This window comes from Streptomyces sp. NPDC006384, assembly GCF_042870695.1.
GTDB lineage: Bacteria > Actinomycetota > Actinomycetes > Streptomycetales > Streptomycetaceae > Streptomyces.
Window position 1 is genome coordinate 1 of record NZ_JBIAHR010000028.1, and the last position, 56806, is coordinate 56806.

A 56806-nucleotide genomic window follows, 5' to 3' on the forward strand; every position below is an offset into this window, starting at 1 on the left:
GCCCGGTTACATTCCGAACCCGGAAGCTAAGCCTTACAGCGCCGATGGTACTGCAGGGGGGACCCTGTGGGAGAGTAGGACACCGCCGAACAATCTTTGGAAAGGACCCTTGGTCCCCAGCGTTCAGCTGGGGACCAAGGGTCCTTTCGTTTTTCCAAGGCGCACCGGGTACCCGGCTGCGTGAGAATGACTTTGCGGTACCGAAGACAGGAGTCACCGATGTCCACCAACTCTCCCGAGGATCGACCGGAGCGCGACCAGCGGCGACGGGACGGTGGGGACCGTGGTGACCGGAGTGGTCAGCGCGGTGACCGTGGCGGTTTCCGTCGCGACAACGACCGCGGTGGCTTCCGTCGCGACGACCGCCGTGACGACAGCCGTGGTGGCGGGTACGGGCGTCGTGACGACCGGGATCGTGGCGGCGACCGCCCCTCATTCCGCCGTGACGACCGCGGGGAGCGCCCCTCCTTCCGTCGTGACGAGCGTCCCCCCTTCCGTCGCGACGACCGCAGGGACGACCGCGGTGGCGACCGTCCGTCTTTCCGCCGCGACGACCGTGGTGACCGCCGGGACGACCGCGGTGGCTTCGGCCGGCGGGACGACAACCGCGGTGAGGACCGCAGCGGGCAGCGCGGTGGCTTCCGTCGCGACGATCGCCGTGACGACAGCCGTGGTGGCGGGTACGGGCGTCGTGACGACCGTGACCGTGGGCCGCGTCGTGACGACCGGGATCGTGGCGGTGACCGCCCCTCTTTCCGCCGTGACGACCGTGGTGACCGTCCTTCGTTCCGGCGTGATGACCGCAGGGACGACCGTCGTGACGACCGCGGTGGTGACCGCCCGGCCTTCCGCCGCGACGACCGCAGGGACGACCGCCCGTCCTTCCGCCGTGATGACCGCGGTGGTGACCGCCCGGCCTTCCGCCGCGACGACCGCAGGGACGACCGCCCGTCCTTCCGCCGTGATGACCGCGGTGGGGATCGCCCGTCGTTCCGGCGCGACGATCGCCGTGATGACCGTGGTGACCGTCCTTCGTTCCGGCGTGATGACCGCAGGGACGACCGGCGTGACGAGCGCGGTGGCGAGCGTCCCCCCTTCCGCCGCGACGACCGTGGTGATCGCCGGGACGATCGGGGCGGCTTCGGCCGGAGGGACGACGACCGTGGTGGTTACCGTCGCGACGACAGCCGCGGTGGGGACCGTGGCGGTGACCGCGGTGGATACCGCGGGCGGGACGACCGCGGAGGACGCGGTCCCCGTCGGGACGACCGCGGCGGTCGTCCGGGCGGCTTCCGTGGACGGGACGACCGGCAGGGTGGCGGGGGCCGTTTCCGCGACGAGCGTGACCGCGACCGGGAGCCGATCAAGCGGCTGCCGATTCCCGAGGACGTCACCGGTGACGAGATCGACAAGGACGTCAAGCAGGAGCTGCAGAGCCTGCCCAAGACCCTCGCGGAGGACGTCGCCAGGAACCTGGTGATGGTCGCCCGGCTCATCGACGAGGACCCCGAGGCCGCGTACGGCTACTCCAAGGTGGCCCTCCGTCTGGCGTCGCGTGTCGCCGCCGTACGCGAGGCGGGCGGGTTCGCCGCGTACGCCAACCAGAAGTACGCGGAGGCGCTGGCCGAGTTCCGGGCCGCCCGGCGGATGACCGGCTCCGTGGAGCTGTGGCCCGTGATGGCCGACTGCGAGCGCGGGCTCGGACGGCCGGAGAAGGCGCTGGACATGGCCGGTGCCCCCGAGGTGCAGAAGCTGGACAAGGCCGGACAGGTCGAGATGCGGCTCGTGGCCGCCGGCGCCCGTCGCGACATGGGGCAGCTGGACGCGGCCATCGTGACCCTGCAGAGTCCCGAGCTGGCCTCCAACTCCGTGCAGCCCTGGACCGCGCGGCTGCGGTACGCCTACGCCGACGCGCTGCTGGCCGCCGGCCGTGAGGGCGAGGCACGGGAGTGGTTCGCCAAGGCCGTGGAATCGGACCGGGACGGCAGCACCGACGCCTCCGACCGCCTCGCCGCACTGGACGGGGTGGAGTTCGTGGACGCCCTGGACGAGCACCAGGACGAGGACGAGCACGAGAACCACCTGGACGACCCGGCCGCCGAGGCCGCCGAAACCGACAAGGTCCGTGAGGACCACGACGAGCGGGACGACCGCGAGAGCGGCGACCGGGAGTGACGCCGGCGACGGCATGACAACGGCATGACGAAGGGGCGGGACCGCACACGGTCCCGCCCCTTCGTCATGTCCCGTCACAGATCCAGCGCGCGCAGCACCAGGCCGGAGGCCGGCTTCGGACCGAACGACGTCGACTTGCGGGGCATCGTGACGCCCTGCCGGGCCAGGTCGCGGACGACCTCCTCGCGCACGGGATGCATCAGCACGGCCGTACCGCCGTCGCGTTCCGCCTTCCCGACCGTGGCCGCCGCGTCGTGGATGTACGAGACGTGCGCCGCGGAGTCCTCGGGGACGTGCCAGACGTGGGCGAGGAGCGTGGCGTGCAGGACGGTGGCGTCCAGGGTGCGCCAGGCCTCGGGCCGGCCGGCGGGAACCGTACGGGCCAGCAGACCGGGGTCCGGACGGTCGACGAGGTGGAAGGCGCCGTCGCCCGCGAGCAGGAACGCGTTGCCCGCACCTGCCGCCTCCGCCAGGGCGTCCAGGGCCTCGGGCAGGGGCGCCTCCAGGCGCCGGACGCGGAAGCGGCCGTCCAGGGCCGCCACCGCGTCGCTCACCGGCAGGCCGTGCAGCAGCCGGTGGATGGCGCGCACCCGCAGCGGATAACGGGCCGTGTCGACCAGGAGGACGAGGCCGTGGTCCCAGGGGCCGGGGGAGGGGTGCTCCTCGCGGAGCCTGCGGTAGGTGGCCCAGCGGTGGTGGCCGTCGGCGATCAGTGCCTGGTGCCCCGCGAGCTCGGCCCGGACCCGGGCCACGGCGCCGGGATCGGTGAGCGACCACAGACGGTGGCGGAAACCGTCCTCCGTGGTCGTCGCGAGGAGCGGCGGCCGCTCGGCGGTGCGTTCCACGACGGCGGCCGTCGCCGCCGTCGTGCCGTCGCCCCGGTAGGTCAGCAGGAGCGGCTCGAGATTCGCCGAGGTGGCCCGCATCAGCGCCGCGCGGTCGGCGACGACGTGCGGCATGACGTCCTCGTGCGGCAGCACGACCCGCTCCGACGGGTCGGACACCCGCAGGGCGCCGATGATGCCGCGTTGCAGCAGACCGGAACCGTCGCGCTGCTCGTACACGTACAGGCCCGGTTCCGCGTCTGCGGTCAGGACGCCCTCGGCGCGCCAGCGGCGCAGCGTGTCGGCGGCCTGAGCGTTGCGGGCCTCCGGCGTGGCGGCCTGGGGCAGGATCAGCCGGACGATGTTGTGGGGGTCGGCGGACTCGAGATGGAGCAGACCGTCGGGGCGGACCACGACGTCGTACGGAGGGGAGGTCACGGCGGCCAGGCTGCCGACCCGGTCGGGGTCGTAACGGAGACCTCGGAACGGGGTGAGTTCCAGGCCCCGGTGCACCGTTGCTTCCGGGTGACCCGCAGTATTCATCCCGGCATCGTACGACTGTCGGTGGCATGGGGGATGATCGGGAGAAAGGCGTCTGAAGAGGAGCGATGCGCAATGAGCCGGAGCGTCAGGACGAGGCCCGACGGCAGCGGCCGGGGCCTGAGCGAGGCGTACGACACGGCGCTGCTGGACCTGGACGGCGTGGTGTACGCCGGGGGGAAGGCGATCGCGCACGCCGTGGACTCCCTCGCCGAGGCCCGGTCGGGAGGGATGCGCCTGGCGTACGTCACCAACAACGCGCTCCGGACCCCCGACGCGGTCGCCGCGCACCTGACCGAGCTGGGCATACCGACGGAGGCGGACGACGTCATCACGTCGGCGCAGGCGGTGGCCCGGCTGATCGCCGGCCAGGTGCCCGCGGGCGCGCGGGTGCTGGTGATCGGCGGCGAAGGGCTGCGCGTCGCGCTGCGCGAGCACGGACTCGTGCCGGTCGAGTCGGCGGAGGACGATCCGGCGGCCGTGGTCCAGGGATTCGGCGGGCCCGAGCTGCCCTGGGGGCGGTTCGCCGAGGCGTCCTACGCGATCGCGCGCGGAGTGCCGTGGTACGCGTCCAACACCGACCTGACGATCCCGGGCGCCCGGGGCATCGCGCCGGGCAACGGGGCGGCCGTCGAGGTCGTGCGGATCGCCACCGGCGCCGAGCCGCAGGTCGCGGGGAAGCCGCTGCCCCCCATGCACCGGGAGACGATCCTGCGCACCGGCGCGCAGCGGCCCCTGGTGGTCGGGGACCGGCTGGACACGGACATCGAGGGAGCGTTCAACGGGAATGTCGACTCACTGCTCGTCCTGACCGGCGTCACCGACGGCGCCCGGCTGCTCGCCGCGCCCCCGCAGCACCGGCCGACGTACGTCGACGCCGACCTGCGCGGGCTGCTCACCGGGCAGCCGGAGGTGACGGGCGACGAGAACGGCGGATTCCGCTGCGGTGGCTGGACGGCGACCGCGGGCGGCGGGCGGCTGGAGCTGGAGGGCGACGGCGAGGCGCTCGACGGGCTGCGCGCGCTGTGCGCCGCGGCGTGGACGGCGGGCGGGGAGAGCGGATGCGACCTGGACGCGGAAAAGCCGCTGGCGCGCCTGGGGTTGTGACCCCGGGAGGGAGGGTGAGAGGCCCGGTGCCCGGTGGTGCGTCGCAGCCGTCCCGGGGATCGTGAACGATCGGAGGGTAGGCTAACCTAACTGCGTGTTGGTCGACAGTCCCCCCGAACAGCGCGCGGAGACCGCTCCCGCGCCCCCGAAGCGTCGCGTGCTCCGCGCCGTCGGGCTGCCCGTCTCCGCGGTGATCCTCGTCCTGATCGCGGTGGCGAGCCTCGCGGTCGGAGCGAAGGACCTCTCCCTGGCACAGGTCTGGCACGGCCTGTTCCAGGACTCGGGCAGCTACGGCGACATCGTGGTGAACGAGCGGCTCTCACGGACCGTGCTCGGCCTGCTGGCGGGTGCCGCGCTCGGCCTCGCCGGGGCCGTGCTCCAGGCGCTCACCCGCAACCCGCTGGCCGACCCCGGCCTGCTCGGCATCAACGCGGGCGCCTCCGCGGCCGTCGTCACGGCCATCACCTTCTTCGGCGTCACCTCGCTGACCGGATACGTCTGGTTCGCCTTCCTCGGCGCGGCCGGCGTCGGCGCGCTGGTCTGGTTCCTGGGCGGCAGCCGGGGAGCCACACCGGTACGGCTGGTGCTGGCCGGCACCGCGATCAGCGCGGCGCTCTTCGGCTACCTCCAGGCCGTCATGATCATGGACGACGCGGCGCTCGGCCGGATGCGTTTCTGGACGGTCGGCTCGCTGGCCTCGGCGACCAACGGGACCATCAAGGAGGTCCTGCCCTTCTTCGCCGTCGGCACGGTGCTCGCCCTCGCGCTCGCCCGGCCGCTCAACGCCATGGAGATGGGCGACGACACCGCCCAGGCCCTCGGCGCCAACCTGAACCGCACCCGGGCGCTGTCCATGCTCGCCGCGACCGTGCTGTGCGGGGCCGCGACCGCCGCCTGCGGGCCGATCGTGTTCGTCGGCCTGATGGTCCCGCACATCGTCCGCTCCTTCACCGGGCCGGACCTGCGCTGGATCCTGCCGTACGCGGCGGTCCTGTCGCCCGTGCTGCTGCTCGGCGCGGACGTCCTCGGCCGGATCGTCGCCCGGCCCGCGGAGCTCCAGGTCGGCATCGTCACCGCCGTCCTCGGCGGTCCGGTCTTCATCTTTCTCGTACGACGGCGGAGGACGGCCCAGCTGTGAAGACCAACCGTGCTGTACGGAGTCCGGGCGGACTCTCGCTGCGTGTCGACGTCCGCGCCGCGGTCGTCGTCTCTCTGCTGCTGGTCGTCGCGCTCGCCGCGAGCGTCGTCCTGATCGGGACCGGGGACTTCGCGATACCGGCCGGGGACGTGCTGAAGACCCTGGCCGGCAACGGGGACCCCGGCCAGGAGTTCATTGTCAACGAACTGCGGCTGCCGCGGGTCCTGGTCGGGCTGCTGGTCGGCGCGGCGCTCGGGCTGGGCGGCGCGCTCTTCCAGACCATCTCGCGCAACCCGCTGGGCAGCCCGGACGTGCTCGGTCTCGGCCAGGGCGCCACGGCCGGCGCCCTCGTGATGATCGTCCTGTTCTCCGGGTCCGCGGCCCAGGTCACCTTGGGCGCGCTCGCCGGCGGTCTGGTGACCGGCTTCGCCATCTACGTGCTCGCCTGGAAGCGGGGCGTGCACGGCTACCGGCTGGTGCTGGTCGGCATCGGCATGTCGGCGATCGTCACGGCGGTCAACGGCTATCTGATGACCCGGGCCGACATCGTCGACGCCGCCCGGGCCGTCGTCTGGATGACCGGGTCGCTCGACGGCCGTGACTGGGCCCAGGTGTGGCCCCTGCTGGCACTGTGCGCGGTGCTCGTGCCGCTCGTCCTCGCCAACGGCCGGGCGCTGCGGATGATGGAGATGGGCGACGACATCTCGTACGCCCTCGGGGTGCGCGTCGAGCGCGTACGGATGCTGCTGCTGGTGGCCGCCGTGCTGCTCACCGCCGTCGCGACCGCCGCCGCCGGACCGGTCAGCTTCGTCGCGCTCACCGCGCCGCAGCTCGCCCGGCGCCTGACCCGCTCGCCCGGCCCCAACCTGGCGGCGTCGCTGTGCATGGGCGCCGCCCTGCTGGTCGGCGCCGACCTGGTCTCGCAGCGGGCCTTCGGCGCCGACCAGCTGCCCGTCGGAGTGGTCACCGGTGTCGTCGGCGGTGTCTACCTGCTGTGGCTGCTGGTCACCGAACGCAGGGCGGGCCGGATATGACCGCCGGCCCCACCGCCGCGAGCGGGCTGAACAACCGAAGGAGCATCGTGAACCGTCTGTCCGCCGAGAACGTCACCCTCGCCTACGACCAGCGCGTCATCGCCGAGCAGCTGTCGGTGGAGATACCCGACAACTCCTTCACGGTGATCGTCGGCCCGAACGCCTGCGGCAAGTCGACCCTGCTGCGCGCCCTGTCGCGGATGCTCAGGCCGAGCCGGGGCCGGGTGCTCCTCGACGGCTCGGTCATCCAGTCGATGCCCGCCAAGCAGGTCGCGCGGACCCTCGGCCTGCTGCCGCAGTCGTCCATCGCCCCCGACGGCATCACCGTCGGCGACCTGGTGGGCCGCGGCCGCTACCCGCACCAGGGACTGCTGCGCCAGTGGTCGGCGGAGGACGAGCGCGTCGTCCAGGAGTCCATGGCCCAGACCGGCGTCCTGGAACTCGCCGACCGCTACGTCGACGAACTCTCCGGCGGGCAGCGCCAGCGCGTGTGGATCGCCATGGCCCTCGCCCAGCAGACCCCGCTGCTGCTGCTCGACGAGCCGACGACGTACCTGGACATCCAGCACCAGATCGACGTCCTCGACCTGTGCGCGGAACTCCACGAGACCCAGGGCCGCACCCTGGTGGCCGTCCTGCACGACCTCAACCACGCCGCCCGGTACGCGACCCACCTCATCGCCCTGCGCGGCGGGAAGGTCATCGCCGAGGGGGCGCCGAACGACATCGTCACGGCCGGACTGGTCGAGGAGGTCTTCGGACTGCGCTGCCAGGTCATCGACGACCCGGAGACGGGCACCCCGCTGGTGGTGCCGGCCGCCCGCAAGGCACGCGCCGCGGACGGCGCCGGACGCGAGAAGGTGTCGACGGCGAAGGCGTCCTGAGCCCTGGGACCGAGACCTGGGACCGAGACCTGAGACGGCCGGGGAGAAGCCCGGGGAGGTGCCCGGCGCCCCGGGGACGGGCACGGGAGCGCGACCCGGGAGCGGCTACAGAAGCTTTCTGAGCCGGAACAGGTCGCGCACACCCGCCTCCAGCCTCACCCGGCCCGAGCCCCAGGCCCTGGCGAAGTTCAGCTCGCCGTCGACCAGGGCCACCAGGTCGTCGCCGGTCATCGCCAGCCGGATCTCGGCCTTCTCGCGCGGCGGCCCCTGAAGGGTCTCGCGCACGTCGATCCGGCCGCCCGCCATGCGGCCGGCGAAGGTGACGTCCAGGTCGGTGATGTGACAGCTCACCGAGCGGTCCAGCCCGGCGGCCGCCCGCACGTCCCCGTCGGCGTCACGCATGTTGTCCGAGAGTTTGTCGAGTGCGGCACGGCACTCCTCAGTCGTCGCCATCGGGACCGACCGTACCGCAGCGGTTCGCGGTAGCGTCGGGGCATGAGCGACGCAGCACCGCAGGCCGGGAGCCCGGAGACGGAGGCCGGGGCGGGAGACCCGGAGGCGCGGACCGGATCCGACGCCGCCCCTCCCGCGCCCCTCGGCGTTCCCCGCACCCCCACCGGCGACGCCGGGGTGGACGCGGTGCTGCGGCGCCTGGCCGCCGCCGACCACCTCGCCACGGACGGACACGTCGCGGTGTACGAGGATGTACACCGGGGGCTGCGCGACGCGCTCACCGCGCTCGACGCCCGCCAGGGACCTCCGGTGCCCACCGGTCGCCCGACCACCACCCCTCGACGAGGCGCTTCGGGCCACGAGTCCGATGCGCCGTACGAAAACAGGAGCTGAACCGAACGTGGCAGGAGTCGCACGCCGCCGTCTCGACGCGGAGCTGGTCCGTCGCAAGCTGGCGCGTTCGCGCGAGCACGCGAGCCAGCTGATCGCCGCCGGACGGGTCTCCGTCGGCAAGACCGTCGCGACCAAGCCCGCCACCCAGGTGGAGACCGCCGCCGCGATCGTGGTGAGCGCCGACGACAGCGACCCCGACTACGTCTCGCGCGGCGGCCACAAGCTGGCCGGCGCCCTCGAGGCGTTCGTGCCGCGGGGCCTCGTCGTCGAGGGCCGGCGCGCGCTGGACGCCGGCGCCTCCACCGGCGGCTTCACCGACGTCCTGCTGCGGGCGGGCGCCGCGCACGTCGTCGCGGTGGACGTCGGCTACGGACAACTCGCGTGGTCCCTGCAGCAGGACGAACGCGTCACCGTCAAGGACCGTACGAACGTACGCGAGTTGACGCCGGAGGCGATCGACGGCGAACTCGTGGACCTCGTGGTGGGCGACCTGTCCTTCATCCCGCTCGGACTGGTGCTGCCCGCCCTGGTGCGGTGCACCCGGCCGGACGCCGACCTGGTGATGATGGTCAAGCCGCAGTTCGAGGTGGGCAAGGAGCGGCTGGGCAGCGGGGGAGTGGTGCGCAGCGCCCAGCTGCGGGCCGAGGCGGTGCGGGGCGTGGCCGCCAGGGCGTGGGAACTGGGGCTCGGGGTGAAGGGGGTCACCGCCAGTCCGCTGCCCGGGCCCTCCGGGAACGTCGAGTACTTTCTGTGGCTGCGGGCCGGGGCCGGCGAACTGGACCCGGCCGACGTTGACCGTGCAGTGGCGGAGGGGCCGCGTTGACACAGAACCGAGCTCGTACTGTTTTCCTGCTCGCCCACACCGGGCGGCCCGCGGCCATCCGCAGTGCCGAGCTCGTGGTGAAGGGATTGCTGCGCGCCGGTCTCGGCGTGCGCGTCCTGGAGGCCGAGGCGCGCGACCTGCCGCTGCCGGGCGAGGTGGAACTCGTCGCGGAGGCCACCCCGCAGTGCCTCGACGGGTGCGAACTGCTCATCGTGCTGGGCGGTGACGGGACGCTGCTGCGCGGCGCCGAGTTCGCCCGCGCCTCCGGGGTGCCGATGCTCGGCGTCAACCTCGGCCGGGTCGGTTTCCTCGCCGAGGCCGAGCGGGACGACCTCGACAAGGTCGTCGACCGGGTGGTCAACCGGGCGTACGAGGTCGAGGAGCGGATGACCGTCGACGTCGTCGTGCACCGCAACGGCGACATCGTGCACACCGACTGGGCGCTGAACGAGGCGGCCGTGCAGAAGGCCGGCGCCGAGAAGCTGCTGGAGGTCGTGCTGGAGATCGACGGGCGGCCGGTGACCGGCTTCGGCTGCGACGGCATCGTGCTGTCGACGCCGACCGGATCGACGGCGTACGCCTTCTCGGCCGGGGGGCCGGTGGTGTGGCCCGAGGTCGAGGCGCTGCTGATGGTGCCGATCAGCGCGCACGCGCTGTTCGCGAAACCGCTGGTGACCTCGCCGGACTCGGTGCTCGCGGTGGAGGTGCTGCCGCACATCCCGCCCGGGGTGCTGTGGTGCGACGGGCGGCGGACGGTGGAGCTGCCGCCCGGGGCGCGGGTGGAGGTGCGGCGGGGGGCGGTGCCGGTGCGGCTGGCCCGGCTGCACCACGCGTCGTTCACCGACCGACTGGTGGCGAAGTTCGCGCTGCCGGTGTCCGGGTGGCGCGGGGCACCGCACTAGGCCCGGCGCGGCGCCCCCGCGGCGGCGGGGAGCAACGCCCGTGCAACGAGCGATCCGTCCGCGGGTGACGGCCTGCGGCTGCCCCGGTCGAGTGGGGTGCGTCGCACGGCGAGGGCGAAACCTCGTATGGTCGGGTGCGTGCTTGAGGAGATGCGGATACGGTCGCTGGGAGTCATCGACGACGCCGTGGTCGAGCTGTCCCCCGGATTCACCGCCGTCACCGGTGAGACGGGTGCGGGCAAGACCATGGTGGTCACCAGCCTGGGGCTGCTCCTGGGCGGACGGGCGGACGCGGCGCTGGTGAGGATCGGGGCCAGGAACGCGGTCGTCGAGGGGCGGATCGCCGTGCCCGAGGACGCCGCGGCGGCGGTACGGGCCGAGGAGGCCGGGGCCGAGCTGGACGACGGAGCCCTGCTGATCAGTCGTACCGTTTCCGCCGAAGGGCGCTCGCGGGCGCATCTGGGCGGGCGGTCCGTGCCCGTCGGGATGCTCGCCGAGCTCGCCGACGAACTGGTGGCCGTGCACGGGCAGACCGACCAGCAGGGGCTGCTGAAGCAGTCCCGGCAGCGGCAGGCGCTGGACCGGTACGCGGGTGACGCGGTCGCCGTGCCGCTCGCCAAGTACACCGAGGCGTACCATCGGCTGCGGACCGTCATCGCGGAGCTGGAGGAGATCACCACGCGGGCGCGCGAGCGCGCCCAGGAAGCCGACCTGCTCCGCTACGGCCTCGACGAGATCGCGGCCGTCGAACCGCGCGCCGGCGAGGACGCGGAACTGGCGGAGGAGGCGGAACGTCTGGGGAACGCCGAGGCCCTCGCCTCGGCCGCGACGGCCGCGCACGCCGCACTGGCGGGCAACCCCGAGGACCCGGAGGGCATGGACGCGGCGACGCTCGTCGCGGGCGCGCAACGGGCACTGGACGCCGTGCGGTCGCACGACCCGGCGCTGGCCGCGCTCGCCGAGCGGATCGGCGAGGTCGGGATCCTGCTGCGGGACGTGGCCGGGGAGCTGGCCGGGTACGCCGACGACCTGGACGCCGACCCGCTGCGGCTGGCGGCGGTCGAGGAACGGCGGGCCGCGCTCACGGCGCTCACCCGCAAGTACGGCGAGGACGTCGCCGAGGTGCTGGCCTGGGCCGAGCGGAGCGCGGCACGGCTGACCGAGCTGGACGGCGACGACGAGCGGATCGGCGAGCTCACCGCCGAACGGGACGCCCTGCGGGCGGAACTGGGCGGGCTGGCGCAGGCCCTGACCGACGCGCGGACGGAGGCCGCCGAGCGGTTCGCCGCCGCGGTCACCGCCGAGCTGGCCTCGCTCGCCATGCCGCACGCGCGCGTGTCGTTCGCCGTCCGGCAGACCGAGGACCCCGAGGGCGTGGAGGTCGGCGGGCGTACGGTCGCGTACGGGCCGTCGGGCGCCGACGATGTGGAGCTGCTGCTCGCCCCGCACCCGGGCGCGCCGCCGCGGCCCATCGCCAAGGGCGCCTCCGGCGGTGAGCTGTCGCGGGTGATGCTGGCCGTGGAGGTCGTGTTCGCGGGCACCGACCCGGTGCCGACCTACCTCTTCGACGAGGTCGACGCCGGCGTCGGCGGCAAGGCCGCGGTGGAGATCGGACGGCGCCTGGCGCGGCTCGCGAAGACCGCGCAGGTCGTCGTGGTCACGCATCTGCCGCAGGTGGCCGCGTTCGCCGACCGGCAGCTGCTGGTGGAGAAGACCAGCGACGGCTCGGTCACCCGCTCCGGTGTGAAGGTCCTCGAGGGCGAGGAGCGGATCCGGGAGCTGTCCCGGATGCTCGCGGGCCAGGAGGACTCGGAGACGGCCCGCGCCCACGCGGAGGAACTGCTGGCGACGGCCCGGGCGGACGCGTGACCGGAACCCCGGGTTTCCCGGGGGTCCCCGGGAAACCCGTACCCCCCGGGACGCGGACCCCGGACCGGCCGGGACGGGGCGACGGCGGTCCGGCCGTGAGGCACGTCTCGTCCCGGGCGGGGAAGATGGCTTGGTGGAAGCGGTCCCCTTGGGCCAAGGTGGACGGAACGTGTCTGTCGGGGAAGGTGATGAGACCCGTCGCGTGCGGTCTCCGGTTATGACGGTATTCGAAGGCGCCTCGGCGCAGCCGCACGGTACGTCCCCGGGCATCGGCGCCGCGTGGCTGGGCGCGCCGTACCCGGTCGTCGTCGCGGACGCCGGCGGTGTGATCGTGGAGGTCAACACCGCCGCGGCCGCCCTGTTCCCGGGGGCGGCCGGCGGGACGCCGCTGGCCGACGTGGCACCGCCCTGGCTCGCCGGCGCCCACCGGCGCGCGGCCGGAGGAGCGCCGGGCCCTCCGGCACGTCCGGTCACCGGCCGGCACCGGGGCGCGACGCTGACGGCACACCCCACCCCGGGAGCGGACGGCAACGTGGTGTGGTGGCTGGTCGACGACACCGGCCGGCTGTCGGCCGAGGACGAACTGCGCGTCGAACGGCAGCGGACCGCCTTCCTCGCCGAGACCTCCACCCGGCTGCTGGCGTCGCTGAACGTCCAGCGGTGCATGGACGTCACCGTCCGGCTGGCGGCCGAGCACCTGGCCGACGCCGCCCTCGTGCTGGCCCCTGCGAGCGGCGGCCGGCACCCCCTCGCCGGCAGCGTGGGCGGCGGCGCGCCCTGGCACGACACCGTCCGGATCGACCCGTCGGCGATGCCGGGCCTCGGCGAGGCGCTCCAGGGCTTCCCGCCGGTGCCGTCGAGGTGGATCGACCCCTCGGCCCTGCCGGCCTGGGCGCTGCCCGACGGCTTCGACGGCCCGGTGGGGTCGGTCGCGGTCTGTCCGCTGCCGGGGCACGGCGTGCCCGCCGGGGCGCTGATCCTGCTGCGCCGCAGCGACAGGGCGGCGTTCGACGCCTCCGAGGAGGTCTTCGCCCGCCTGTTCGCCGCCCGGGCCGGATCCGCGCTCTCGGCGGCCCGGCTGTACTCGGAGCAGGCGGGCATCACCGCCACCCTCATGGCCGACCTGCTGCCGCCCGTGCTGCGGCAGGTGCACGGCGTGGAGTTCGCCGGCGGCTACCGTGCCTCGCAGGACACCGAGCGGATCGGCGGCGACTTCTACGACGTCCACCCCGCGGCCGATCCCGGCAAGGAGACGCTCGCCGTCCTCGGCGACGTGTGCGGCAAGGGACTGGAGGCCGCCGTCCTCACCGGCAAGATACGCAACACGCTCCACGCGCTGCTGCCCCTGGCGGACGACCACGAGAACATGCTGAGCCTCCTCAACGGCGCCCTCCTCGGCAGCCGCCACACACGGTTCGCGACCCTCGTGCTGGCCTCGGTCCTCCGTCGCGGCGGCCGGGTGCGCCTGCGGCTGACCAGCGCCGGTCACGCGCCGCCGCTGATCGTGCGGCACGACGGAAGCGTCGAGGAGGCCGACACGTCCGGCACCCTCATCGGGGTCCTGCCCCGGATCCAGGCGCGCACCGCGCACGTCGACCTGGCACCGGGAGAGACGTGCCTGATGTACACCGACGGCGTCACTGAGGCCAGGGGCGGCCCGCTGGGGGACGTCATGCTCGGGGAGGAACGCCTGCGGGCGGCCGTGGCCGACTGCGCCGGGATGCCCGCCGAAGCCGTCGTCGAACGCGTCCAGCTGCTCGCCGCCGAGTGGATCGGCGCCGGCCGGCACGACGACATCGCCCTGCTGGCGATCACCGCGCCCCGGTCGCTCCGCCCGGCACCGGCGGACGGCCGCGCACCGCAGGGGTGCACGACGTGATCGCCGCCGACACCGGAGTCACGCAGGGGGACCGGACGCCCCGGCCCTTCGCGGAACTGCGCGCCGCGCTGTGGCGGGCGGTGACGGACCGGGACGAACGCGCGGCCGGCCGCGTCGTGCTCGGGGCGCTGGACGACGGCCTGACCACCGAGGAGGTGCTGCTCGACGTCATCGTGCCGGTGCAGGTGAAGGTGGGCGCGGAGTGGGCCGCCGGACGTATCGGCGTGGCACAGGAGCACGCGGCCACCGCGATCCACGACCGGATCATCGCCGCCATGGCCCACCGGGACACCGTGCCGGCCGGGACCGCGTCGGCCGGCACCGCGCCGGGCGCGGCCCGCACCGTGACCGTCGCCTGCGTCGACGGGGAGTGGCACGCCCTGCCCGCACGGATACTCGCCGAGGTGCTGCGGGGCCGCGGACACGACGTCGACTTCCTCGGCGCCCAGGTGCCCACCCCGCACCTGGTGGAGCACGTGCACCGGACCGCCCCCGACGTCCTGGCCCTCTCCTCGTCGCTCCCCACCCGGCTTCCCGGCGCGCACGCGGCCGTCACCGCCGTCCAGGCCGCCGGGACCCCCGTCCTCGTCGGCGGTGCCGCCTTCGGCGCGGACGGCCGCCACGCCCGTCTGCTGGGCGCGGACGCCTGGGCCCCGGACGCCCGCGCCGCCGCCGGAGTCCTGGAGGGCGGCCTTCCCCGCCTCCGCGCCGGCGCCGCGCACACGCCGGCCGACGACCTGCCGCACCTGGCCGACCAGGAGTACACGATCGTCGTCGGCACCAAGGCGCGGCTGGTCAGGAACACCCTGGCCGGCATCGAGGAGCGCCTGCCGGCGATGCGGTCCTACACGGACGCCCAGCGGGACCGCACCGCCGAGGACGTGGCCCACGTCGTCGACTTCCTGGCCGCCGCCCTCTACGTCGACGACACGCGGCTGTTCACCGACTTCCTGGAGTGGACCGCCGGCATCCTCCACGTCCGGGGCGTCCCCGCCACCGTCCTGCTCCCCGCGCTGACCGGTCTCGCGGCGCAACTCAAGGACTTCCCCCGCGCCCTGCGCCTGCTGGAACGGGGGCGGGTCGCGCTCGCCGCCCGGCCGTGACCGCACGGGCCGGCCCGAAGACGCCGGTCCGGAGGCGCCGCGGGGGCCGTAGGGTGGCCGGATGATCAGCCGCAGCCACCGGCCCGGGGCACCCTCCGCCCCGGTACGTCACTCGTGGGGGTGAACCGGTCGTCTCCCGTTGCCCCGCGGACGCGTCCCCGTGAACGGAACCGTTGCCGGAACATCCGTACGTGCTGGCATCCTTGGCGGGGCGTCGCACCGGAACCGGGCGGCGTGCCCCGCCCGTACCGTCCTTCTGTACGTTCTTCGTGACCGTCCCCCGCCGAACCAGGAGTCCCGGGACACGTGACCCCCGTGAGCAGCCACTCACCGCTCGGCCGGCCGCCGCTGCGCACCGTGCAGGTGCTGGGCGGAGGCGACGCCGGCAGCAGCGCGCACGTGCGCTCGCTGGCCGCGGGGCTCGTCGCACGGGGCGTGCAGGTCACGGTGTGCGCCCCCGCCGAGGCGGAACGCGTCTACGACTTCACCGGCGCCGGAGCCGACCACGTGCACGTGCCGCGCAGCAGCGGCCCCGTCTCCGTGGCGGCGCTGCGCGCGGTGTGCGCCGACGCCGATCTGGTGCACGCGCACGGACTGCACGCCTCCTTCCGCGCGGCGCTGGCTCTCGCCGGACGCCGGGCGGGCACCCCGTTCGTCGTCACCTGGCACGACCGGGTCCACGCCGAAGGAGCGCGCGCCCAGCTGCTGCGGGTGCTGGAGCGGCGGGTGATGCGGGCCGCCACCGTGGTGCTCGGCGCGACCTCGGACCTGGTCGACCGGGCCCGGCTGACCGGCGCGCGGGACGCCCGGCTCGGCCCCGTCGCCCTCCCCGGCCGGACCCGGCGGGCCGCCGGGCCGGAGGAACCCGACCGGACGCGCCCGAAGATCCGGGCCGAACTCGGCGCCGTCGGACGCCCGTTGCTGATCGCGGTCGGCTCCCTGGAACCGCACCGCGGGTACGACGTCCTGCTCGATGCCGCACGGGCCTGGCGCCGGCTCGATCCCGTGCCGCTGGTCGTCGTCGCCGGAGAGGGCACACTGCGCGGGGAGCTGCAGCGGCGGATCGAGGAGGAGGAACTGCCGGTGGCGCTCCTCGGCCGCCGCGACGACGTCACCGACCTGCTGACGGCGGCCGACCTCGCGCTGCTGCCGCACCACCGGGGGGCGGGACGCTCCGTCCTCGCGCAGGAGGCCCTCCACGCGAGGCTGCCGCTGGTCGCCGGCGCCACCGGCGGCATCCCCGAACTCGTCGGCGACGCCGCCGAACTCGTCCCGCCCGGGGACGCCGGAGCACTCGCCGATGCCGTCGCCGGGCTGCTCGGCGACGCCGCGCGGCGGGAGGCGCTGCGCGAGGCGGGCGTACGGCAGGCCGCCACCTGGCCGACCGAGGACGAGACCGTCGTCCAGGTCCTCAGCGTCTACGACGAGTTGACCCGGCCCGCACCGCTGCTCTGACCGCCCTCTCCTACGGCACGTGCCGGCGCGCCCGCAGCGCCAGGCTCAGCGCCAGGACGGTGTGCGGGTCGTCGAGGTCCGTGCCCAGCAGCTCCCCGATCCGCGCCAGCCTGTTGTACAGCGTCTGCCGGTTCAGATGGAGCTCCCGTGCCGTCTCCGCCTTGCGGCCCGCGTGCGCCAGATAGCTCTCGAGGGTGGGCAGCAGCGGCGGCCTGGAACGCTTGTCGTGGTCCAGGACGGGCCCGATCGCCCGGCCGACGAACGCCGCCAGGTCAGGGTGGTCGCGCAGCCGCCACAGCAGCAGGTCGATGTCGAGACGCCGGGCGTCGTACCACGGCCGGTCGTCCAGACCCTGCGCCGCGGCCGCCGTCTCCGCCGCGTGCCGCAGACCCGCCGACGCCGCCGCCCAGCCCCCGGCGACCCCGACCACCACGACCGGCGGATGCGCGCCCGGAGGCCGCATCCCGGCCCGCTCGACGCCCGCCCGCAGCGCCGCCGCGACCCGGTCGGCGACCGCCGCCCGCTCGGACTCCGAGCGCAGACCCAGCAGGAGCGGCACCCGGCCCTCCACCGGCCGTACGCCCAGCAGCGATGGCACCCCGACCGACGCCAGCTCCTCGGCGACCGCACGCGCCAGCACCGCCCAGCCGCCGCCGGGGGCGAGGGCGTCGCCGAGCCGCATCACGACGGGCAGCAACGGGCCGGCGCCCGGCTTGAAACCGAGGACCCGGGCCTGCGCCGGGGCGTCCTCCGCCACGATCCGGCCCTCGGCGAGGTCGGTGAGGAAGTCGCCGCGCCCGCGCGCCGCCAGCTCCTCCTCCTGCCGGGCCTGCATCAGCACCACGGCGAGGATGCCGGCCGCCCGCTCCGCCGCCATCCGGTGCACCGGCGCCAGCGCGGACCGTACGGGCAGCAGGACCAGCCGCGCGCGCACCGCCCCGGCGCCGGGGCCGCCGCCGGGGACGTCCACCACGACCGAGCCCGCCGGGGGCGGGACGTCCTTGCGCGGGCCGCGCAGCCCCTCCCACACCTGCAGCGGGTCGGCGCCCTCGGGACCGGAGCCGGCGGCGTAGAGCAGGCGGCCGTCGGCCGTCTCCAGGAAGACCGGGTTGTCGCCGAAGTCGGCGAGGATGCCGAGCACCTGGGGCACCCCGCCGCCGCCCAGGAGGGCCTCGGTGCAGCGGCGGTGCACCTCCTCGGCACGCTGGAGCAGCGCGTAGTGGCCGTTGACGATCTCGGTGTGGATCTCCTCGGTGACCGTCACGAACGGCACCTCGCGGTGCAGCTGGACCAGCGGGAGCCCGGCGGCACGGGCGGTGTCCACGAGGGCGGCCGGCAGGCGCGCGAAGCGCGGGCCGAGCTCCACGACCAGGGCCGCGATGCCGCGCTCGGCGAGTGTGCGCACGAAGGCGCGCTGCTCGGCGGGGCGGGTGCCGAGGCCGTAGCCCGTGGTGAGGAGGAGCTCGCCGCCCTTGAGGAGGGAGGCGATGTTGGGGACCTCGCCGGCGTGCACCCAGCGCACGGTGCGGTGCAGGCGGTCGGCGCAGGCGACGGTCTCCGGGAGGCCGCTGCGCAGGCCGGGGAGGTCCAGGGCGCGCTGCACGGTGATGCCCGTGGGCGGGGGCGCGGCGGGGATGTGCATGCAGCGGACGGTACCCGGGGGTGTGACGGGGGCACAGGTGCGGGCGGTTTCAGGGCGCCCGGGGCGGGTGTGGGCCGGGGGTGGGGCGCTGCCCGGCGTGACGGGGCGCCTCCCCGGAGGGGGAGACACCCCCAGCGCCCACCCGTGCCGCCCCTGGGAGGTACCCCCAGGGGCGGGGCGGGGTCAGCCGCCGTAGGCTCCGCTCGCGGTCAGGCGCAGGGCCGTGTCGATGAGGGGGACGTGGCTGAAGGCCTGGGGGAAGTTGCCGACCTGGCGCTGCAGGCGCGGGTCCCACTCCTCGGCGAGCAGGCCCAGGTCGTTGCGCAGGGACAGCAGCTTCTCGAAGAGCTTGCGCGCCTCGTCCACCCGGCCGATCATCGCCAGATCGTCGGCCATCCAGAACGAGCAGGCCAGGAAGGCGCCCTCGTCGCCCGGCAGGCCGTCGACGCCCTCGTCCTCGCCGTCCGTCGGGTAGCGCAGGATGAAGCCGTCCGACGTGGACAGCTCCCGCTGGATCGCCTCGATGGTGCCGATGACCCGCTTGTCGTCCGGCGGCAGGAAGCCCATCTGCGGGATCAGCAGCAGCGAGGCGTCCAGCTCCCGGGAGCCGTAGGACTGTGTGAAGGTGTTGCGCTCCTCGTCGTAGCCCTTCTCGCACACGTCCCGGTGGATGTCGTCGCGCAGCCGCTTCCAGCGCTCCAGCGGGCCGTCGGCGTCGCCGGACTCGATCAGCTTGATGGTGCGGTCGACGGCGACCCAGGCCATCACCTTGGAGTGCACGAAGTGCCGGCGCGGGCCGCGGACCTCCCAGATGCCCTCGTCCGGCTCCTGCCAGTGGTCCTCCAGGTAGCGGATCAGCTTGAGCTGGAGGACGGAGGCGTAGTCGTTGCGGGCCAGGCCCGTCATGTGGGCCAGGTGCAGGGCCTCGGTGACCTCGCCGTACACGTCCAGCTGGAGCTGGTGGGCGGCGCCGTTGCCGACCCGGACGGGCCCGGAGTTCTCGTAGCCGGGCAGCCAGTCCAGCTCCGCCTCGCCGAGCTCCCGCTCGCCCGCGATGCCGTACATGATCTGCAGGTTCTCCGGGTCGCCGGCGACCGCGCGCAGCAGCCACTCGCGCCAGGCGCGGGCCTCCTCGCGGTAGCCGGTGCGCAGCAGCGAGGAGAGGGTGATCGCCGCGTCGCGCAGCCAGGTGTAGCGGTAGTCCCAGTTGCGGACGCCGCCGATCTCCTCCGGCAGGGAGGTCGTCGGCGCGGCGACGATGCCGCCGGTCGGGGCGTACGTCAGCGCCTTCAGCGTGATCAGGGAGCGGACCACGGCCTCACGGTAGGGGCCGTGGTACGTACAGTGCTCCACCCACTCGCGCCAGAAGTCCTCCGTCGCCGTCAGCGACTGCTCGGGTTCCGGCAGCGGCGGCGGCTGCTTGTGCGAGGGCTCCCAGGAGATGGTGAACGCGATCCGGTCACCCGGGGCGACCGTGAAGTCCGCGTACGTGGTCAGCGCCTTGCCGTAGGTCTCGGCCTCCGTGTCGAACCACACGGAGTCGGGGCCCGCGACGGCCACCGTGCGGCCCTCGTGCTTGTGCACCCACGGCACGACCCGGCCGTAGCTGAACCGCATCCGCAGCTCCGAGCGCATCGGCACCCGGCCCGAGACGCCCTCCACGATCCGGATCAGCTGGGGGGCGCCGTCGCGCGGTGGCATGAAATCGGTCACGCGGACCGTGCCGCGCGGGGTGTCCCACTCGGACTCCAGGATCAGCGAGTCGCCGCGGTAACCGCGCCGGGCCGCCACGGGGGGCTTCGCGCCGGGGGCGTAGGCGGGGCCCACCCGCCAGAAGCCGTGTTCCTCGGTGCCCAGCAGACCGGCGAAGATGGCGTGCGAGTCGAAGCGGGGCAGGCACAGCCAGTCGACCGTCCCGTCCCGGCAGACCAGCGCCGCGGTCTGCATGTCTCCGATGAGTGCGTAGTCTTCGATGCGCCCGGCCACGTGCAACTCCAGTCGAACGGCCACGTCACCCCGCGTGGGGGCGGTCGCCAGTGCGGTCAAGGGGGGTTTGTCGTGCGTCGTTGAGTCATGAAGCAAAGCAGCCGTCCGGCCGTGAAGCCAAACGCGGTGCCGCAGATGACAATTGTCGCTCACCGCACTGAGGAGCTCTCGTTGTTCCGGGACTGGCGGGCGAGGGGTGGTCCCGTGTCGCCGGGCGGGCTCGGCAGCGAGCGTCCGAGCAGGATACGACGCACGCGGATGATCCGTGTGCGTCCCGGGAGAAGACGGATCCGCCGAACGGGTGAGCGGTGCGCGTCCGTGTCCGCGCCTGCGCGGAGCGTGGCCGGAAGCCATCGGTCTCCGTCGCTGATACGCTGGTAGCCCGTGGACCGGTGGGAGACAGACCCCGGAACCGCAGCGACGGCGCCGCCGACGAGACCCGGGAGACCGGGCCGGACGACGAACGCACCGCACCCCAGATCGCGACCACGGGAGCCCCCTCTTGGCCATGCCGCCCACTGTTTTTCGAAACAGCACAGCCTCGACGACCAAGCACATCTTCGTCACCGGGGGCGTCGCCTCCTCGCTCGGCAAGGGGCTGACCGCCTCCAGCCTCGGCATGCTGCTCAAGGCCCGGGGCCTGCGCGTCGTGATGCAGAAGCTCGACCCGTACCTCAACGTCGACCCCGGCACGATGAACCCCTTCCAGCACGGTGAGGTGTTCGTCACCAACGACGGCGCCGAGACCGACCTGGACATCGGCCACTACGAGCGTTTCCTCGACCGCGACCTCGACGGTTCCGCCAACGTCACCACCGGTCAGGTCTACTCGACGGTGATCGCCAAGGAGCGGCGCGGCGAGTACCTCGGCGACACCGTGCAGGTCATCCCGCACATCACCAACGAGATCAAGCACCGCATCCGCCGCATGGCGACGGACGAGGTCGACGTCGTGATCACCGAGGTCGGCGGCACGGTCGGCGACATCGAGTCGCTGCCGTTCCTGGAGACCGTCCGCCAGGTCCGCCACGAGGTCGGCCGCGACAACGTCTTCGTGGTGCACATCTCCCTCCTGCCCTACATCGGCCCCTCGGGCGAGCTGAAGACCAAGCCGACCCAGCACAGTGTCGCCGCGCTGCGCAACATCGGCATCCAGCCGGACGCCATCGTGCTGCGCTGCGACCGTGAGGTGCCCACGGCGATCAAGCGCAAGATCTCCCTGATGTGCGACGTCGACGAGGACGCCGTCGTCGCCTGCCCCGACGCCCGGTCGATCTACGACATCCCGAAGGTCGTCCACACCGAGGGCCTGGACGCCTACGTCGTCCGCAAGCTGGACCTGCCGTTCCGCGACGTGGACTGGACGACCTGGGACGACCTGCTCGACCGCGTCCACAACCCCGAGCACGAGATCACGATGGCGCTGGTCGGCAAGTACATCGACCTGCCCGACGCCTACCTCTCGGTCACCGAGGCGCTGCGCGCCGGCGGCTTCGCCAACCGGGCCCGCGTCAAGATCAAGTGGGTCACCTCCGACGACTGCAAGACCCCGGCCGGCGCCAAGGCGCAGCTCGGCGACGTCGACGCGATCTGCATCCCGGGCGGCTTCGGCGACCGCGGTGTGCTCGGCAAGGTCGGCGCGATCAAGTACGCCCGTGAGAACAGGATCCCGCTGCTCGGCCTCTGCCTGGGCCTGCAGTGCATCGTGGTCGAGGCCGCGCGCAACCTGGCCGGCATCACCGACGCCAACTCCACCGAGTTCGACCCCGCCACCGCCCACCCGGTCATCTCCACCATGGCCGAGCAGCTGGACATCGTGGCCGGCGAGGGCGACATGGGCGGCACCATGCGGCTCGGCATGTACCCGGCCAAGCTGGCCGAGGGCTCGATCGTGCGCGAGGTGTACGACGGCAAGGAGTACGTCGAGGAGCGCCACCGCCACCGCTACGAGGTGAACAACGCCTACCGCGCGGAGCTGGAGAAGAAGGCCGGCCTCGTCTTCTCGGGCACCTCCCCCGACGGCAAGCTCGTCGAGTACGTCGAGTACCCGCGCGACGTCCACCCCTACCTGGTCGCCACCCAGGCGCACCCGGAGCTGCGCTCGCGCCCGACCCGCCCGCACCCGCTCTTCGCCGGGCTGGTCAAGGCCGCGGTCGAGCGGAAGACGGGGAAGACGGGGAACACGTCGAAGTAACACACCGGCTTGTACGGTGGCCGGGGCGCGCGCGTTCGACAGCGCGGGTCCCGGCTTTTCGCGTACCTCTGGAAGGGCAGGTCAGCATGGCGGGCAGCACGATCGAGGACATCCCCGAGCAGTGGGAGATCCGGGGCACCGAGACACCCTTCCGGGGCAAGAAGACCTCGATGCGCACGGACGAGGTGGTCATGCCCGACGGCTCCGTAGCGAGCCGCGACTACCAGGTCCACCCCGGCTCCGTGGCCGTCCTCGCCCTGGACGACGAGGGGCGGGTCATCGTCATCCGCCAGTACCGGCACCCCGTGCGCCACAAGCTGTGGGAGATCCCGGCCGGTCTGCTCGACGTCCCCGGCGAGAACCCGCTGCACGCCGCCCAGCGCGAGCTGTACGAGGAGGCGCACGTCAAGGCCGAGGACTGGCGGGTGCTGACCGACGTCTACACCACCCCGGGCGGCTGCGACGAGGCGGTACGGATCTTCCTCGCCCGGAACCTGTCCGACGCCGAGGGCGAGCGCTTCGAGGTCGAGGACGAGGAGGCCGACATGGAGCTGGCCCGGGTGCCCGTCGCGGACCTGGTGCGCGGCGTGCTCGCCGGTGACCTGCACAACAACTGCCTCGTCGTCGGCGTGCTCGCGCTGGTCGCGGCGGAGCGCGGTGACGGGCTGGACGCGCTGCGCCCGGCCGGGGCGCCGTGGCCGGCGCGCCCCTTCGAGGCCTGAGACCGCCCCGGCGGGCGCGGGCCGGCCTGCCCGCACCCCTTGCGGTGTGACCATCGGTTGATCTGATCAGGGGACGTGTCCGCCGCGCTCCGCCCGGTACGTCGCAGAGCGTGAACTAGGCTCGGAAAACGCCCGAACCGGAGTTCCGGCGGGCGCCGACGTGCGGTGGGACCGGGAGTGTGGCCCGTGACGGATCAGGCGGTGGACACGGACGGCGTACAGCCGTCGGACGGCCCTGCTGAGGAGAGTCGGTTCCTGGGCCGCACCCGGGAACTGAAAGAGCTGCGCGCCGACATCGAGCGCGCCGGCCTGGACACGCTCTCCGGCCGCAAGGCCCCCCGCGCGCGCGTGCTGCTGATCGCGGGCAGGCCCGGCTCCGGCCGCACCGCGCTCGCCGAGGAACTCGCCGCCCAGGTGGCGGACCGCTACCCCGGCGGGGTGCTGCGCGCCCGGCTCAGCGAGCCGGACGGACAGCGCGTGCCCGTCGAGCGGCTCGCCCGCGAACTCCTGGCCGGCCTGGACCGCCCCGCCCCGCCCGGCGCCGGCGAGGACGACCTCACCGCGGCCCTGCGCGAGGCCCTCGCCGACCGCCCGGTGCTGCTCCTGCTCGACGACGCCGCCGACGCCGAGCAGGTCGACGCCCTGCTCCCGGACAGCCCGGACTGCCTGGCCGTCGCCGTCGCCGAGGGCCCGCTGACCGGAATCGCGGACGTCCGGCCGTGCACGCTCGGGGGCCTTGACACCAAGTCGGCCGTGGAGCTGCTGTCCCGGTACACCGGCGCGGTCCGCATCACCGTGGACCCGCGCGCCGCCGAGCAGCTGGTCGAGGTCTGCCAGGCCCAGCCCGCCGCCCTCACCCTCGCCGGCGGCTGGCTCGCCGCACGCCCCAAGGCGGCCGTCGCCGATCTCGCCAGGCACCTGCACGCCGAGGACGACCAGGGCACCCCGCTCAGCCGCGTCTTCCACCTCACCTACGCGTCCCTGCCCGGCCCCGCGGCGCGGACACTGCGTCTGCTCTCCCTGGCCCCGGCCGGCCTGGTCGACCCGCACACCGCCTCCGCCCTCGCCGGCTGCTCGGTGGACGGAGCCCGCGCCACCCTCGACGACTTCGTCGCCCTCGGCCTGCTGCACCGGACCCGTTCCCCGCTGCCGCAGTACGAGGTCCCCGGCTGTCTGCACCCCCTGCTGAAGACCCTCGCCGGCAGGCACGACCGGCCCGCCGAGCTGCAGCTGGCCCGCGCCCGCATGCTGGAGCGCACCGTACGGCTGCTGCAGTCGTGCCGGGCGGTCACCGAGACCGACAGCGCGCACGCCCGCGAGAAGCTCGAGGGCATGCCGCGGGCCCTGCGCTTTTCCACCCCGAGGGCCGCCGCCGACTGGCTGCGCCTCTGCCGGCCCGCTCTGCTGGCCTCCGTCCGCCTCGCGGTCGCCGACGGGGAGCTGGACACGCTCGCCCGCCGGCTGATGTCCCAGCTGGTGCGGGCCATGGTGGCCCACTTCGGCACCCACGCGGCCGCGGGCGACCTGTACGGCATCCACCGGCTCGTCCTCGACGTGGCCGAGCGCCGCGACCTGCCCCGGGAGAAGGCGGCGGCCCTGCTGAACCTGGGCGATCTGGACGCCCGGACCGGCCGCACCGCCGAGGCGCTGGCCCGCTACCGGGCCGCACTGGACGCCGGACGCGCGGCGGACGACCCGTACGCGACCGGCCGCGCGATGGAATCCGTAGGCGGCGCCCACCTGGAACTCGGGGACTACGACCGGGCCGCCGACTGGTTCGGCCGGGCCCTCGCCCAGCGCCTCGCCCGGGACGAGCGCGCCGACGCCGCCCGGGTCTACGGCCGCATCGCCACCGCCCACACCTACGCCGGCCGCTACGGCGAGGCGGTGCGCGCCTGGCGGGCGGCGGCCGCCGGGCACCGCAGGACGGGCGATGTGGCGGCCCACGCACGGGCGTTGAGCGAGCTGGCCCGGGTCCAGGAGTACGCCGGACGGCCCGAGGAGTCGCTGCGCACCTGCCAGGAGGCCGTCGCGTGGGCGCGGCGGGCCGAGGACGTCCGGCTCCAGGCCGCGCTGCACCTCAGGCTCGCGGACACGCTCGACCGCCTCGGCGATCCCGTCGCGGCCGGCCTGCACCGGAGCTCGGCCGAGCACATGCTGAAGGAAGAAGACGCTGAAGCCTGCGAAATCCGTAGCGTGTCGTCAGAAGATTGATGCTTTGAAAGGCTAGACAGCGGGAACACCTTCATTAGACTGGCTCTGCCGCACGTTCTCCTGCGGTCTTCCCCGGTGTGCCCGAGCTTGAACGGGTATGCCTTGTAATAACCCATTCTCTGAGCCAAGGACCGTGATCCACGTGAAGGTCGGCATCCCCCGCGAGGTCAAGAACAACGAGTTCCGGGTGGCCATCACCCCCGCCGGCGTGCATGAGCTGGTGCGCCACGGTCACCAGGTCTTCGTCGAGCGCGACGCCGGCGTCGGCTCCTCCATCCCGAACGACGAGTACGTCGCCGCCGGCGCGCGGATACTCGACACCGCGGACGAGGTCTGGGCCACCGCCGACCTGGTGCTGAAGGTCAAGGAGCCCGTCGCCGAGGAGTACCACCGCCTCCGCAAGGACCAGACGCTCTTCACCTACCTGCACCTGGCCGCCTCCAAGGAGTGCACGGACGCGCTCGTCGAGTCCGGCACCACCGCGATCGCCTACGAGACGGTCGAGCTCCCGAACCGCGCGCTGCCGCTGCTCGCCCCCATGTCCGAGGTCGCGGGCCGCCTGGCCCCGCAGGTCGGCGCCTACCACCTGATGGCCGCCAACGGCGGCCGCGGCGTGCTGCCCGGCGGCGTCCCCGGCGTGCTGGCCGGCAAGGCCGTCGTCATCGGCGGTGGCGTCTCCGGCTGGAACGCCGCGCAGATCGCCATCGGCATGGGCTTCCACGTGACCCTGCTCGACAAGGACATCAACAAGCTCAAGGAAGCCGACAAGATCTTCGGCACGAAGATCCAGACCGTCGTCTCCAACGCCTTCGAGCTGGAGAAGGCCTGCCTGGAGGCCGACCTCGTGATCGGCGCCGTGCTGATCCCCGGCGCCAAGGCCCCGAAGCTGGTCAGCAACGAGCTGGTGTCCCGGATGAAGCCCGGAAGTGTTCTTGTCGACATCGCGATCGACCAGGGCGGCTGCTTCGCGGACTCCCACCCCACCACGCACGCCGAGCCGACCTTCAAGGTCCACGACTCGGTCTTCTACTGCGTCGCCAACATGCCCGGCGCGGTGCCGAACACCTCCACCTACGCGCTGACCAACGCCACGCTGCCGTACATCGTGGAGCTGGCGGACCGCGGCTGGGCCGACGCGCTGCGCCGCGACCCGGCGCTGGCCAAGGGTCTCAACACCCATGACGGCAAGGTCGTTTACAAGGAGGTCGCCGAGGCGCACGGCCTGGAGTACGTCGACCCGGCCACGCTGCTCGCCTGATCCGCCGCCCGGCCCCGCGGGGCCGGCGGAGCAGCAAGTCGTCACCTCGGAAAGGCGATAGGTCAACAGTCGCCGTCAACCCCGCACACCCGGCCGGACCTTGCCCGACAAGGTCCGGCCGGGTGTGTGTATGGTCACTTTGCGATTCACGGCCAACTCGCCTCGAAGGCAACGCTTCGACCGATTCGTGCACCGGTGGAACCTGCTGTGCGACGGCCGTACGCCCTTGACAGAGGGATGTTTCATTGCAGACACATCGGGCCGGGTCCGGCGGATTGTGTTGCTGCGGACCGCCGACACGCCATAGAGTCGCCGAACGTCGGCATGGTGCCACGCTGACCTGTCTAGAAGTTTCCTGGTCACCAAGGAGGTAAGACGACTTGTGAATGAGTCGACATTTACTCCCGGGGGTGGGCAACCAGGAATGCCTGCACGGGTCCACGGCCCGGGGCATCTCGAGGCAGTCGGCTCCGTCGCGGTACGCACCTTCGCAGCCCACCAGAGTCCGCAGGCGACTCGGACAGCACACATGAGTATGGATGGCCAACACGTGAACGCCATGGCCGGCGACGGAAGTGGCGCGCCCCGCAACCACTTCGCCGACTACGACGAACTGCCCGAGGGGCACTTCTACGATCCGGACGCGGAGTACGAACCCGATCCCGAGTACGCGGCGACGCTCGCGCCCGACGCGGCCCGTCAGCGCCGTGAGCGCATCGGCCCCACCGGGCGCCCGCTGCCGTACTTCCCGATCCCGGGCCCGCTGACCGAGCACGGCCCCGCGAAGATCATCGCGATGTGCAACCAGAAGGGCGGCGTCGGCAAGACCACGTCGACCATCAACCTGGGTGCCGCGCTCGCCGAGTACGGGCGCCGGGTGCTGCTCGTCGACTTCGACCCGCAGGGCGCGCTGTCGGTCGGCCTCGGCGTCAACCCGATGGAGCTCGACCTCACCGTCTACAACCTGCTCATGGAGCGGGGCATGGCGGCCGACGAGGTGCTGCTGAAGACGGCGGTCCCCAACATGGACCTGCTGCCCAGCAACATCGACCTGTCGGCGGCCGAGGTGCAGCTGGTGAGCGAGGTCGCGCGCGAGTCCACGCTGCAGCGGGCGCTGAAGCCGCTGATGGACGACTACGACTACATCGTCATCGACTGCCAGCCCTCGCTCGGCCTGCTCACGGTCAACGCGCTGACGGCCGCGCACAAGGTGATCGTGCCGCTGGAGTGCGAGTTCTTCGCGCTGCGCGGTGTGGCCCTGCTGACCGAGACGATCGAGAAGGTCCAGGAGCGGCTCAACCCCGACCTGGAGCTCGACGGCATCCTCGCCACGATGTACGACTCGCGCACGGTGCACAGCCGTGAGGTGCTCGCGCGTGTCGTCGAGGCGTTCGACGACCACGTCTACCACACGGTCATCGGGCGCACCGTCCGCTTCCCGGAGACCACGGTCGCCGGTGAGCCGATCACCACGTACGCGTCCAACTCCGTCGGTGCCGCCGCCTACCGCCAGCTCGCCAGGGAGGTGCTCGCCCGGTGTCACGCCGAGTGAGTCTGCCGGGGGCCGACGAACTCTTCCGCACGACAGGGGGTACGGCGCTGCAGGCGTCCACCCCGCGACGGCCGGCCGGCGGCGACGCCCGGGTGCCGGCGCCGGCGGGGGAGAGCGATCCGGCGGCCGCCGAGGACGCGCCGCAGTCGGTGCCCGCCCAGGGCGGCGACGGCGGGGGCGCGGAGCACACGGCGGCGGACGCGGGACCGGCCGCGGCCGGCGAGTCGCGCAGCCGGGGCACCGAACGCACCCCGCGGGGCCCGGGCAAGGGCGCGCAGGAAGGTTCTGCCGCCGCGGCCCAGCCCCGCAAGCGTGGCCGGACCGCCTCCCGGCGTCCCAGCGGCCGCGAACGGCACGACGAGAAGATCACCGTGTACGTCTCCGCCGAGGAGCTCATGGATCTGGAGCACGCCCGGCTGGTGCTCCGGGGCGAGCACGGGCTGGCCGTCGACCGCGGGCGGATCGTCCGCGAGGCGGTCGCCGTGGTCCTCGCCGACCTGGAGAGCCGCGGGGACGCCAGCATCCTCGTACGACGGCTGCGCGGGCGGTAGCGGTAGCCTGCGGGGGCCATGACCTCGAACGACGCCTCCCGCCCCGGGCCCCGTACCGGCCGCCGACGCACGCTGGGCCGGGGCCCGGGAGAGCGGGCGGCACCGCCGGACACCGGTCCGCCGGGCTCCGGGGACACCCCGTCCGAGCCGCCGGTGCCGGCCGCTGCCGCCGGGGTCTCACCGGCACCGCCGGGAACGCCCGGGACGCCCTCCGTGCGACCGGCCGCCGCCGTGCCGCCGGTGGTGCCGGTGCCGGCCGCCGCGCCGGGAGCCGTACCGGTGTCCCCGAAGGCGCCCTCCGCGCCGGACGGGCCCGCGAGCGCACCGGACGGCGAGGGCGGCGACGGGGGCTTCAAGGTCCGGCTCGCCAACTTCGAGGGCCCCTTCGACCTGCTCCTCCAGCTGATCGCCCGGCACCGGATGGACGTCACCGAGGTCGCCCTGTCCAGGGTGACCGACGAGTTCATGGCGTACATCCGGGCGCTGGGGCCGGACTGGGACCTGGACGAGACGACCGAGTTCCTGGTCGTCGCGGCGACGCTGCTGGACCTGAAGGCGGCCCGGCTGCTCCCGGCCGCCGAGGTGGAGGACGAGGCCGACCTGGCCCTCCTGGAGGCCCGCGACCTGCTCTTCGCGCGGCTGCTGCAGTACCGCGCGTACAAGCGCATCGCGGAGATCTTCGACGAGCGGCTGGACGCCGAGGCGCTGCGCCGGCCCCGTACGGTCGGCCTGGAACCCCACCACGCCGAGCTGCTGCCCGAGGTCGTCCTCGGCATCGGGCCGGAGGGGTTCGCCAGACTGGCCGTGAAGGCGATGCAGCCCAGACCGAAGCCGCAGGTGTACGTGGAGCACATCCACGCGCCCCTGGTCAGCGTGCAGGAGCAGGCCGGGATCGTCGTGGCCCGGCTGCGGGAGCTGGGCGAGGCGAGTTTCCGGGTCCTGGTCGACGACACCGACGACACCCTGACCGTCGTGGCCCGCTTCCTGGCGCTGCTGGAGCTGTACCGGGAGAAGGCCGTCGTCCTGGACCAGGAGACCGCCCTCGGTGACCTGCTGGTGCGCTGGGCCGGCGGGGACGGCGACGACGGACCGGTGGTGACGGACGAGTTCGACCGGCCGCCCGAGGCGACAGAGGTGACAGAGGTGACAGAGGTGACGGAGGAGGCCGAAGAGGCCGGGGAGGTGCGGAAGACGTGAGCGACCCGGACACGGAGGTCCCGGACGGGCCGGACGGCGTCGCCGCCCTCGACCTGAAGCCCGCACTCGAGGCCGTCCTGATGGTCGTCGACGAACCGGCGACCGAGGAGCACCTGGCGAAGATCCTCCGGCGGCCGCCCCGGCTGGTCGCGGACGCGCTGCGCGAGCTGGCCGACGAGTACACCGCCCAGGGCCGCGGGTTCGAGCTCCGGCTCGTCGCCGGCGGCTGGCGCTTCTACAGCCGCCCCGCGTACGCGGCGGCCGTCGAGGGCTTCGTCCTGGACGGCCGGCAGGCCCGTCTCACCCAGGCCGCGCTGGAGACCCTCGCGGTGGTCGCCTACCGTCAGCCGGTCAGCCGCAGCCGCGTCTCCGCGGTGCGCGGGGTCAACTGCGACGGCGTCATGCGCACCCTCCTGCAGCGGGGCCTGGTGGAGGAGGCGGGCACGGAACCCGGAACAGGTGCGATCCTGTACGTGACGACGAACTACTTCCTGGAGCGGATGGGCCTGCGAGGCCTGGACGAGCTTCCGGAGCTCGCGCCCTTCCTCCCGGAGGCGGCGGCGATCGAGGCCGAGACGCAGGAAGGGTTCCCGTCGTTCGATCCGGACGCCCCGGATTCCGAGGACGCAGACGACAAGACGGAACTTTGATGCGAAGCAGCAGCGGCAGGAACAGCAGCGGAAACAACGGCGGGAGCCGTGGTGGCAACAGCGGCGGCCGCGGCGGGAGCGGTGGCGGCCGAGGTAACTACCGCGGCGCCGGCAACAACCGCGACGACAAGCAGGGCAGCGGCCGCCCGAAGAGGCCGCGCCCGGAGGAGCGGCGCTACGACGTGGGCCCCGGCGCCACCCAGGACGGCCCGAAGTCGGGCCGGGGCCCCGCGGCACGCGGGGGAGCCAAGGGCGGCCCGAAGCGGCCCCTGCAGCGCGGGCGCAGCGTTCCGGCCACGTCCCGTGAGTACGAGGCGCGGGCCGAGGAGCGCAACCGCGAGCGGTACGCCGGCAAGAAGGACGTCAGGCTGCCCAAGACCTTCCCGGGCGCCGAGCAGGAGGGCGAGCGGCTGCAGAAGGTCCTCGCCCGGGCCGGTTACGGCTCCCGGCGCGCCTGCGAGGAGCTGATCGAGCAGGCGCGTGTCGAGGTCAACGGCGAGATCGTCATGGAGCAGGGCAAGCGGGTCGACCCGGAGAAGGACGAGGTCAAGGTCGACGGCCTGACCGTCGCGACGCAGTCGTACCAGTTCTTCTCGCTGAACAAGCCCGCCGGTGTCGTCTCCACCATGGAGGACCCGGAGGGCCGGCAGTGCCTCGGGGACTACGTCACCAACCGGGAGACCCGGCTCTTCCACGTCGGCCGGCTCGACACCGAGACCGAGGGCGTCATCCTGCTCACCAACCACGGCGAGCTGGCGCACCGGCTGTCCCACCCGAAGTACGGCGTGAAGAAGACCTACCTCGCGCACATCGTGGGCCCGATCCCGCGCGACCTGGGCAAGCGGCTGAAGGACGGCATCCAGCTCGAGGACGGGTACGCGCGCGCGGACCACTTCCGGGTCGTGGAGCAGACCGGCAAGAACTACCTGGTCGAGGTGACCCTCCACGAGGGCCGCAAGCACATCGTCCGCCGGATGCTGGCCGAGGCCGGCTTCCCCGTGGACAAGCTGGTGCGCACCGCCTTCGGCCCGATCACGCTGGGCGACCAGAAGTCGGGCTGGCTGCGCCGGCTGTCCAACACGGAGGTCGGGATGCTGATGAAGGAGGTCGACCTCTAGGCGTTCCCGGGCCCCGGGGCCTCCGGAGGTCCCAGGGCTTTCAGGGCTTGTGACGGGCGGCCGCCTCCTTTTATAGTCTCAGTGACTATTAAGGGGGTGGCCGCCCGTGCTCGGCTACGACAAGCACGCCTTCGAGCCCTTCGCCGTCACCGTCGACCTCGCCGTCCTCACGCTCCGCGCGGGCGCGCTGCACGCGCTGCTCGTCGAGCGGGCCGGGGAGCCGTACGCCGGCCGCTGGGCCCTGCCCGGCGGCTTCCTGCTGCCCGGGGAGTCGGCGGAGACCGCGGCGCGGCGCGAGCTGGCCGAGGAGACCGGCCTCGCCGACGTGACCGGGCTGCACCTGGAGCAGCTGCGGACCTACAGCGAACCGGACCGCGACCCCCGGATGCGGGTCGTGTCCGTCGCGTTCACCGCGCTGCTGCCCGACCCTCCCGAACCGGAGGCCGGCACCGACGCGGCCGAGGCCCGCTGGGTGCCGTACGACGAGGCCCGCGGCCTCGCCTTCGACCACGACCGGATCCTGGCCGACGCCCGCGAGCGCGTCGGCGCCAAGCTCGAGTACACCTGCCTGGCCACCGCCTTCTGCCCGCCCGAGTTCACCCTCGGCGAGCTCCAGCAGGTCTACGAGACGGTGTGGGGCACCGCCCTGGACCGCCCCAACTTCCGCCGCAAGGTCCTCGCCACCCCCGGCTTCGTCGAACAGGTCCCCGGCGCCGCCCGCCTCACCGGCGGCCGCGGCAAACCGGCCGCCCTCTACCGCGCCGGCCCGGCCACCGCCCTGCACCCGCCCCTGCTCCGCACCCCTCGGGAAGGACGCCCCGCATGACCACCACCGTCACCAAGCGCGCCGCCACCGGCGCGCTCACCGGACTCGCCCTCGGGGACGCGCTGGGCTTTCCGACCGAGTTCAGCGACGTCCCGTCGATCCTCGCCAGGTTCGGGCCCTGGCGGGAGATGGACCTGCCCCGGCCCGCGCTCGTCACCGACGACACGCAGATGACGCTCGCGCTGGGGAGGGGGCTGCGCGCGGCCATGGACCGCGGGAGCCTGACGCCCGAGGCGATGACCGGGCCCGTACGGCGGGAGTTCATCGCCTGGAACCGGTCGCCGGAGAACAACCGGGCCCCGGGCAACACCTGCCTCAGGGCCTGCGACCTCCTGGAGCGCCCCGACCGCCCCTGGCAGGACGCCTCCCAGATCCACTCCAAGGGCTGCGGCGCCGACATGCGCGTCGCGCCCGTCGGCCTCGTCCCCGGGCTGAGCGACGAACAGCGCGCCGGCGCCGCCCAGTTGCAGTCCGCGCTCACCCACGGGCACCCGACCGCGCTGGCCGCCTCCGACCTCACCGCGCACGCCGTACGGCTGCTCGCCGAGGGCGCCGAGCCGACCGGCCTGGTCGGGCTGCTGCGCTCGTACGCCTACGACAACCGCACCCGCTACCACGAGCGCTGGCTCGGCGACCTGTGGACCCGCGCCCAGGACCCCACGCCCGAGCACTTCATCGCGCGCGGCTGGGACGAGTGCCTGGCCGTCCTCGACCGCCTCCAGCACGCGGTGCGCACCGTGTCCCCGGAGACCGACCCGTGCCTCGCGGTCGGCGAGGGCTGGATCGCCGAGGAGGCCCTGGCGGCCGGGCTGCTCTGCTTCCTGCTCTTCGTCGACGAGCCGCTGACCGCCCTGCGCCGCGCCGCCTGCACCTCGGGCGACTCCGACTCCATCGCCTGCCTCGCGGGCGCCTTCGCGGGCGCCCACCTGGGGGCCGACGCCTGGCCCGCCGGGTGGGCGGACCGCATCGAGTACCGGGACGACCTGCTGGCCCTCGGCACGCTCTGGGACGCCTGAGCGGCAGGCCCGGCAGTTCATGCACCCCCGCCGCGGCCGGGGCCGGGCGTCTCAGGGGACGGGCGCCCCGCACCGGCCCGGCGCGGGCTGACTACGCTGGACGGACCAAGAGCCGAAACGCACGTCAGCAAGGAGCATCGCCGTGGCGGTACGAGCGGTCCGGGGCGCCGTCCAACTCGAACGGGACGAGGCCGGGCACATGGCCGAGCGGGTCGGGGCCCTGCTGACCGCCGTCCTCGAGCGCAACGGGCTGACCGCCGACGACCTGATCAGCATCTGGTTCACGGCCACCCCCGACCTGCACAGCGACTTCCCGGCCGCCGCCGCCCGGGGGCTCGGCATCACCGACGTCCCGCTGATCTGCGCCCAGGAACTGGACATCGAGGGCGCCATGCCGCGCGTCGTCCGGATCCTCGCCCACATCGAGTCGGACCGGCCCCGCGCCGACATCGCCCACGTCTACCTCGGCGCCGCCGCGGCCCTGCGCAAGGACATCGCCCAGTGAGAACCGCACTCGTCATCGGCACCGGCCTCATCGGCACCTCCGCCGCCCTCGCGCTGACCGGGCGGGGCGTCACCGTGCACCTCGCCGACCGGGACCCCGAGCAGGCCCGCACCGCCGCCGCCCTCGGCGCCGGTACCGACGAGGCCCCCGAAGGCCCCGTCGACCTCGCGATCGTCGCCGCCCCGCCGGCCCTGGTCGCCGACGTCCTCGCCGACGCCATGGGGCGCGGGCTCGCCCGCGGCTACCTCGACGTGGCCAGCGTCAAGGCCGGTCCCCGGCGCGAACTGGAGGCGCGCGGAGCGGACCTCTCCGCGTACATCGGCACCCACCCCATGTCCGGCCGGGAGAAGTCCGGCCCGCTGGCCGCCACCGCCGACCTCTTCGAGGGCCGCCCCTGGGTGCTGACCCCGACCCGGGACACCGACACCGAGGTGCTCAACCTCGCCCTCGAACTGGTCTCGCACTGCCGGGCCGTGCCGGTCGTGATGGACGCCGACGCCCACGACCGCGCCGTGGCGCTCGTCTCCCACATGCCCCACCTGGTCTCCAGCATGGTCGCCGCCCGCCTGGAGCACGCCGAGGAGGCCGCCGTACGGCTGTGCGGGCAGGGCATCCGCGACGTGACCCGCATCGCCGCCTCCGACCCCCGGATGTGGATCGACATCCTCTCCGCGAACCCGGGGCCGGTCGCCGACCTGCTCGGCGACGTCGCCGCCGACCTGGAGGAGACGGTGCGGGCCCTGCGCTCCCTGCAGTCCTGTGACGACGACAAGCGCCGCGAGGGCAGCGCCGGCATCGAGGCCGTCCTGCGGCGCGGCAACGCCGGCCAGGTCCGCGTCCCCGGCAAGCACGGCTCCGCGCCCCGGGCCTACGAGACCGTGGCCGTGCTCATCGACGACCAGCCGGGACAGCTCGCCCGCATCTTCGCCGATGCGGGCCGGGCCGGCGTCAACATCGAGGACGTGCGGATCGAGCACGCCACCGGGCAGCAGGCCGGTCTGGTGCAGCTGATGGTCGAGCCGAAGGCCGCCCCCGTGCTGACGGCCGCCCTGCAGGAACGGGGCTGGGCGATCCGGCAGTGAGACGCCGGGCGGGGCGGGGACATGCGCCTGTCCGAGGGACCCCGCCGACCCAGTAACCTTGTGCGGGACGCGCTCGCGTCCCGCACACCACCCACCGCACCGCACCAGGAAGGTGTCCCCCCGTGGAAAACGGCGCCGCCCCGACCGCCCAGGCCGTGATCGTCGCGATCGACGGCCCCTCCGGCACGGGCAAGTCGAGCACGTCGAAGGCCGTCGCGGCACAGCTCGGCCTGAGCTACCTGGACACCGGCGCCCAGTACCGGGCGATCACGTGGTGGATGGTCACCAACGGCATCGACACCGACGACCCGCACGCCGTCGCCGCCGCGGCCGGCAAGCCCGAGATCGTCTCCGGCACCGACCCGGCGGCCCCCACCATCACGGTCGACGGCGTGGACGTGGCCGGCCCGATCCGCACCCAGGAGGTCACCTCCAGGGTCAGCGCGGTCAGCGCCGTCCCCGAGGTGCGCACCCGCATCACCGAACTGCAGCGCACCATCGCCGCCGCCGCCGAGCGGGGCATCGTCGTCGAGGGCCGCGACATCGGCACCACCGTGCTGCCCGACGCCGACCTCAAGATCTTCCTGACCGCCTCGCCGGAGGCCCGCGCCGCCCGCCGCAGCGGCGAGCTCAAGGGCGCCGACGTGGCCGCCACCCGCGAGGCCCTGATCAAGCGGGACGCGGCCGACTCCAGCCGCAGGACCTCGCCGCTCGCCAAGGCGGACGACGCGGTGGAGGTGGACACCACCGAGCTCACCCTCGCGCAGGTCATCGAGTGCGTCGTCACCCTCGTCGAGGAGAAGCGGGCGGGTAAGTGACATCACCCTCCGTCCCCTCCGAGAAGGGCGCCGAGGTCGGGAGACGCATCGGCGTCGGCCTGATGTACGGGCTCTGGAAGCCGCGCGTGCTCGGCGCCTGGCGGGTCCCCGCCACCGGCCCGGTGATCTACGCCGTCAACCACTCGCACAACATCGACGGCCCGATGGTCATGGGCGTGGCACCCCGGCCGACGCACTTCCTGATCAAGAAGGAGGCGTTCGTCGGCCCGCTCGGACGCTTCCTGACCGGCATCGGCCAGGTCGAGGTGGACCGCCGCTCCACCGACCGCACGGCCATCGCCCGCGCCCTGGGCGTGCTGACGAACGGCGGCGTGCTGGGCATCTTCCCGGAGGGCACCCGGGGCGAGGGCGACTTCGCCTCCCTGCGCGCCGGGCTCGCCTACTTCGCGGTGCGCAGCGGCGCCCCGATCGTCCCGGTCGCGGTGCTGGGAAGTTCCGACCGTCCCGGACGGTTGATAAAAGCGCTGCCTCCCCTGCGTTCCCGGGTCGACGTCGTCTTCGGCGATCCCTTCGACGCGGGCGACCCCGGCGGACGGCGCACCCGTAAAGCTCTGGACGAGGCAACCGAACGCATCCAGAAGCAGCTCACCGCGCACCTGGAGAACGCCAGGCGTCTCACCGGACGCCAGGCACACTGAGTAGTGGACCCCACCCGGAACAGGGCGGCCCACCGATCACCACGATGAACGAGGTACGAACTTCATGAACGACGACATCCACTCCGAGGGTCCGGGCGAGGAGCACGACCACGGGGCGCTTGGCGACGCCGAATACGCGCAGTTCATGGAGCTCGCCGCGGAAGAGGGCTTCGACGTCGAGGACGTCGAGGGCGCCATCGAGGCGGCCGGGCACGGCCCGCTGCCCGTCCTCGCCGTCGTCGGCCGCCCCAATGTCGGCAAGTCGACCCTGGTGAACCGCATCATCGGCCGCCGCGAGGCGGTCGTCGAGGACAAGCCCGGCGTCACCCGCGACCGCGTCACCTACGAGGCCGAGTGGGCGGGCCGCCGCTTCAAGGTCGTCGACACCGGCGGCTGGGAACAGGACGTCCTCGGCATCGACGCCTCCGTCGCCGCCCAGGCCGAGTACGCCATCGAGGCCGCCGACGCGGTCGTCTTCGTCGTGGACGCCAAGGTGGGCGCCACCGACACCGACGAGGCGGTCGTCCGGCTGCTGCGCAAGGCCGGCAAGCCGGTCGTGCTGTGCGCCAACAAGGTCGACGGCCCGAGCGGCGAGGCCGACGCGGCCTACCTGTGGTCGCTGGGGCTGGGGGAGCCGCAGCCGGTCTCCGCGCTGCACGGCCGCGGTACCGGCGACATGCTGGACAAGGTCCTCGAGGCCCTGCCCGAGGCGCCGCAGCAGACCTTCGGCACCGCCGTCGGCGGCCCGCGCCGGGTCGCGCTGATCGGCCGTCCCAACGTCGGCAAGTCCTCCCTGCTGAACAAGGTGGCGGGCGAGGAGCGCGTCGTCGTCAACGAACTCGCCGGCACCACCCGCGACCCGGTCGACGAGCTGATCGAGCTCGGCGGCAAGACCTGGAAGTTCGTCGACACGGCGGGCATCCGCAAGCGCGTCCACCTCCAGCAGGGCGCCGACTACTACGCCTCGCTGCGCACCGCGGCCGCCGTCGAGAAGGCGGAGGTCGCCGTCGTCCTCATCGACGCCTCCGAGTCCATCTCGGTGCAGGACCAGCGGATCGTCACCATGGCCGTCGAGGCGGGCCGCGCACTCGTCCTCGCCTACAACAAGTGGGACACCCTCGACGAGGAGCGCCGCTACTACCTGGAGCGGGAGATCGAGACCGAGCTCGGCCAGGTCGCGTGGGCGCCCCGGGTGAACGTGTCGGCGCAGACCGGCCGGCACATGGAGAAGCTCGTCCCGGCGATCGAGACGGCCCTGGCCGGCTGGGAGACCCGTGTTCCGACGGGCAGGCTGAACGCCTTCCTCGGCGAGCTGGTCGCCGCCCACCCGCACCCGGTGCGGGGCGGCAAGCAGCCGCGGATCCTGTTCGGCACGCAGGCGGGCACCAAGCCTCCGCGGTTCGTGCTCTTCGCCTCCGGCTTCATCGAGGCGGGCTACCGGCGCTTCATCGAGCGCCGGCTGCGTGAGGAGTTCGGCTTCGAGGGGACGCCGATCCACATCTCGGTGCGGGTGCGCGAGAAGCGCGGTGCGAAGAAGAAGTAGCCCGAAGCGGCGAGAAGGGGCGGTCCCGGCGGGACCGCCCCTTTCTCCTTGTCCGCGCTCACGCGCCCCGGCGGGGGGCGGGCGGCAGCGCGGCGGGCACGTGGCGCATCGTCCCGGTGCCGTGCGGACCGAGCTGGCCGACGCGCTGCCACGGCGACTGCTGGCCGGACCGGGTGCTGTGGGCGCCCGCGCTGTAGGCGCCGTACCGGCCGCGGAACATGTTCCCGAACCCGGTGAACTCCCATTCCTCCTCGCCGCTGCGATCCCCCGGCAGCGAGCGGAAGGACCGGACGTACTCGGCGTAGAGCGCGTCGTAGATCGGCGTGGCCGAGGGGCCACCGGGTCGGTGGAAGGAGTCGTATGCGTGCACGTATGTCCAAACGACCCCGGGGCGGAAGGGATGCGGCCCGGAGTGCCGCCGCCGCCCGCGGGTCTCGCCGCGGGCGGTCTCAGGTCCCGGCGAGGGGCAGCGCGGCGGCGACCAGCCGCCCGTTCGCCGAGGCCCTGTCCAGCGCGTCGCGCAGCAGGTCCTCCCGGGGCTGCCGGCCGATCGTCCCGACCGGTGCCGCGAACAGCAGGGCCTGCTGCTGCTTGTTGGCGGCCGTGCGCCAGCCCTCGGTGACCTGGAGCGGCTGGTGCGCCTGCCACCAGGCGACCGGCCGGCCGCCGTCCGTCCCCGGCTGGAGCACCGCGTGCAGCCGGCCCATGGCGAGCAGCACCGACCAGCCGTGCAGCACGGCGGGGGTGGTGGACAGCTCGGTGACCGGAGCGAAGCCCTGCTCGATCAGCAGCGGCAGGAACTCGTCGGCGGTGCCGGTGGTGCCGGGCCGTACGATCGGGGCGGTCGGCTCCACCACGAGCGCCGGGTGCAACTCGCCCGCGATCAGCACCAGCCCGCTGGTCACGCCCAGCACGGCCTGCTCGGGCTCGGGCGCGGCCGCCTGAGGCTCCGGCTCCGGCTGCGGGCGGGCGGAGCCGGAGCTGATGGACCTCACCGCTCCCTGGAGCTGCTCCTCGGTCACCTTGACGACCTGCGAGGGCAGGCAGCCGGCGTGGGCGAAGGCGAGCACGGCGGTCTCGTCCCCGACGAAGAGGACGGTGCTGGTGCGCTCCTGCTCGCAGTCGCCCGGGGTGCGGCAGGACGTGCAGTCGTAGCTGCCCGGGGCGGACTCCCCGGCGAGCAGGCGGTCGGCTTCTTCGTCGCCGATCTCGGCGCGTACCTCGTCGCTGACGTCGAGCATGCGCGGCACGGGTGGCTCCCTCGGGATGCGGTGCGTGGCCGGACCGGGTGGCTCCCGGCCCGCGGTCCGGGCGGGTCCCCGGCTCATGCACAAGACAACGGGCGATCCGCGGCGGGGGTCACGCCCGGGGGCGGACGGAATCGAACCGCCCGGTGCCCGGGCCACCCGGTCACGGCGCCGCTCACCCCTTGCCAACTGCGCTTTCCCACAACGGGGTTGAGCGGTGCCGACGTGCCGGAGCCGTGACATCGACAGGTCGGCAGGTCGACAGATCGGGAAATCCCCCCGTTGACCCTGCCGGTCCCGTCGCTCCTGCCGCCGTTCGTCCCGGTCCCGGTGAGCGGCCCCGCAGCGGTTCCGCCGCTCCGTCCCCCGTATACCCGTGCTGAATTGTCCGCGCGGAATGCGCACGGCTCGGGAGCGGCGGCTCCGGATTGTCCGTTCGTCTATTCGAGAGGTGGGGGTGGCGCGTGGGAATTGCCCCGCGGGTGCGCGTGGGGGAGGACGGAACGCCCCTTGGTGTGACGGGGTTCCGTCAAAAGGAGCGTCATGATCTTGTGACAGTAATGTGACCGGAGGGGAGTGAATGACCCTCCGTTATGGGCCGGGCCTTCCACGGCCGTGGAGCAGGGCCTAGCGTGGAGACATGGCACCCATTCCGACGCCCCCGGCCGAGCCCCAGGACAGTCCCGACGCGTATGTCGGCCTCGATTCCGCCACGGCCGAACGGCGCGCGCGCGAACGCGGCTGGCCGACGGTGCGGGCGCTGGCGCCGGGCACGGTCATCACGATGGAGTACCGCGTGGGCAGGCTGAACTTCGAGGTGAAGGACGGGCGCGTGTCCCGCGCCTGGAAGGGCTGACACACGCCGACGGCCCCGCCCCTCCCGCGTTTCCGCGCGGAGAGGCGGGGCCGTCGTGCTGCGGGGGGAGGAGCGTGCGTACCCGGTCCCCGCAGGCCCGCGCCGGCGGTCAGCCGCCCGACAGGGGGCGTGCGGCCGGGGCCGTGTTGCGCGGTTGGCGGTCGGCGTGCGGCGGACGGCGGCTGCCCGCCGGGGTGACCGGCGTACGGTCCGAACGGGCGGTGTGCGGGCCCGGGGCCAGGTGCGCCGGGAGGTGCACCGGGGCCTTGGTGCGGGGCGCCGCGACCGGCTCGGGGGCCGGCTCCTCCGGCTGCCGGACCACGGGGTGCGCGGGTGCCGCAGGTGTGGCGACCGGCGCCTTCCCGGTCCTCGTACGGCCGTGCCGGGCGGACCAGCGGTCCCGCAGGCCGAGGATCCGCGCCTCGGCCCGGGCGATCAGCGGCTCGAACCACGGCAGCGCCAGCAGGATCAGCAGCCCCGCCGCCCAGCCGAGGAGAACGTCGCTGAGCCAGTGTGTACCGAGGTAGACGGTGGACATCCCGACCCCGAGGGACGTGACCGCCGACAGTGCCGACAGCCAGCGCCGCGCCCGGGGGGTCGAGGCCATGTAGGCCAGGATTCCCCAGGTCACGACGGCGTTCGCGGTGTGACCGCTCGGAAATATATCGCCGCCGAGCCACATCTCGTTCGCGCCGATCGTGGTCGCGTAGTGCGGCCCCAGCCGTCCCATGCCGATCTTGGCGGCGCCGACGGTGAGGTTCAGCAGCAGCAGCGAGGTGCCGAGCGCGAGCAGCGGCCGCAGCGTGTGCTGCCGCCAGGAGCGCCAGCCGAGCCAGGCCGCCACCATCACCGCCGTGGGGCCGCGCTGGCCGAGCACCACGTAGTAGTCGACGAACGCGTGGATCTCCGGCCACTGCTGGTAGGGCCGGAAGAACATGACCTGCCAGTCGAGCCGGACCAGCCACGAGGTGACCACCACGGCCCACACGATCGCGGCGTAGAACGCGAGTGTTCCGGCGAGCAGCGCGACGCGGTGCCGGCTCATCTCCGGCACGACCAGGTGGGCCGGCCGTTCCGGCTCCCGGTCCAGTCTCGCGAACACCCGGTCCAGACGGGTGAGGTTCCGTTCGGTACGCACCTAATCGACGTTACAGCGAGTGAGGAGTGATCCCCGCCGAATCAACGGCTTTGTGATGACGATGTGATGTGGGATTCCTCTCAGGGCGATGTTTATTTCCGAGGGATCCGTATTGCCCGCGCTTACGGACTTCAATTCTTTTCATCGGCTCGGTCGGCGGTTTTATCGTGTTTATGAAAGCGTTCACCGAATGCTGGCGCGGTATTTCCCGGGAACTCGCCGTGTGCTCACCCGGCGCTCACCGGGCGGCGGGGCACGGTCAGGGCGGACCGGAGCCGTTCAGCCAGAACGCGCCGTACCCGGCCGAGACGACCGCCACGCCCGCGACCACCAGCGCGGCCCCGGACGTCCGCAGCCGCGCCAGGGCCAGGGCGGGTGGCAGCAGCAGCGGGAAGGCGGGTATGAGCAGCCGGGGCTTCGAGCCGAAGTAGCTCGACGCGCACAGAGCGAGGACGGTGACGGCACCCGCGTACACCAGCAGCGCGAGCGGCTGCCGCTGCCGCACGCAGACGACGTACAGCCACAGCAGCAGGGCGACCCCGGCGATCAGGGCGAGGCCCGCGAGCACCGAGGGGAACGACGTGAGCAGGCCGCCGGTGAACCGGGCGAAGGCCAGGCCGCCGTCGAAGCCGTTGCGCCAGCCGGCCTGGACGTCGAGATAGCCGAGCGGGCCCCCGCCCGTGCGGTGCCCGACCCACAGCACGTACCCGGCGGCGCCCAGGGGCGCGAGCAGCACGCCGAGCAGGCACCGCGGGCCGGCGGCGTCGCCCGGTCCGCGGGCACCGCCCGGGACGGACTCCTCCCGGCGCCACGGCCGGGCCGCGACGGCCGCCGCCCACACCGCCGCCGTCACCGCGAGCCCCACCGGCCGGGTCAGCCCGGCCAGCGAGGCCAGCACCCCCGCCGTGACCCAGCGCCCGGTCAGCACCGCGTACAGGGACCAGGCGGCGAGCGCGGTGAACAGGGACTCGCTGTACGCCATCGACTGCACGATCCCGACCGGCAGCACGGCCCACAGCAGCGCCGCGTACACCCCCGCGCGACGGCCGTACAGGTGCTCGGCGACCGCGAAGACCCCCCAGGCCGCCGCGAGCGAGGCGAGCAGCGACACCACGAACCCGGCGTCCGCGTACGACCACGGCCCCGCCGCCGCGCCGAGCCGCTCCAGCCAGGGCAGCAGCGGGAAGAAGGCCAGGTCGGAGTGGACGTCGCCGTTGGGCAGCCGTACCTCGTAGCCGTAACCGAACTCGGCGACCCTGGTGTACCAGAGGGAGTCCCAGCGCGCCGTCAGCAGCGTGTACGCGTTCTTGTCGCGCGCGGCGCTCCACAGGGCCAGGACGAGCAGCCCCAGGGCGCGCACGGCCGCGTAGCCGGCGAGCGCCGGGGCGGCCCGGCGCAGGGCACCGGAGCGGCCCGGTGTGCGCGTTTCAAGATCGGTCACGGGCCCGATTATCCGCCGGACACCGGACCGGCCCGCCGGCCGGGCCGACGGGAGGCGGGAGCCCCGTGGCGGACGCCACACGGACGGCGCGGAATGTGTGAGACCCGCCACGGGCACGGTGCCCGCTCTCGCGTACGCTGACGAGCCACTCGCGTTCCGTTGCACGGCCCGGAGCCCCCGCTCCTCTCCGGGCGAGCCGCAGGGAAGTCCCCGCCCCGCGGCCCCGCCGGACGCGAGGGAACTCTTGGAGGTACGCGCATGTCCGTGACGACCACGGCTGCCGCCGCGCTGCGCCGCCGGGCCGCCGCCAACCGCTGGGTGGTCCTCGTCGTCCTCTGTGTCAGCCTGCTGCTGGTCGCCGTCGACGCCACCGTGCTGCACGTGGCGGTCCCCGCCGTCACGGAGGACCTCAGGCCCGGCGCGATCGAGCTGCTCTGGATCGTCGACGTCTACCCCCTGGTCTGCGCCTCGCTGCTGATCCTCTTCGGCACGCTGGGCGACCGGGCCGGCCGCAGACGGGTGCTGCTCCTCGGGTACGCGCTCTTCGGCGTCGCCTCCGCGCTGGCGGCCCTCGCCGAGAACGCCCAGGTCCTGATCCTGGCCCGCGCGCTGCTCGGCGCCGGCGGAGCGATGATCATGCCGGCGACGCTGTCGATCCTGCGGCAGGTCTTCCCCGACCGGCGGGAGCGGGCGCTGGCCATCGGCGTCTGGAGCGCCGTCGCCGCGGTCGGCGCGGCGGTCGGCCCGCTGCTCGGCGGCTTCCTGCTGGAGCACTTCTGGTGGGGCTCGGTCTTCCTCGTCAACATCCCGCTGATGCTGGTCAGCCTGCCGGTGGGGCGGCTGCTGCTGCCCGAGTCGAAGGGCGACGGCACCGGCCCCTGGGACGTGACCGGCGCGCTGATGGCGGCGGCCGGTCTGTTCGGGGTCGTCCTGGGCGTGAAACGGCTGGGCGGCGGCGCATCGCCGGCGAGCGTGCTCACCGTGCTGCCGCTGGTGGCGGGCGCGGTCCTGCTGGCCGGCTTCGTGCGCCGGCAGCGACGCCGTACGCATCCGCTGGTCGACCTGCGGATGTTCCGGCGGCCGGCCTTCAGCACGTCGGTGGGGTGCATCGTGCTGGCGATGCTCGCGCTGGTCGGACTGGAGCTGATCGCGGCGCAGTACCTGCAGCTGGTGCTCGGGCTGTCGCCGCTGGAGACCGGGCTGCGGCTGCTGCCGCTGACCTTCGCGGCGATGGCGGCGGGCCTCGCGGGCGCGCGCCTGCTGCGGCGCCTCGGTCCGCGCCGGACGGTGTGCGCCGGGTTCTGTCTGACGGCGGTGGCGGTGCTGCTGCTGACGGCGATGGGCCGGGAGGACGACTGGGCGCTGCTGGCGTCCGGGTTCGTCCTGCTGGGCTTCGGGCTGGAGACGACCCTGTTCGGGGCGTACGAGTCGATGCTGAGCGAGGCGCCGCAGGAGCAGTCCGGCGGGGCGGCGGCGATCGGGGAGACGGCGTACCAGCTGGGCGCCGGGATCGGGATCGCGCTGCTGGGCAGCGTGATGAACGCGGCGTACGCGCCCGGGGTGACGGGCGGGGTGCCCGGGGTCCCGGCGTCCGCGTCGGCGGCGGCGGGGCACTCGCTGGGGGAGGCGTACGACGTCGCCGCGCGGCTCGGGGGGCCCGCGGGGCAGGCGCTGCGGCAAGCCGCGGGCGATGCCTTCGTGCACGGGCTGCACGTGACGCTGCTGGTGAGCGCGGGGCTGCTGGCGCTGGGGGCGGTGATGGCGCTGCGGCTGCCGCGGGTGATGCAGTGCGAGGGGGACAGGGCGGCGGTGCCCGCGCCCCGGGACGCCGTGGAGTCACGCGTTCCGGCGTGACCGCGGGCGGGAGGCGGATGGTGGACGTGCGGGACGCCGCATCGTAACGTCGGCACGACAACAGTGACTAGCGCCGCTAGTTTCCGTGTTCCGGAGGGTGTTCCATGGCCTCGTCGCCCAAGCTGCCCGCGTTCGACCCCGCCGACCCGCTCGGCCTCGACGACCTGCTGGAGCCGGAGGACCTGGCGGTCCGGGACACCGTGCGGAACTGGGCCGCGGACCGGGTGCTGCCGCACATCGCGCAGTGGTACGAGAAGGGCGAGCTGCCCGAGGTCAGGGAACTCGCCCGCGAACTGGGCGGGATCGGCGCGCTCGGCATGCCGCTGGAGGGCTACGGCTGTGCCGGCGCCAGTGCCGTGCAGTACGGGCTGGCCTGCCTCGAGCTGGAGGCGGCCGACTCCGGCATCCGCTCGCTCGTCTCCGTCCAGGGCTCCCTCGCCATGTACGCCGTCCACCGCTTCGGCAGCGAGGAGCAGAAGCGGGCCTGGCTGCCGCGGATGGCCGCCGGCGAGGTCATCGGCTGCTTCGGACTGACCGAGCCCGACCACGGCTCCGACCCCGCGAACATGCGCACCCGCGCCAGGCGCGACGGCGGCGACTGGGTGCTCGACGGCCGGAAGATGTGGATCACCAACGGGTCGGTGGCCGGCGTCGCCGTCGTCTGGGCGCAGACCGAGGAGGGGATCCGCGGTTTCGTCGTGCCGACCGACAGCCCCGGTTTCTCGGCGCCCGAGATCAAGCACAAGTGGTCCCTGCGGGCCAGTGTCACCAGCGAACTCGTCCTCGACGGCGTACGGCTGCCCGCCGACGCCGTGCTGCCGGAGGCCAACGGCCTGCGCGGACCGCTGAGCTGTCTCAACCACGCCCGCTACGGCATCGTCTGGGGGGCGATGGGCGCGGCCCGCAGTTCCTTCGAGGCGGCCCTGGAGTACGCGAGGACGCGGGAGCAGTTCGGGCGGCCCATCGGAGGTTTCCAGCTGACCCAGGCCAAGCTCGCCGACATGGCGGTCGAACTGCACAAGGGGATCCTGCTCGCCCATCACCTGGGGCGGCGCCTGGACGCCGGCCGCCTGCGTCCCGAGCAGGTCAGCTTCGGCAAGCTCAACAACGTGCGGGAGGCCATCGGCATCTGCCGCACGGCGCGTACGATCCTCGGCGCCAACGGGATCTCCCTGGAATATCCCGTGATGCGGCACGCGACGAACCTGGAATCGGTGCTCACCTACGAGGGCACCGTCGAGATGCACCAGCTGGTGCTGGGCAAGGCGCTCACCGGACTCGACGCCTTCCGGTGAGGCGGGGGGCGGGGGACGGGGCCGTGGAGTGCGGCCCCGCCTCAGCTCTGGTTGAAGAAACCGTCCGACCGGTGCGCGGCCGGCTCACCGCTGATCACCTGGGTGTCGGCCGGGGACAGCAGGAAGACCCGGGTGGAGACCCGCTCGATCGAACCCCGCAGGCCGAAGATCAGCCCGGCCGCGAAGTCCACGACGCGCTTGGCGTCGCCGGGCTCCATCGCCGTCAGGTTCATGATGACCGGGACACCCTCCCGGAACAGCTCGCCGATGGCGCGCGCGTCCCGGAAGCTGTCCGGAGTGACCGTGCCGATGCGGCGGCCCTTCTCCTCGGCGACGTCCGAGGCCACCTTCACCCGGGGGTCCGTGACCCAGGCGTCCGGGGACTCGGTGCCCTCGGAGTAGTCGTCGTCGTAGTAGCGCTCGTCTTCGTTGTCGTCGACGAGGCCGAGCCACGCACTCGCCTTGCGTACCGATCCCATGGACGCCTCCTCTCACAGCGGTCTTCCGTGCCTTCCGCTTCCCTATGGTCATCCATGATGCGGACGTCGCGCCAAGTGGACAGACGCCGCGCGGGGGGTTTGTGACGGTACTGGTGCACAGCGAATCCGTCGAGAGTCCTTGTGTCCCAAGGGCCGTTCCCCAAACGGGCGCTGACTGTGAGTGAAATATGATTGTTCGCGGCGGACGGGTGAGGCGGAGTGCGTACGGGTGAAGCCGCGGCCGGTACGATGCCGCAGCTCAGCGTCGTACGGAACCACGGGGGAATGGTCGTGTTCGGAATCGTCAGGCCGTGCAGGCACCGTCTCGGAGAGAGTCTCACCAGTCAGTGGATGGCGCACCTGTGCGGATTGTGCCTGGCGCTGCGCAAGGACCACGGGCAGTTCGCGCGGATCGTGACGAACTACGACGGGCTGCTCGTATCGGTGTTGACGGAGGCTCAGGCCGAGCGGGGCGGCGCGGGGGCCGGCCGGCGTACGGCGGGGCCGTGTCCCCTGCGCGGGATGCGCACCGCCTCCGTCGCGCACGGTGAGGGCGCCCGGCTCGCGGCGGCCGTCTCCCTGGTGCTGGCCTCGGCGAAGGTGCGCGACCACGTCGCCGACGGGGACGGGCTGCTGGCGCGCCGGCCCGTCGCCCGCGCCGCCCGCCGGGTCGCCGCCGGCTGGGACGCGGCCGGCCGGCGCGGCGGCGGCGCCGTCGGCTTCGACACCGCCGTCCTGGTCGACGCCGTGGACCGGCAGACCGGCATCGAGGCGCTCGCCGGGCCCGGCACCCCCCTGCTCACCGTCACCGAGCCGACCGAGACGGCGACCGCCGCCGCCTTCGCCCACACCGCCCACCTCGCCGGACGGCCGCACAACGCCGCGCCGCTCGCCGAGGCGGGCCGTCTGTTCGGCCGGCTCGCGCATCTCCTGGACGCCGTGGAGGACCAGGAGGCCGACGCCGCCTCGGGTGCCTGGAACCCGCTCACCGCCACCGGCACCCCGCGCGCCGAGGCCCGCCGGCTCGCCGACGACGCCGTGCACGGGATACGGCTGGCGCTGCGCGAGGTCGCCTGGGGGTCCGGGGCCTCCCCGGAAGGGCACAGCACCGACGGCCGGCTGGTGCACCGGCTGCTGGTGCACGAGTTGGGCGCCTCCGTCGACCGCGCCTTCGGCACCCCCTCCTGCGCGCACGGCGGCCACCCGTACGCCCCTCCCGGCGTCCCGGGCGGTCCCGGAGCGCCGATGCCCCCCGAGCCGCCGCGCCGCGACCGGCGGGGCCTGCTCGCGGGGTGTGCCGTGTGGCTGGGACTGGCCTGCACGTGCCAGATGTGCTGCGGCACCTACGAGGACCCCTGGAGCAGGCAGCGCAGGGAGGGGCTGTGCAACAGCTGCGGCGACTGCTGCGGATGCTGTGACTGCTGCAGCGGCTGCGGCGAAGGGTGCTGCTGCTGCGGCGAGAGCTGCGGGTGCGACTGCTGAGGGCCCGTCAGGTACCCGGCTGCGGGGCGGGAGCCGGGTGCGCCGATGCGGCCGGTTCCGTCGTCCGGCGGGTGCCGCACGGCCTCGTGCGCCGGGGCGTGCCGCTGCCTTCCGCTGCCGCGCAGGCGCGGCGTCTTCTGTACGGCGCACGAGGACGGCGCCCTGCGCCGGCGTCCCGGTCCGGCCGGACCGGTGTGGAAGGGTTGCTCCCATGACGACGGACGCATCCGAGGAATGGAAGCGCTGGCACGAACAGCGCGTGGCGACGGTCTCGACGCCCTACGGGCCGCTGGCGCTGACCGGCACGTACTGGCTGGAGGACTGTCCGGAGGGGAAGATTCCGGACATTCCCGGGACCTGGAGGGCGGACGGCGACGCCGTGGTGCTGACGGCGACCGGGGCGGACGGGCTGACCGTGGACGGCCGGCCCCTCGACGGAGAGGTCCGGCTCGCCGCAGACCCGGGCCCGGCGGACGCGGCCCGGGTGGCGCACGGCGAACGGCGCCTGGTCGTCCTGGAGCGCGAGGGAGCCTGGGGCGTGCGCGACTTCGACCCGTCCTCCGCGGCGCGGCGCGCCTTCCGCGGCATCGTGGCCACGCCCTACGACCCGCGCTGGTCGGTACCGGGCCGCTTCACGCCGTACGGCGACGGGCGGCGCAGCGTGCGGGTGCCGAACGCGGACGGGCGGGAACGCGGGCTCGGCCTCGGCGGGGAACTGGCCTTCACCCTGGGCGGCCGGGACCACACGCTCCAGGTGAGCGTGGAGGACGACGGCTCGCTGTGGGCCGTCTTCGCCGACGACACCAGCGGCGACACCAGTTACCGCTTCCGGTTCCTGCGGCCGGCCGCGCCGGACGCCGGGGGACGCACCACGGTCGACTTCAACCGCGCGCTGCTGCCGCCGTGCGCCTTCGCCGACCACTTCATCTGCCCCTTCCCGCCGCCGGGGAACACGCTGACGACCGGTGTCGAGGCGGGTGAGCGCGGACTGGCCTGATCCCCGGCACGGGGGGTGCGGGCGACTCGGACGGCACAGGGGACACAGGGGACCCGGACGGCTCGGGCGGCCCGGACGGCGCAGGTGGTGACCGAAGGCCGAAAGGCACTCTTGCGCCGACCGGTCGTTCGGCCGAATACTCCAACCTCAGCGCTTGTCAGGGGCACGGCGTGTTCGGAACCCGGACGTCCCGTTCCCTGACTGCGCCTCACGGGCCCCAACCCCACGAAGGGGCCCCCGACTTCCCCCGTGGAGGAACGTAAAGTGAGGATCAAGCGCACCACCCCCCGCAGCGGCATCACGAGACGGACCCGGCTGATCGCCGTCGCCACCGGCCTCGTGGCCGCGGCCGCCGTCGCGGTCCCCAGTGCCAACGCGGCCGGCGACGCGCCCGCCACCTTCAGTGGCGCGGAACTCCGGAGCGCCAGCAGCGCCGTGCTCGAGGCCGACGTCCCCGGCACCGCCTGGGCCGTCGACGCCAAGACCGGCAAGGTGCTCGTCACCGTCGACAGCACGGTCACCCAGGCCGAGATCGCGAAGATCAAGGAAGAGGCCGGCGACAAGGCGGACGCCCTCACGATCAAGCGCACCCCCGGCACGTTCACCAAGCTCATCCAGGGCGGCGACGCCATCTACGCGAGCAGCTGGCGCTGCTCCCTCGGCTTCAACGTCCGTGCGAGCAACGGCACCCAGTACTTCCTGACCGCCGGCCACTGCACCGACGGCGCGGGCACCTGGTACTCCAACTCCGGACGCACCACGGTCCTCGGCTCGACCGCCGGATCCAGCTTCCCGGGCAACGACTACGGCATCGTCCGGTACACCAACACGTCCGTCAGCAAGCCCGGCACCGCCAACGGCGTGGACATCACCCGCGCGGCCACCCCGAGCGTGGGCACCACCGTCATCCGTGACGGCTCCACCACCGGCACCCACAGCGGCCGGGTCACCGCCCTGAACGCCACCGTCAACTACGGCGGCGGCGACATCGTCTCCGGGCTGATCCAGACCACGGTCTGCGCCGAGCCCGGCGACTCCGGCGGCCCGCTCTACGGCAGCAACGGCACCGCGTACGGCCTGACCTCCGGCGGCAGCGGCAACTGCTCCACCGGCGGCACGACCTTCTTCCAGCCGGTCACGGAGGCCCTGAGCGCCTACGGCGTCAGCGTCTACTGAGACCCCGTCCCCACCAGCGCAGCCGGCGGCACCACGAGCCCCCGCACGCGAACGGCGTGCGGGGGCTCCCCGCTGTCCGGGCACTTCGCCGCTCGCGCGGAGCCTCCTGGAGGGGCGGGAGTGGTGAAGGACGTGTGTGCGCACCGGAGTTGTCGTGCGCACGTCCCGAAGGCGACCTTGTGCGCCCCGTACGGGGTTCGGGACAGTGAGGTTCGTCAACCATCCTTCCGGCCCCCGAGTCCCCCACGGTCTCCCGGGCCGACCCCCCACAGGAGGACGTGAGTTGAAGCACCGACGCATGCCCGGACGACGGGCGGCCGCGGCGGGCGCGGGCATCGCCGCACTGGTCGTCACGGCAGTCACCCTCCCGCACGCGAACGCCGGCGAGACGCCGCGGACGCCCGCGCCCCGGACCCTGTCGGCCGCGGCGGCCGGAGAACTCGCGACCACGCTGCTCGACGGCCTCGGCGGCGGCGCGGCCGGCACGTACTACGACGCGAAGGCCGGGAAACTCGTCGTCAACGTGCTCGACGGGGACGCCGCGCGGACGGTCGAGGAGGCCGGCGCCGAGGCGAGAATCGTCGAGAACTCGCTCGCCGAGCTGGAGAGCGCGCGCACCGTCCTGGCGAAGGAAGCGGCCGTCCCGGGCACCTCCTGGGTGACCGATCCGACCGCCAACAAGGTCGTCGTCACCGCGGACCGTACGGTCTCCGGGACCGAGTGGGCCAGACTGGCCGAAGTGGTCGGGAAGCTCGGCACCAAGGCCGGACTGAAGCGGACCGAGGGCGAGTTCAAGGCCTTCGTCGCGGGCGGCGACGCCATCACCGGAGGCGGCGGGCGCTGCTCGCTCGGCTTCAACGTGACCAAGGGCGGCCAGCCGTACTTCCTCACCGCCGGCCACTGCACCGAGTCCGCCACCACCTGGTCGGACGCCTCCGGCACCGTCATCGGCCGAAGCGAGGTCTCCAGCTTCCCGGGCGACGACTACGGCCTGGTCGCGTACACCGCCGACGTGGACCACCCGAGCGAGGTGAACCTCTACGACGGCACCGCCCAGGCCGTCTCGGGCGCCGCCGAGGCCACCGTCGGCATGCGGGTGACCCGCAGCGGCTCCACCACCCAGGTGCACTCCGGCACGGTCACCGGCCTGGACGCCACCGTGAACTACGGCAACGGCGACATCGTCGACGGCCTGATCCAGACCGACGTCTGCGCCGAGCCCGGCGACAGCGGCGGTCCGCTCTTCTCGGGCGACAAGGCCGTCGGCCTCACCTCCGGCGGCAGCGGCGACTGCACCTCGGGCGGGGAGACCTTCTTCCAGCCCGTGACGGAGGCCCTGTCGGCCACCGGCACGCAGATCGGCTGAGCGTACGCACCTGTGGAGTCCCGTCCCTCGTGCGAGGGGCGGGACTCCTGCATGCGGACGGCGGGGGCCGCATGCGCACGGCGGGGACCGCCGCCCGCGCCCGTCTGTGAGGGGACCGCCCGCCCGGGCCGGTCAGCCGGCCTGCGTGGGCAGCTCCGGTTCCTGACGCCGGCGGCGCAGCGCGGCCGTCAGCAGCGTGATCACCGTGCCCGCGACCGCCCACGCCCACAGCACCAGCAGGGAGCCGGTCCCGGCGTTGCCCTTGAAGTAGGCGATCGAGCGGGCCGCCCACGTCCCCGCGCCCGGCGGCAGCGCCGGTCCGATCGCCTTCCAGAACGGTGGCAGCAGCGGCAGCGGGAAGGCGCCGCCCGCGCTCGGGTTGCCGGCGATCACCACCAGCAGGATCGCCAGCCCGATGCCGACGATCCCGAAGAGGCCCTGGAGGGCGAGCGTGGCGGCGCCCACCGAGAAGGTGACCAGCGCGCCGAGCCCCCACAGATCCGCCACGCCGCCGGGCAGCGCCCCCAGGATCGGCCCGACGATCACCGCGCCGCCCAGTCCGCCGACGATCGCCACCAGCGCCATCGCGATCAGGCGGATCGCCGCGCGCCGCGGATTGGCCGGCCGGGCACCGGTGCTGATCGCCAGGATCGAGGCGCACAGGTAGCCGCCGACGCACCAGCCCACGACCAGGTAGAAGGACGACAGTCCGTTGAAGTCGTGGGCGGAGGCCGGGGCCACGTCGACGGTCCGCACGGTGCGGCCCTGGGCCTTCTCGAACCTGGCGGTGATGCCCTCCAGGGCGGTGGCGAGGGCGGTGCCGCCACCGGTGGCGACCAGCAGGGTGTCCCGGTCGCCCCGGGGGTCCACGATCAGGGCGCCGTCGATGTCGCGGTCCATGATCTGCTGCCGGGCACTCGCCTCGTCGGCCACCGCGCGCGGATCCAGTGGCGAACCGGGCAGTCCCTCCAGCCGGTCCACCGTCTGTCCGGCGGCCGCCTTGGGCGCGACCACGCCGAAGGGCACGTCCTTCGGCTTCGGGTCGTGCAGCGCTCCCACGTAGGAGGCGATGAACAGCAGCTGGAGCGCGATCACGCCGAGGACGAGCACGGTGGCCCGCGGGGTGACGGCGTCCTTGACCTCGTCGAGGAAGGAGGGTCTTCGCATGTCGGTGCCCGAGGTGTGCGCCATGCCCTCACGGTCCGGGCGCCCGGCCGCCCACGCAGGCGGGAAGGGGCCGAACGGGTGCCGAACGGGTGTGCGGAGAGGGGGCGGGTCAGTTGGCCCACGGGGGAGCGATCCGGGTGCCGTCGGTCGAGCTGGTCCGCAAGGGTTACGTCGAACGCCGGCCGCACCCCGTCGACGCGCGGGCGCGGCTGGTCGTGCTGACCGAGCGGGGGCGGGCCTGCACGCGGGCCGCGGAAGAGGCGGCGGGGGAGGCCGTGGGGGCGTGGGCCGATGTACTCGGGGAGGGCGGGCTCGCGGAGCTGCGGGAGGGCCTCCTGCGCATCGCGCCGGACGGGCCGGTCCGTCCCGCGTGGTGACCGCGCCCGGCACGCCGCGTGGGGCCTGTCCGGTCGAGCCGCCGGACAGACCCCGCCTTTTCCCGCGCCGTGCCGTCAGCGGCCGTGCCGGCCGCCCGTCAGCGCCCGTCGGCGCACCGACGCGAACAGCACGGCCGCGCCGAGGGCCAGGGTGGCGGCCCCGCCGACCGCGAGGTAGGCCGTGCTGCTGTCCCCGCCGGTCTCGGCGAGGTTCTCGGTGCTCCCGCCCGCGGCCTTCACCTCGTCGGTCCCACCGGCCGCGGCGGCCTCGGGGGCCGCGTCGGACGCCTCCTGCGGGGCGGCCGGGCCGGTCGGGTCCGTCGTCGTCATGGCGTCCTGGTCGCCGTGGCCGTGGTGCTCGATCGTCGACTTGTCGGCAGCGGCCGCGAGCTGCTCCTCGGACGGGGCGGAGGCCTCGGGGGCCGGGGCGGCGGCGTCCGTGGAACCGCCGGCCGCGCCGCCGCCGCTGCCTCCGCCGCCGAAGGAGACGTCCGAGCAGGAGTAGAACGCCTCCGGGCTGTCCGAGCGCTGCCAGACCGCGTACAGCAGGTGCTTGCCGGTGCGCTCGGGCAGGGTGCCGGAGAAGGTGTAGTAGCCGCCCGAGGCGACCGGGTCGGTGACCGTCGCCACCGGGGCGGACAGATCGAGGTCGCCCCAGCCGAGCGGCTTGGCGGGGTCGTAGCCGGGCTTGGTGATGTAGACCTCGAAGGTGCCCTTGTGCGGGGCGGTCACACGGTACTTGAAGGTGTACGCGCCACTCTTCACGCCGGTCGCGGGCCAGTCGGCGCGGACCAGGTCGAGGCCCTTGAACTCCGCGTTGTTCGCGCTGCACAGCTTCCCGTCCGGGATCCGCTCCTGGTGCCGGCCGCCGACGTCGCCGATGCGGACACCGTTCCAGTCGTAGAGCGCCTGGGTACCGCCGGCCGCGACCGCCGCCTTGCACGCGGCCGACTTCGGGTTCTCGGCGCCCTCGGCGTAACACTGGGAGACCCGGCTGACCGGGTCGCCCATCGAGCCGTGCGCCGACGCGGGCGCGGCGGCCAGCGCGGTCAGGGCGAGCGGGGAGAGGCCGGCGACGGCGAAGGCGGCGGCCCTGCGGGCCACGGACGGTGCGGGCATGGTGGAACTCCTCGAAACGGTCACGGGGGATGTGCTGAACCGGGCCGGAACCCGTGGGGTCGACCGGAAAACTAGCCCCAGAAAACCGTGAAAACGCCCGCCGGAGGCGGGCGATGAAGATCCTTATGGTCGCGTTAAGGGAGCACTCAGGCTGGGCTGAGGTAAGTGCCGTCCGGCACGGCGGACGGGAGCCGGCCCGGCGGGCGGTCACCGCGGACGTGCCGGCGGTGGAGCAGGGGAACCACGTGACGCACGGCGCGCGGCCGTGGAGCGCCGGGTGGACGGGCCCTGCGACCGTGTCCACCACCGCGGGCGGCTGCTCCGGCACGTCTCATGACGTGAGCGCCCGGTCAGTTGTCCGGCCACCAGGTACGGGCGATGTCCTTGCGGACCTCCGGGCGCCCCGCGGGGCGTTCGTCGGCCTCCTCGCGGACTCGGCGGGCGTCGGTCTTCTTCAGGGGCTTCTGCACGGTCAGACGGCGCATGGCTGCCTCCTCACGGATCCACCGGGTTCCGCGTTCTCACGGAGGTAGACCCCTTCCCTGGAAGCTGGTCATCGATGCATCGTTGTCAGTGGCGGATGTCACTCTTGGGCTCATGGCGAACGACAGTGACAGGACGACCGCGGCGGGTGTCGACTGGGATTCCATGGCCGCCGGCTTCGACGAGGAGGCCGACCACGGGCTGCGCGACCCGGGTGTGCGCCGGGCCTGGGCCGCCCGGATGCGGTCCTGGCTGCCCGCCCCGCCCGGCGATGTCCTCGATCTGGGCTGCGGCACCGGCAGCCTGTCGCTCCTCGCGGCCGAGCAGGGACACCGGGTGACCGGAATCGATCTCTCCCCGGCCATGGTGGAACTGGCCCGGGCGAAACTCGCCGGTCGTGACGCCGTGTTCCTGACCGGTGACGCGGGGGCGCCGCCGGTGGGCGAGCGGCGCTACGACACCGTCCTGGCCCGGCACGTGCTGTGGACGCTGCCCGGCCCCGGCCGCGTCCTGGCGCACTGGCGGGGGCTGCTGCGGCCGGGAGGCCGGCTGGTCCTCGTCGAGGGCGTGTGGGGGAGCGTCTCCCCGGTCGGCATATCCGCCGGCCTGCTCGCCCCGCTCGGCGGGCAGATCCGGGTGGAACTGCTGTCCGACGACCCGTCGTTGTGGGGCAGGGAGGTCGACGACGAGCGGTACGCGGTGGTCGTGCTGCCCGCGTGACCTCCGGGCGTCTACGCCAACAGGTCCGTGAAACGGCCGTCGTGGGCCAGCCGCTCCAACTCGTCCAGGGCGGCCACGGCGGCACCGGCGGCCTCCGGGTCCCGTTCCGCCAGGCCGCTCCCGGCGAACTCGTCCTCGTCCAGCCGCCGCACGTCCGTACCGTCCGCGGAGCGCCACAGGTCGAGGTCGAGGTCCTCGACGACCAGTTCGGTGCCGGTGAGCACGGCGGGGCGGGTGACGTCGCAGTACCAGCCCCTCAGCGCGCCGGCGGCCGTCCGGACCTCCTTCACCGCGTACCACCGGTCCCGCCAGTAGTACTCGGTGAAGACGTCGCCGGGCTCGAAGCGCACGAAGCCGAAGTCGCGGACGCCGTCACCGGCCCAGGGGGCGCGGACGGCGACACGCGTGCCGTCGTCGTGCAGCAGCGTGCCCGTGTACCGGATCTTCGTACGGCCCGCCTTGACCAGGACGACGTCCACCGCGGCCGGTGCCTCAGCCGAGTTCGCGGACATGGCGCACCTCCGTGGCGCAGACCTCGTACCCGAGCCACGTGTTGATGGCGAGCATCGGGCCGTTGTCGGTGTCGTTGCCCGTGTACGCCTCCGTGTATCCGGCGGCGCGGGCGCGGTGCAGGGAGTCGGTCTTGGCGAGTTTGGCCAGACCTCGGCCGCGATGGGAGCGGACGGTGCCGGTCATGGCGGTGGAGTAGCGGGCGTTGCCGTCGGTGTAGGCGACGCTGAAGGCGACGGGGCGGCCGTCGGCGACCACGACCGTGGTCAGTTCGCGGTTCAGCAGCGGATGCCGCCAGGTCTCCGCGAGCCAGGCCTCGTAGTCCGTGAACTCGACGTCGACGTCGCTCGGTTCGTCCGCCACCGTCTCCGCGTCCAGTTCGAACACGGGGCGCGGATCGTCGGCGAAGTCGGCTGCGGTGCGCAGTTCGACGCCCGGGGGAGGAGACCACAGGGGCGGCAGCGTGGCGTTCGCCAGGCCGAGCCGGAGGAAGTGGGCGGAGCGCCGCCGCTCGTAGCCGTGCCGCTCGGCGAAGGCCAGGGCGGCGGGCTCGTCCAGCACCCAGGCGAACAGCTTCGTCGCCCCCTCGGAGGCCAGGTACTCCTCCGCCGCGCGCACCAGCAGCCCGCCTGCGCCGCGCCGGACCCTGTCCGGGCGGACGTAGACGTTGAGGTAGGCCTGACCGGGTTCCGGGCTGTCGTGGACCAGCCCGATCTGGGCCGTGCCGATCGTCTCCCCGTCCTCCTCCGCGACGAGGGACCGGCTCCGGGCCTTCGGGTGGGTGTGGGCGAGGCGGTGGACGACGGCCTCGGGCGTCCACAGGATGAACGGCAGGGCGAGGTGACGGACATGGGCGAAGGCCGCGACGTCGGCCGGATCGTCGGGACGGAGGTCGCGCACGAGAACGGTCATGGGGGCGCACGCTACGGCGGACGGGCGGCCGGGCGCCTCCCGTTTTCCCGGGATACGGGACAATCGCCGGGTGAC

51 protein-coding genes, 1 rRNA gene and 1 pseudogene (1 of these 53 cut by a window edge) are annotated in these 56806 nt (G+C 73.7%); 39 read left to right on the forward strand and 14 right to left on the reverse strand.

Annotated elements, in window-relative coordinates:
* Together rrf and ACFYOJ_RS30095 are read left to right on the forward strand one after the other, a co-directional pair.
* A 5S ribosomal RNA gene (gene rrf, locus ACFYOJ_RS30090) occupies positions 1-91 on the forward strand; the annotation flags it as partial.
* A 1280-nt stretch (positions 92-1371) separates the two neighbouring features.
* A complete protein-coding gene (locus ACFYOJ_RS30095; RefSeq protein ID WP_356556566.1) occupies positions 1372-2175 on the forward strand; it encodes a hypothetical protein in 804 nt (267 codons plus the stop codon).
* Between the two features lie 74 nt (positions 2176-2249).
* Here the strand turns inward: ACFYOJ_RS30095 and ACFYOJ_RS30100 are convergent, their stop codons facing one another.
* Positions 2250-3542 carry a DUF1015 domain-containing protein gene (locus ACFYOJ_RS30100; RefSeq protein ID WP_356556560.1) on the reverse strand — a complete coding sequence of 431 codons (1293 nt, stop codon included), beginning with the start codon at positions 3540-3542 and terminating at the stop codon, positions 2250-2252.
* A gap of 72 nt (positions 3543-3614) precedes the next feature.
* Here ACFYOJ_RS30100 and ACFYOJ_RS30105 point away from each other — a divergent pair, with 72 nt between their 5' ends.
* The 4 genes from ACFYOJ_RS30105 (at position 3615) to ACFYOJ_RS30120 (ending at position 7702) form a co-directional block, all read left to right on the forward strand.
* Positions 3615-4646 (forward strand): HAD-IIA family hydrolase, encoded by a 1032-nt coding sequence (locus ACFYOJ_RS30105; RefSeq protein ID WP_356556559.1) that lies wholly within the window; start codon positions 3615-3617, stop codon positions 4644-4646.
* Between the two features lie 94 nt (positions 4647-4740).
* Complete coding sequence (locus ACFYOJ_RS30110; RefSeq protein WP_356556558.1) at positions 4741-5784, forward strand: iron chelate uptake ABC transporter family permease subunit; 1044 nt, start codon at positions 4741-4743, stop codon at positions 5782-5784.
* A complete protein-coding gene (locus tag ACFYOJ_RS30115) occupies positions 5781-6818 on the forward strand; it encodes an iron chelate uptake ABC transporter family permease subunit (RefSeq protein WP_356556557.1) in 1038 nt (345 codons plus the stop codon). The genes ACFYOJ_RS30110 and ACFYOJ_RS30115 overlap by 4 nt, the downstream gene beginning before the upstream one ends.
* A complete protein-coding gene (locus ACFYOJ_RS30120) occupies positions 6815-7702 on the forward strand; it encodes an ABC transporter ATP-binding protein (protein ID WP_356556556.1) in 888 nt (295 codons plus the stop codon). Before ACFYOJ_RS30115 ends, ACFYOJ_RS30120 begins: the two co-directional genes overlap by 4 nt.
* 105 nt (positions 7703-7807) lie before the next feature.
* Here the strand turns inward: ACFYOJ_RS30120 and ACFYOJ_RS30125 are convergent, their stop codons facing one another.
* A complete protein-coding gene (locus ACFYOJ_RS30125) occupies positions 7808-8155 on the reverse strand; it encodes an SCP2 sterol-binding domain-containing protein (RefSeq protein WP_356556555.1) in 348 nt (115 codons plus the stop codon).
* Between the two features lie 42 nt (positions 8156-8197).
* Between ACFYOJ_RS30125 and ACFYOJ_RS30130 the strand changes: the two genes are divergently transcribed.
* The 7 genes from ACFYOJ_RS30130 to ACFYOJ_RS30160 all read left to right on the forward strand — a co-directional run bounded on the left by ACFYOJ_RS30130 (position 8198) and on the right by ACFYOJ_RS30160 (position 16579).
* Positions 8198-8548 (forward strand): hypothetical protein, encoded by a 351-nt coding sequence (locus ACFYOJ_RS30130; protein WP_356556554.1) that lies wholly within the window; start codon positions 8198-8200, stop codon positions 8546-8548.
* A gap of 7 nt (positions 8549-8555) precedes the next feature.
* Complete coding sequence (locus ACFYOJ_RS30135) at positions 8556-9371, forward strand: hemolysin (RefSeq protein ID WP_356556553.1); 816 nt, start codon at positions 8556-8558, stop codon at positions 9369-9371.
* The gene (locus ACFYOJ_RS30140) at positions 9368-10273 is read left to right on the forward strand and encodes an NAD kinase (protein ID WP_356556552.1); all 906 of its coding nucleotides are present in this window, start codon (positions 9368-9370) and stop codon (positions 10271-10273) included. Before ACFYOJ_RS30135 ends, ACFYOJ_RS30140 begins: the two co-directional genes overlap by 4 nt.
* Before the next feature lie 126 nt (positions 10274-10399).
* Positions 10400-12142 (forward strand): DNA repair protein RecN, encoded by a 1743-nt coding sequence (gene recN, locus ACFYOJ_RS30145; RefSeq protein WP_356556551.1) that lies wholly within the window; start codon positions 10400-10402, stop codon positions 12140-12142.
* 217 nt (positions 12143-12359) lie between these two features.
* Positions 12360-14021, forward strand: coding sequence for a GAF domain-containing SpoIIE family protein phosphatase (locus ACFYOJ_RS30150; protein ID WP_356556550.1), 1662 nt, complete (start codon positions 12360-12362; stop codon positions 14019-14021).
* Complete coding sequence (locus ACFYOJ_RS30155; protein ID WP_388598267.1) at positions 14018-15124, forward strand: B12-binding domain-containing protein; 1107 nt, start codon at positions 14018-14020, stop codon at positions 15122-15124. The genes ACFYOJ_RS30150 and ACFYOJ_RS30155 overlap by 4 nt, the downstream gene beginning before the upstream one ends.
* 306 nt (positions 15125-15430) lie before the next feature.
* Positions 15431-16579, forward strand: coding sequence for a glycosyltransferase family 4 protein (locus ACFYOJ_RS30160; RefSeq protein WP_356556549.1), 1149 nt, complete (start codon positions 15431-15433; stop codon positions 16577-16579).
* A gap of 10 nt (positions 16580-16589) precedes the next feature.
* Here ACFYOJ_RS30160 and ACFYOJ_RS30165 read toward each other — a convergent pair whose 3' ends face one another.
* The gene (locus ACFYOJ_RS30165) at positions 16590-18221 is read right to left on the reverse strand and encodes a PucR family transcriptional regulator (protein ID WP_356556548.1); all 1632 of its coding nucleotides are present in this window, start codon (positions 18219-18221) and stop codon (positions 16590-16592) included.
* A 183-nt stretch (positions 18222-18404) separates the two neighbouring features.
* Positions 18405-20207 carry a glycoside hydrolase family 15 protein gene (locus ACFYOJ_RS30170; protein WP_356556564.1) on the reverse strand — a complete coding sequence of 601 codons (1803 nt, stop codon included), beginning with the start codon at positions 20205-20207 and terminating at the stop codon, positions 18405-18407.
* 508 nt (positions 20208-20715) lie between these two features.
* On the opposite strand from ACFYOJ_RS30170, the gene ACFYOJ_RS30175 reads away from it, so the two are divergent.
* The 16 genes from ACFYOJ_RS30175 to der all read left to right on the forward strand — a co-directional run bounded on the left by ACFYOJ_RS30175 (position 20716) and on the right by der (position 38112).
* Positions 20716-22401 carry a CTP synthase gene (locus ACFYOJ_RS30175; protein WP_356556563.1) on the forward strand — a complete coding sequence of 562 codons (1686 nt, stop codon included), beginning with the start codon at positions 20716-20718 and terminating at the stop codon, positions 22399-22401.
* Between the two features lie 86 nt (positions 22402-22487).
* On the forward strand, positions 22488-23123 hold the full coding sequence (locus tag ACFYOJ_RS30180) for an NUDIX hydrolase (RefSeq protein ID WP_356556547.1): 636 nt from the start codon (positions 22488-22490) through the stop codon (positions 23121-23123).
* A 186-nt stretch (positions 23124-23309) separates the two neighbouring features.
* Positions 23310-25337 carry a tetratricopeptide repeat protein gene (locus ACFYOJ_RS30185; RefSeq protein ID WP_356556546.1) on the forward strand — a complete coding sequence of 676 codons (2028 nt, stop codon included), beginning with the start codon at positions 23310-23312 and terminating at the stop codon, positions 25335-25337.
* 133 nt (positions 25338-25470) lie between these two features.
* On the forward strand, positions 25471-26595 hold the full coding sequence (gene ald / locus ACFYOJ_RS30190) for an alanine dehydrogenase (protein ID WP_356556545.1): 1125 nt from the start codon (positions 25471-25473) through the stop codon (positions 26593-26595).
* Positions 26596-27019: 424 nt separating this feature from the next.
* Positions 27020-28147 (forward strand): ParA family protein, encoded by a 1128-nt coding sequence (locus ACFYOJ_RS30195; protein WP_356556544.1) that lies wholly within the window; start codon positions 27020-27022, stop codon positions 28145-28147.
* Positions 28132-28698 carry a hypothetical protein gene (locus ACFYOJ_RS30200; RefSeq protein WP_356556543.1) on the forward strand — a complete coding sequence of 189 codons (567 nt, stop codon included), beginning with the start codon at positions 28132-28134 and terminating at the stop codon, positions 28696-28698. The genes ACFYOJ_RS30195 and ACFYOJ_RS30200 overlap by 16 nt, the downstream gene beginning before the upstream one ends.
* Positions 28699-28716: 18 nt before the next feature.
* Positions 28717-29895, forward strand: coding sequence for a segregation/condensation protein A (locus ACFYOJ_RS30205; protein ID WP_356556542.1), 1179 nt, complete (start codon positions 28717-28719; stop codon positions 29893-29895).
* On the forward strand, positions 29892-30545 hold the full coding sequence (gene scpB, locus ACFYOJ_RS30210) for an SMC-Scp complex subunit ScpB (protein ID WP_356556541.1): 654 nt from the start codon (positions 29892-29894) through the stop codon (positions 30543-30545). Before ACFYOJ_RS30205 ends, scpB begins: the two co-directional genes overlap by 4 nt.
* Positions 30545-31663 (forward strand): pseudouridine synthase, encoded by a 1119-nt coding sequence (locus ACFYOJ_RS30215; RefSeq protein ID WP_356556540.1) that lies wholly within the window; start codon positions 30545-30547, stop codon positions 31661-31663. The genes scpB and ACFYOJ_RS30215 overlap by 1 nt, the downstream gene beginning before the upstream one ends.
* Positions 31664-31769: 106 nt before the next feature.
* The gene (locus tag ACFYOJ_RS30220) at positions 31770-32489 is read left to right on the forward strand and encodes an NUDIX domain-containing protein (RefSeq protein ID WP_356556539.1); all 720 of its coding nucleotides are present in this window, start codon (positions 31770-31772) and stop codon (positions 32487-32489) included.
* On the forward strand, positions 32486-33505 hold the full coding sequence (locus ACFYOJ_RS30225; protein ID WP_356556538.1) for an ADP-ribosylglycohydrolase family protein: 1020 nt from the start codon (positions 32486-32488) through the stop codon (positions 33503-33505). Before ACFYOJ_RS30220 ends, ACFYOJ_RS30225 begins: the two co-directional genes overlap by 4 nt.
* A 142-nt stretch (positions 33506-33647) precedes the next feature.
* A complete protein-coding gene (gene aroH / locus ACFYOJ_RS30230; protein WP_356556537.1) occupies positions 33648-34010 on the forward strand; it encodes a chorismate mutase in 363 nt (120 codons plus the stop codon).
* Complete coding sequence (locus ACFYOJ_RS30235; protein ID WP_356556536.1) at positions 34007-35092, forward strand: prephenate dehydrogenase; 1086 nt, start codon at positions 34007-34009, stop codon at positions 35090-35092. Before aroH ends, ACFYOJ_RS30235 begins: the two co-directional genes overlap by 4 nt.
* Positions 35093-35214: 122 nt before the next feature.
* Positions 35215-35910, forward strand: coding sequence for a (d)CMP kinase (gene cmk, locus ACFYOJ_RS30240; RefSeq protein WP_356556535.1), 696 nt, complete (start codon positions 35215-35217; stop codon positions 35908-35910).
* A gap of 62 nt (positions 35911-35972) precedes the next feature.
* The gene (locus ACFYOJ_RS30245; protein ID WP_356556562.1) at positions 35973-36569 is read left to right on the forward strand and encodes a lysophospholipid acyltransferase family protein; all 597 of its coding nucleotides are present in this window, start codon (positions 35973-35975) and stop codon (positions 36567-36569) included.
* 64 nt (positions 36570-36633) lie between these two features.
* Positions 36634-38112: a ribosome biogenesis GTPase Der gene (gene der / locus ACFYOJ_RS30250; RefSeq protein ID WP_356556534.1), complete on the forward strand. Its 1479-nt coding sequence runs from the start codon at positions 36634-36636 to the stop codon at positions 38110-38112.
* 58 nt (positions 38113-38170) lie between these two features.
* On the opposite strand, the gene ACFYOJ_RS30255 is transcribed toward der, so the two are convergent.
* Positions 38171-38482, reverse strand: coding sequence for a hypothetical protein (locus tag ACFYOJ_RS30255; protein WP_356556533.1), 312 nt, complete (start codon positions 38480-38482; stop codon positions 38171-38173).
* A gap of 79 nt (positions 38483-38561) precedes the next feature.
* Positions 38562-39362, reverse strand: a complete 801-nt coding sequence (locus ACFYOJ_RS30260) for a hypothetical protein (RefSeq protein ID WP_356556532.1) — start codon at positions 39360-39362, stop codon at positions 38562-38564.
* A gap of 637 nt (positions 39363-39999) precedes the next feature.
* Here ACFYOJ_RS30260 and ACFYOJ_RS30265 point away from each other — a divergent pair.
* Complete coding sequence (locus ACFYOJ_RS30265) at positions 40000-40215, forward strand: I78 family peptidase inhibitor (protein WP_356556531.1); 216 nt, start codon at positions 40000-40002, stop codon at positions 40213-40215.
* A 109-nt stretch (positions 40216-40324) separates the two neighbouring features.
* Here ACFYOJ_RS30265 and ACFYOJ_RS30270 read toward each other — a convergent pair whose 3' ends face one another.
* A complete protein-coding gene (locus ACFYOJ_RS30270; protein WP_356556530.1) occupies positions 40325-41353 on the reverse strand; it encodes a phosphatase PAP2 family protein in 1029 nt (342 codons plus the stop codon).
* A gap of 259 nt (positions 41354-41612) precedes the next feature.
* Positions 41613-42794 (reverse strand): glycosyltransferase family 39 protein, encoded by a 1182-nt coding sequence (locus tag ACFYOJ_RS30275; protein WP_356556529.1) that lies wholly within the window; start codon positions 42792-42794, stop codon positions 41613-41615.
* A gap of 258 nt (positions 42795-43052) precedes the next feature.
* Between ACFYOJ_RS30275 and ACFYOJ_RS30280 the strand changes: the two genes are divergently transcribed.
* Positions 43053-44648 carry an MFS transporter gene (locus ACFYOJ_RS30280; RefSeq protein WP_356556528.1) on the forward strand — a complete coding sequence of 532 codons (1596 nt, stop codon included), beginning with the start codon at positions 43053-43055 and terminating at the stop codon, positions 44646-44648.
* A 104-nt stretch (positions 44649-44752) separates the two neighbouring features.
* Positions 44753-45943: an acyl-CoA dehydrogenase family protein gene (locus ACFYOJ_RS30285; RefSeq protein WP_356556527.1), complete on the forward strand. Its 1191-nt coding sequence runs from the start codon at positions 44753-44755 to the stop codon at positions 45941-45943.
* 41 nt (positions 45944-45984) lie between these two features.
* On the opposite strand, the gene ACFYOJ_RS30290 is transcribed toward ACFYOJ_RS30285, so the two are convergent.
* A complete protein-coding gene (locus ACFYOJ_RS30290; protein ID WP_356556526.1) occupies positions 45985-46422 on the reverse strand; it encodes a cell division protein SepF in 438 nt (145 codons plus the stop codon).
* 291 nt (positions 46423-46713) lie between these two features.
* On the opposite strand from ACFYOJ_RS30290, the gene ACFYOJ_RS30295 reads away from it, so the two are divergent.
* The 4 genes from ACFYOJ_RS30295 to ACFYOJ_RS30310 all read left to right on the forward strand — a co-directional run bounded on the left by ACFYOJ_RS30295 (position 46714) and on the right by ACFYOJ_RS30310 (position 51443).
* On the forward strand, positions 46714-47904 hold the full coding sequence (locus tag ACFYOJ_RS30295) for a DUF5685 family protein (protein ID WP_356556525.1): 1191 nt from the start codon (positions 46714-46716) through the stop codon (positions 47902-47904).
* 211 nt (positions 47905-48115) lie between these two features.
* The gene (locus tag ACFYOJ_RS30300; protein ID WP_356556524.1) at positions 48116-48901 is read left to right on the forward strand and encodes a DUF1684 domain-containing protein; all 786 of its coding nucleotides are present in this window, start codon (positions 48116-48118) and stop codon (positions 48899-48901) included.
* 264 nt (positions 48902-49165) lie between these two features.
* Complete coding sequence (locus ACFYOJ_RS30305) at positions 49166-50077, forward strand: S1 family peptidase (protein ID WP_356556523.1); 912 nt, start codon at positions 49166-49168, stop codon at positions 50075-50077.
* Between the two features lie 298 nt (positions 50078-50375).
* On the forward strand, positions 50376-51443 hold the full coding sequence (locus ACFYOJ_RS30310; protein ID WP_356556522.1) for a S1 family peptidase: 1068 nt from the start codon (positions 50376-50378) through the stop codon (positions 51441-51443).
* Positions 51444-51575: 132 nt separating this feature from the next.
* On the opposite strand, the gene ACFYOJ_RS30315 is transcribed toward ACFYOJ_RS30310, so the two are convergent.
* On the reverse strand, positions 51576-52634 hold the full coding sequence (locus ACFYOJ_RS30315; protein ID WP_356556521.1) for a DUF3533 domain-containing protein: 1059 nt from the start codon (positions 52632-52634) through the stop codon (positions 51576-51578).
* 125 nt (positions 52635-52759) lie between these two features.
* Between ACFYOJ_RS30315 and ACFYOJ_RS30320 the strand changes: the two are divergent.
* A pseudogene (locus ACFYOJ_RS30320) lies at positions 52760-52987 on the forward strand (MarR family winged helix-turn-helix transcriptional regulator); the annotation flags it as partial.
* Between the two features lie 75 nt (positions 52988-53062).
* On the opposite strand, the gene ACFYOJ_RS30325 reads toward ACFYOJ_RS30320, so the two are convergent.
* Positions 53063-54106 (reverse strand): lytic polysaccharide monooxygenase, encoded by a 1044-nt coding sequence (locus ACFYOJ_RS30325; RefSeq protein WP_356556520.1) that lies wholly within the window; start codon positions 54104-54106, stop codon positions 53063-53065.
* A gap of 350 nt (positions 54107-54456) precedes the next feature.
* Positions 54457-54591 (reverse strand): hypothetical protein, encoded by a 135-nt coding sequence (locus ACFYOJ_RS30330; protein WP_077799539.1) that lies wholly within the window; start codon positions 54589-54591, stop codon positions 54457-54459.
* 112 nt (positions 54592-54703) lie between these two features.
* Here ACFYOJ_RS30330 and ACFYOJ_RS30335 point away from each other — a divergent pair, with 112 nt between their 5' ends.
* Entirely contained in the window at positions 54704-55309 is a 606-nt protein-coding gene (locus ACFYOJ_RS30335) for a class I SAM-dependent methyltransferase (protein WP_356556519.1), read from the forward strand.
* Between the two features lie 11 nt (positions 55310-55320).
* Here ACFYOJ_RS30335 and ACFYOJ_RS30340 read toward each other — a convergent pair whose 3' ends face one another.
* On the reverse strand, positions 55321-55821 hold the full coding sequence (locus ACFYOJ_RS30340; RefSeq protein WP_356556518.1) for a DUF402 domain-containing protein: 501 nt from the start codon (positions 55819-55821) through the stop codon (positions 55321-55323).
* Entirely contained in the window at positions 55802-56731 is a 930-nt protein-coding gene (locus ACFYOJ_RS30345; protein ID WP_356556517.1) for a GNAT family N-acetyltransferase, read from the reverse strand. Before ACFYOJ_RS30345 ends, ACFYOJ_RS30340 begins: the two co-directional genes overlap by 20 nt.
* A gap of 70 nt (positions 56732-56801) precedes the next feature.
* Here ACFYOJ_RS30345 and ACFYOJ_RS30350 point away from each other — a divergent pair, with 70 nt between their 5' ends.
* Positions 56802-56806, forward strand: the 5' portion of a protein-coding gene (locus ACFYOJ_RS30350; RefSeq protein WP_356556516.1) for a GntR family transcriptional regulator. It continues 364 nt past the right edge of the window; the window shows 5 of its 369 coding nt (coding positions 1-5); the start codon lies at positions 56802-56804; its stop codon lies off the right edge, out of view.

Bases quoted from the DNA above. Each gene is read 5' to 3' on its own strand.
- ACFYOJ_RS30310 (WP_356556522.1), top strand. From the start codon at position 50,376: ATGCCCGGACGACGGGCGGCCGCGGCGGGCGCGGGCATCGCCGCACTG.
- ACFYOJ_RS30205 (WP_356556542.1), top strand. From the start codon at position 28,717: ATGACCTCGAACGACGCCTCCCGCCCCGGGCCCCGTACCGGCCGCCGA.
- recN (WP_356556551.1), top strand. From the start codon at position 10,400: ATGGTCGGGTGCGTGCTTGAGGAGATGCGGATACGGTCGCTGGGAGTC.
- ACFYOJ_RS30245 (WP_356556562.1), top strand. From the start codon at position 35,973: ATGTACGGGCTCTGGAAGCCGCGCGTGCTCGGCGCCTGGCGGGTCCCC.
- ACFYOJ_RS30300 (WP_356556524.1), top strand. From the start codon at position 48,116: ATGACGACGGACGCATCCGAGGAATGGAAGCGCTGGCACGAACAGCGC.
- ACFYOJ_RS30105 (WP_356556559.1), top strand. From the start codon at position 3,615: ATGAGCCGGAGCGTCAGGACGAGGCCCGACGGCAGCGGCCGGGGCCTG.
- ACFYOJ_RS30330 (WP_077799539.1), bottom strand. From the start codon at position 54,591: ATGCGCCGTCTGACCGTGCAGAAGCCCCTGAAGAAGACCGACGCCCGC.
- ACFYOJ_RS30265 (WP_356556531.1), top strand. From the start codon at position 40,000: ATGGCACCCATTCCGACGCCCCCGGCCGAGCCCCAGGACAGTCCCGAC.
- ACFYOJ_RS30180 (WP_356556547.1), top strand. From the start codon at position 22,488: ATGGCGGGCAGCACGATCGAGGACATCCCCGAGCAGTGGGAGATCCGG.
- ACFYOJ_RS30165 (WP_356556548.1), bottom strand. From the start codon at position 18,221: ATGCACATCCCCGCCGCGCCCCCGCCCACGGGCATCACCGTGCAGCGC.
- ACFYOJ_RS30175 (WP_356556563.1), top strand. From the start codon at position 20,716: ATGCCGCCCACTGTTTTTCGAAACAGCACAGCCTCGACGACCAAGCAC.
- ACFYOJ_RS30315 (WP_356556521.1), bottom strand. From the start codon at position 52,634: ATGGCGCACACCTCGGGCACCGACATGCGAAGACCCTCCTTCCTCGAC.
- ACFYOJ_RS30225 (WP_356556538.1), top strand. From the start codon at position 32,486: ATGACCACCACCGTCACCAAGCGCGCCGCCACCGGCGCGCTCACCGGA.
- ACFYOJ_RS30280 (WP_356556528.1), top strand. From the start codon at position 43,053: ATGTCCGTGACGACCACGGCTGCCGCCGCGCTGCGCCGCCGGGCCGCC.
- ACFYOJ_RS30345 (WP_356556517.1), bottom strand. From the start codon at position 56,731: ATGACCGTTCTCGTGCGCGACCTCCGTCCCGACGATCCGGCCGACGTC.
- ACFYOJ_RS30130 (WP_356556554.1), top strand. From the start codon at position 8,198: ATGAGCGACGCAGCACCGCAGGCCGGGAGCCCGGAGACGGAGGCCGGG.
- ACFYOJ_RS30125 (WP_356556555.1), bottom strand. From the start codon at position 8,155: ATGGCGACGACTGAGGAGTGCCGTGCCGCACTCGACAAACTCTCGGAC.
- ACFYOJ_RS30195 (WP_356556544.1), top strand. From the start codon at position 27,020: ATGCCTGCACGGGTCCACGGCCCGGGGCATCTCGAGGCAGTCGGCTCC.
- ACFYOJ_RS30100 (WP_356556560.1), bottom strand. From the start codon at position 3,542: ATGAATACTGCGGGTCACCCGGAAGCAACGGTGCACCGGGGCCTGGAA.
- ACFYOJ_RS30120 (WP_356556556.1), top strand. From the start codon at position 6,815: ATGACCGCCGGCCCCACCGCCGCGAGCGGGCTGAACAACCGAAGGAGC.
- ACFYOJ_RS30285 (WP_356556527.1), top strand. From the start codon at position 44,753: ATGGCCTCGTCGCCCAAGCTGCCCGCGTTCGACCCCGCCGACCCGCTC.
- ACFYOJ_RS30325 (WP_356556520.1), bottom strand. From the start codon at position 54,106: ATGCCCGCACCGTCCGTGGCCCGCAGGGCCGCCGCCTTCGCCGTCGCC.
- ACFYOJ_RS30290 (WP_356556526.1), bottom strand. From the start codon at position 46,422: ATGGGATCGGTACGCAAGGCGAGTGCGTGGCTCGGCCTCGTCGACGAC.
- ACFYOJ_RS30150 (WP_356556550.1), top strand. From the start codon at position 12,360: ATGACGGTATTCGAAGGCGCCTCGGCGCAGCCGCACGGTACGTCCCCG.
- ACFYOJ_RS30335 (WP_356556519.1), top strand. From the start codon at position 54,704: ATGGCGAACGACAGTGACAGGACGACCGCGGCGGGTGTCGACTGGGAT.
- ACFYOJ_RS30215 (WP_356556540.1), top strand. From the start codon at position 30,545: ATGCGAAGCAGCAGCGGCAGGAACAGCAGCGGAAACAACGGCGGGAGC.
- ACFYOJ_RS30340 (WP_356556518.1), bottom strand. From the start codon at position 55,821: ATGTCCGCGAACTCGGCTGAGGCACCGGCCGCGGTGGACGTCGTCCTG.
- der (WP_356556534.1), top strand. From the start codon at position 36,634: ATGAACGACGACATCCACTCCGAGGGTCCGGGCGAGGAGCACGACCAC.